This is a genomic window from Tenacibaculum sp. XPcli2-G, assembly GCF_024124505.1.
In the GTDB taxonomy this organism is placed as follows: domain Bacteria; phylum Bacteroidota; class Bacteroidia; order Flavobacteriales; family Flavobacteriaceae; genus Polaribacter; species Polaribacter mesophilus.
In genome coordinates this window covers 57,672-115,342 of sequence record NZ_JAMXSH010000001.1, presented here as the reverse complement: position 1 = coordinate 115,342, position 57,671 = coordinate 57,672, and the positions used below count along the sequence as shown (strand labels likewise).

General features: G+C 32.1%; 46 protein-coding genes (2 of these 46 cut by a window edge). 32 read left to right on the top strand and 14 right to left on the bottom strand.

The window, feature by feature from the left end; translation table 11 throughout:
- From NH341_RS00435 to NH341_RS00395, 9 genes are all read right to left on the bottom strand, one after another.
- Nucleotides 1–861 carry the 5' portion of a cytochrome c biogenesis protein CcdA gene (locus NH341_RS00435; RefSeq protein ID WP_047790330.1) on the bottom strand. Its footprint begins 1,104 nt before the window's first position, so only the first 861 of its 1,965 coding nucleotides appear in the window; the start codon lies at nucleotides 859–861; its stop codon lies off the left edge, out of view.
- Nucleotides 862–886: 25 nt separating this feature from the next.
- Complete coding sequence (gene tilS / locus NH341_RS00430; RefSeq protein WP_167712447.1) at nucleotides 887–2,200, bottom strand: tRNA lysidine(34) synthetase TilS; 1,314 nt, start codon at nucleotides 2,198–2,200, stop codon at nucleotides 887–889.
- Nucleotides 2,201–2,211: 11 nt separating this feature from the next.
- The gene (locus NH341_RS00425; RefSeq protein WP_253055407.1) at nucleotides 2,212–3,036 is read right to left on the bottom strand and encodes an alpha/beta hydrolase; all 825 of its coding nucleotides are present in this window, start codon (nucleotides 3,034–3,036) and stop codon (nucleotides 2,212–2,214) included.
- Nucleotides 3,036–3,548 (bottom strand): hypothetical protein, encoded by a 513-nt coding sequence (locus NH341_RS00420; protein ID WP_253055406.1) that lies wholly within the window; start codon nucleotides 3,546–3,548, stop codon nucleotides 3,036–3,038. The genes NH341_RS00425 and NH341_RS00420 overlap by 1 nt, the downstream gene beginning before the upstream one ends.
- 66 nt (nucleotides 3,549–3,614) lie before the next feature.
- Entirely contained in the window at nucleotides 3,615–4,931 is a 1,317-nt protein-coding gene (pabB, locus tag NH341_RS00415; protein WP_253055405.1) for an aminodeoxychorismate synthase component I, read from the bottom strand.
- Between the two features lie 231 nt (nucleotides 4,932–5,162).
- Nucleotides 5,163–7,601, bottom strand: coding sequence for a sodium-translocating pyrophosphatase (locus NH341_RS00410; protein WP_253055404.1), 2,439 nt, complete (start codon nucleotides 7,599–7,601; stop codon nucleotides 5,163–5,165).
- A 120-nt stretch (nucleotides 7,602–7,721) separates the two neighbouring features.
- Nucleotides 7,722–8,249, bottom strand: coding sequence for an inorganic diphosphatase (locus tag NH341_RS00405; RefSeq protein ID WP_047790320.1), 528 nt, complete (start codon nucleotides 8,247–8,249; stop codon nucleotides 7,722–7,724).
- 104 nt (nucleotides 8,250–8,353) lie between these two features.
- Nucleotides 8,354–10,882: a DUF5686 family protein gene (locus NH341_RS00400; RefSeq protein WP_073182570.1), complete on the bottom strand. Its 2,529-nt coding sequence runs from the start codon at nucleotides 10,880–10,882 to the stop codon at nucleotides 8,354–8,356.
- A 77-nt stretch (nucleotides 10,883–10,959) separates the two neighbouring features.
- On the bottom strand, nucleotides 10,960–11,940 hold the full coding sequence (locus tag NH341_RS00395) for a pyruvate dehydrogenase complex E1 component subunit beta (protein ID WP_047790318.1): 981 nt from the start codon (nucleotides 11,938–11,940) through the stop codon (nucleotides 10,960–10,962).
- Nucleotides 11,941–12,155: 215 nt separating this feature from the next.
- Here NH341_RS00395 and NH341_RS00390 point away from each other — a divergent pair, with 215 nt between their 5' ends.
- The 27 genes from NH341_RS00390 to NH341_RS00260 all read left to right on the top strand — a co-directional run bounded on the left by NH341_RS00390 (nucleotide 12,156) and on the right by NH341_RS00260 (nucleotide 48,471).
- The gene (locus NH341_RS00390) at nucleotides 12,156–12,896 is read left to right on the top strand and encodes an electron transfer flavoprotein subunit beta/FixA family protein (protein WP_073182571.1); all 741 of its coding nucleotides are present in this window, start codon (nucleotides 12,156–12,158) and stop codon (nucleotides 12,894–12,896) included.
- Nucleotides 12,897–12,997: 101 nt separating this feature from the next.
- Nucleotides 12,998–13,951 carry an electron transfer flavoprotein subunit alpha/FixB family protein gene (locus tag NH341_RS00385; RefSeq protein ID WP_073182572.1) on the top strand — a complete coding sequence of 318 codons (954 nt, stop codon included), beginning with the start codon at nucleotides 12,998–13,000 and terminating at the stop codon, nucleotides 13,949–13,951.
- A gap of 148 nt (nucleotides 13,952–14,099) precedes the next feature.
- Nucleotides 14,100–14,708 (top strand): bifunctional nuclease family protein, encoded by a 609-nt coding sequence (locus tag NH341_RS00380; protein WP_047790315.1) that lies wholly within the window; start codon nucleotides 14,100–14,102, stop codon nucleotides 14,706–14,708.
- Between the two features lie 15 nt (nucleotides 14,709–14,723).
- Complete coding sequence (locus tag NH341_RS00375; RefSeq protein WP_253055403.1) at nucleotides 14,724–16,469, top strand: NupC/NupG family nucleoside CNT transporter; 1,746 nt, start codon at nucleotides 14,724–14,726, stop codon at nucleotides 16,467–16,469.
- 105 nt (nucleotides 16,470–16,574) lie between these two features.
- Nucleotides 16,575–16,757 (top strand): hypothetical protein, encoded by a 183-nt coding sequence (locus NH341_RS00370; RefSeq protein WP_047790313.1) that lies wholly within the window; start codon nucleotides 16,575–16,577, stop codon nucleotides 16,755–16,757.
- 114 nt (nucleotides 16,758–16,871) lie between these two features.
- Nucleotides 16,872–17,696 carry a thymidylate synthase gene (locus NH341_RS00365; protein ID WP_047790312.1) on the top strand — a complete coding sequence of 275 codons (825 nt, stop codon included), beginning with the start codon at nucleotides 16,872–16,874 and terminating at the stop codon, nucleotides 17,694–17,696.
- A 64-nt stretch (nucleotides 17,697–17,760) separates the two neighbouring features.
- Nucleotides 17,761–17,946, top strand: coding sequence for a hypothetical protein (locus NH341_RS00360; protein ID WP_047790311.1), 186 nt, complete (start codon nucleotides 17,761–17,763; stop codon nucleotides 17,944–17,946).
- Between the two features lie 18 nt (nucleotides 17,947–17,964).
- Nucleotides 17,965–18,450: a dihydrofolate reductase gene (locus tag NH341_RS00355; protein ID WP_253055402.1), complete on the top strand. Its 486-nt coding sequence runs from the start codon at nucleotides 17,965–17,967 to the stop codon at nucleotides 18,448–18,450.
- Nucleotides 18,451–18,506: 56 nt separating this feature from the next.
- The gene (gldA, locus tag NH341_RS00350) at nucleotides 18,507–19,400 is read left to right on the top strand and encodes a gliding motility-associated ABC transporter ATP-binding subunit GldA (RefSeq protein WP_159489005.1); all 894 of its coding nucleotides are present in this window, start codon (nucleotides 18,507–18,509) and stop codon (nucleotides 19,398–19,400) included.
- Nucleotides 19,401–19,682: 282 nt separating this feature from the next.
- On the top strand, nucleotides 19,683–20,258 hold the full coding sequence (locus tag NH341_RS00345; RefSeq protein WP_047790308.1) for a DUF4255 domain-containing protein: 576 nt from the start codon (nucleotides 19,683–19,685) through the stop codon (nucleotides 20,256–20,258).
- 6 nt (nucleotides 20,259–20,264) lie between these two features.
- A complete protein-coding gene (locus NH341_RS00340) occupies nucleotides 20,265–21,335 on the top strand; it encodes a hypothetical protein (RefSeq protein WP_253055401.1) in 1,071 nt (356 codons plus the stop codon).
- A 29-nt stretch (nucleotides 21,336–21,364) separates the two neighbouring features.
- Complete coding sequence (locus NH341_RS00335) at nucleotides 21,365–23,314, top strand: phage tail sheath C-terminal domain-containing protein (RefSeq protein ID WP_253055400.1); 1,950 nt, start codon at nucleotides 21,365–21,367, stop codon at nucleotides 23,312–23,314.
- 44 nt (nucleotides 23,315–23,358) lie between these two features.
- Nucleotides 23,359–23,805, top strand: a complete 447-nt coding sequence (locus tag NH341_RS00330) for a phage tail protein (protein ID WP_047790305.1) — start codon at nucleotides 23,359–23,361, stop codon at nucleotides 23,803–23,805.
- Nucleotides 23,805–24,242, top strand: coding sequence for a phage tail protein (locus NH341_RS00325; RefSeq protein ID WP_047790304.1), 438 nt, complete (start codon nucleotides 23,805–23,807; stop codon nucleotides 24,240–24,242). The genes NH341_RS00330 and NH341_RS00325 overlap by 1 nt, the downstream gene beginning before the upstream one ends.
- Before the next feature lies 1 nt (nucleotide 24,243).
- The gene (locus NH341_RS00320; RefSeq protein WP_164505160.1) at nucleotides 24,244–24,405 is read left to right on the top strand and encodes a DUF5908 family protein; all 162 of its coding nucleotides are present in this window, start codon (nucleotides 24,244–24,246) and stop codon (nucleotides 24,403–24,405) included.
- Entirely contained in the window at nucleotides 24,405–25,091 is a 687-nt protein-coding gene (locus NH341_RS00315; protein WP_253055399.1) for a LysM peptidoglycan-binding domain-containing protein, read from the top strand. The genes NH341_RS00320 and NH341_RS00315 overlap by 1 nt, the downstream gene beginning before the upstream one ends.
- The gene (vgrG, locus tag NH341_RS00310) at nucleotides 25,092–26,837 is read left to right on the top strand and encodes a type VI secretion system tip protein VgrG (RefSeq protein WP_253055398.1); all 1,746 of its coding nucleotides are present in this window, start codon (nucleotides 25,092–25,094) and stop codon (nucleotides 26,835–26,837) included.
- A 3-nt stretch (nucleotides 26,838–26,840) separates the two neighbouring features.
- The gene (locus tag NH341_RS00305) at nucleotides 26,841–27,131 is read left to right on the top strand and encodes a PAAR domain-containing protein (protein WP_159612982.1); all 291 of its coding nucleotides are present in this window, start codon (nucleotides 26,841–26,843) and stop codon (nucleotides 27,129–27,131) included.
- Nucleotides 27,132–27,133: 2 nt separating this feature from the next.
- Nucleotides 27,134–27,547 (top strand): GPW/gp25 family protein, encoded by a 414-nt coding sequence (locus tag NH341_RS00300; RefSeq protein WP_073182584.1) that lies wholly within the window; start codon nucleotides 27,134–27,136, stop codon nucleotides 27,545–27,547.
- A gap of 8 nt (nucleotides 27,548–27,555) precedes the next feature.
- Nucleotides 27,556–30,732 (top strand): baseplate J/gp47 family protein, encoded by a 3,177-nt coding sequence (locus NH341_RS00295; RefSeq protein WP_253055397.1) that lies wholly within the window; start codon nucleotides 27,556–27,558, stop codon nucleotides 30,730–30,732.
- Entirely contained in the window at nucleotides 30,720–33,920 is a 3,201-nt protein-coding gene (locus NH341_RS00290) for a hypothetical protein (protein ID WP_253055396.1), read from the top strand. The genes NH341_RS00295 and NH341_RS00290 overlap by 13 nt, the downstream gene beginning before the upstream one ends.
- A 45-nt stretch (nucleotides 33,921–33,965) precedes the next feature.
- Entirely contained in the window at nucleotides 33,966–39,071 is a 5,106-nt protein-coding gene (locus tag NH341_RS00285; protein WP_253055395.1) for an Ig domain-containing protein, read from the top strand.
- Entirely contained in the window at nucleotides 39,071–40,933 is a 1,863-nt protein-coding gene (locus NH341_RS00280) for a contractile injection system tape measure protein (RefSeq protein WP_253055394.1), read from the top strand. The genes NH341_RS00285 and NH341_RS00280 overlap by 1 nt, the downstream gene beginning before the upstream one ends.
- A 24-nt stretch (nucleotides 40,934–40,957) precedes the next feature.
- Nucleotides 40,958–42,049 (top strand): DUF4157 domain-containing protein, encoded by a 1,092-nt coding sequence (locus NH341_RS00275; RefSeq protein ID WP_253055393.1) that lies wholly within the window; start codon nucleotides 40,958–40,960, stop codon nucleotides 42,047–42,049.
- Between the two features lie 12 nt (nucleotides 42,050–42,061).
- The gene (locus tag NH341_RS00270) at nucleotides 42,062–46,285 is read left to right on the top strand and encodes a DNA/RNA non-specific endonuclease (RefSeq protein WP_253055392.1); all 4,224 of its coding nucleotides are present in this window, start codon (nucleotides 42,062–42,064) and stop codon (nucleotides 46,283–46,285) included.
- Between the two features lie 12 nt (nucleotides 46,286–46,297).
- Complete coding sequence (locus NH341_RS00265; protein WP_253055391.1) at nucleotides 46,298–47,638, top strand: ATP-binding protein; 1,341 nt, start codon at nucleotides 46,298–46,300, stop codon at nucleotides 47,636–47,638.
- An 11-nt stretch (nucleotides 47,639–47,649) separates the two neighbouring features.
- Entirely contained in the window at nucleotides 47,650–48,471 is an 822-nt protein-coding gene (locus NH341_RS00260; RefSeq protein ID WP_253055390.1) for a hypothetical protein, read from the top strand.
- A gap of 4 nt (nucleotides 48,472–48,475) precedes the next feature.
- On the opposite strand, the gene NH341_RS00255 is transcribed toward NH341_RS00260, so the two are convergent.
- Entirely contained in the window at nucleotides 48,476–48,832 is a 357-nt protein-coding gene (locus NH341_RS00255; protein WP_253055389.1) for a hypothetical protein, read from the bottom strand.
- 8 nt (nucleotides 48,833–48,840) lie between these two features.
- Nucleotides 48,841–53,214, bottom strand: coding sequence for a DNA polymerase III subunit alpha (dnaE, locus tag NH341_RS00250; RefSeq protein WP_253055388.1), 4,374 nt, complete (start codon nucleotides 53,212–53,214; stop codon nucleotides 48,841–48,843).
- A gap of 240 nt (nucleotides 53,215–53,454) precedes the next feature.
- Between dnaE and NH341_RS00245 the strand changes: the two genes are divergently transcribed.
- The 3 genes from NH341_RS00245 to rimM all read left to right on the top strand — a co-directional run bounded on the left by NH341_RS00245 (nucleotide 53,455) and on the right by rimM (nucleotide 54,865).
- A complete protein-coding gene (locus NH341_RS00245) occupies nucleotides 53,455–53,646 on the top strand; it encodes a cold-shock protein (protein WP_028891302.1) in 192 nt (63 codons plus the stop codon).
- A 171-nt stretch (nucleotides 53,647–53,817) separates the two neighbouring features.
- A complete protein-coding gene (locus tag NH341_RS00240) occupies nucleotides 53,818–54,321 on the top strand; it encodes a 30S ribosomal protein S16 (protein ID WP_047790292.1) in 504 nt (167 codons plus the stop codon).
- Nucleotides 54,322–54,337: 16 nt separating this feature from the next.
- Nucleotides 54,338–54,865 carry a ribosome maturation factor RimM gene (gene rimM / locus NH341_RS00235; protein ID WP_159612995.1) on the top strand — a complete coding sequence of 176 codons (528 nt, stop codon included), beginning with the start codon at nucleotides 54,338–54,340 and terminating at the stop codon, nucleotides 54,863–54,865.
- Here rimM and NH341_RS00230 read toward each other — a convergent pair.
- Nucleotides 54,862–55,365, bottom strand: coding sequence for a GNAT family N-acetyltransferase (locus NH341_RS00230; RefSeq protein ID WP_073182593.1), 504 nt, complete (start codon nucleotides 55,363–55,365; stop codon nucleotides 54,862–54,864). The two genes, rimM and NH341_RS00230, sit on opposite strands and share 4 nt — an antisense overlap.
- 52 nt (nucleotides 55,366–55,417) lie before the next feature.
- Between NH341_RS00230 and NH341_RS00225 the strand changes: the two genes are divergently transcribed.
- Nucleotides 55,418–56,008 (top strand): alkylphosphonate utilization protein, encoded by a 591-nt coding sequence (locus NH341_RS00225; RefSeq protein ID WP_047790290.1) that lies wholly within the window; start codon nucleotides 55,418–55,420, stop codon nucleotides 56,006–56,008.
- 20 nt (nucleotides 56,009–56,028) lie between these two features.
- Nucleotides 56,029–56,382, top strand: a complete 354-nt coding sequence (locus NH341_RS00220) for a hypothetical protein (protein ID WP_159489035.1) — start codon at nucleotides 56,029–56,031, stop codon at nucleotides 56,380–56,382.
- Between the two features lie 4 nt (nucleotides 56,383–56,386).
- Here NH341_RS00220 and NH341_RS00215 read toward each other — a convergent pair whose 3' ends face one another.
- Nucleotides 56,387–57,442 (bottom strand): nucleoid-associated protein, encoded by a 1,056-nt coding sequence (locus tag NH341_RS00215; protein ID WP_125066673.1) that lies wholly within the window; start codon nucleotides 57,440–57,442, stop codon nucleotides 56,387–56,389.
- A 33-nt stretch (nucleotides 57,443–57,475) separates the two neighbouring features.
- Nucleotides 57,476–57,671, bottom strand: the final stretch of a protein-coding gene (locus NH341_RS00210; RefSeq protein WP_159612958.1) for a ribonuclease HII. The gene runs 404 nt beyond the window's last position; the window shows 196 of its 600 coding nt (coding positions 405–600); its start codon lies beyond the right edge, outside the window; it ends in the stop codon at nucleotides 57,476–57,478.

Genomic DNA, 57,671 nt, shown 5'->3' with positions numbered 1-57,671 from the left:
TATTACAAAGAAAAATAGGTTTAACCATATGTTTGTTGAAATACTATTTAATATTTCAGGATCTAAAGTATCTAAGAAATGAAAAGGAAGACTTATTAAACCATAAATTAATACGATGAAAAAACCGTATAGGATAGCGCTACCAACACCTTTTCCTCTTTTTTCTGTACGTTTTGTGAAAAACGATACAGTTAAAGGAACCATTGGAAATACACATGGAGTTAGGAAAGCTAATAATCCACCAACAAAACCTAATAGGAAAATATTTAAAAGACTATTGTCTTCCTCTTCTTCACCAGTATTTGTGTCAGTTGAGCTTTTTAATAAAATTGTATTTTTTAAGTCTAAATTTAAAGTTTGAGATAGTTCTTTACTTTTGTCATCAACTTCAGCAACTGTTTGTGCTACTTTTTCACCTGTTAAAGAAAATGTAAAATCTTCATCAAAAGGTAAACAGTATTCTTTACAAACTTGGGCATCAAGATTTAATGTAACTTTTGTTAAAGTTGAGTCTGAAACAGTAATTCTTTGAATTAACTTACCTTCGTCAACAAAGAAGATTTCATCTTTTCCCCAGATTTCACTAAACTGAGTTTCTGTTTCACTTTCTTTTGCTTTACCATTTAAGGTATATCCAGATTGTCCTTCTGCTGGTGCAATTGTCATAGGTAGTGAAGCATCTTCTGGGTTGTATTGAGAATATAAATGCCAGTCTTCAGCAATTAACACGTCAAAAATTAAGTCGTACTCAGTATCAGAGATTTTCTCTACCTTAGGAGTAACAACTACGGGGTTATCGTCAGATTGAGAATAAACCGCTAAACCTATGAATAATAAAAATAGAGTAAAGAATTTTTTCATTCTATATGTAGTTTGATGGGGTTAATTAAATACTAATTTTTAATAGTTTGGTTGTTTTTTCTGTTGGTAAAAAGCGTCTATCTTGTCGTTTTCCTACTATCCAAATAACTTCGTTTTTACTAGAACAGAGCAACCAAATTTTATTTTTGTTTACAATTGATATTTTTTCGTCTTTAAAATATTTACTTACTTTTTTTCGACCTATCATTCCTTTAGGATAAAAAAAGTCGCCGGATTTCCACCGTCTGAGTTTTAGAGGGAAGTTAAGAAGTTCATAATCAACATAAATGTTTTCTTTATTAATGTTAGTTTTTTTTAGAACTTTTTTTAGTTGCAGCTTTATCGGTGCTGTAATTTCTTTGTTTTCCTCCCTAATAATGAAATATTCCTTTTCAAAGGAACTTTTTTCATTAGTGCGTAAAAGTAATAAAAAATCTCTGTCTTTCAACAAAGTATAAAATTTTGTTAAAATCTGCTTGCCAGATTGTGCATAAATCAAGTTGTAAACATCGTTCCATTCCGTGAATTTATAGGACTTTAGCAGCTGGTAGAGGTATGCTTTTGGGTTGGATAACTTTAACAGTTTTTCAATATTTATTTTTAATAAATCTCCCTCTTTTGAGACAATTTCATGGGTAATGTCCGCTATTTTATCATCAATAATTTGTTGAGACTCTTTTAAATGATCAATTGTTTTATTGAAGTTTTTTAAAACGCTGTCATTCAATTCTTTTAGTGTAGGTACAATCTGGTGGCGTATTTTATTTCGAAGATATTTGGTTTCTGAATTACTTTCATCTTCACGCCATTCAATATTATTTTTTTTGGCAAAGGTTATAATCTCTTCACGAGAAAAAATAAGTAAAGGTCTAATGATATTTTTATTAATTGAAGGAATTCCTGTTAAGCCTTCTAAACCAGTACCTCGAGAGAGATTAATTAAAAATGTCTCTAAATTATCATCAGCATGATGGGCTGTTAATATATAATCAAAATTATTTTCTTTACTTAGGGAGTCAAACCAACTGTAACGTAACTCTCTTGCTGCTAGTTGTGTTGATAATTTATTTTTAGTAGCATATTCATTAGTGTTAAAGCGTGTTGTAAATGTTTGAATGTTCAAACTTTTTCCTAACTCTTTAATAAAGAGTTCATCTAAATCACTTTCTTTTCCTCTTAGTTGAAAATTACAGTGTGCTAACGAAATATTAAACTGTAGTTGATGTAAGAGGTGTGTTAGTACAACACTATCAACTCCCCCAGAAATAGCAATTAGTAACTTTTTTTCTTTTAAAAAAGAAAATTGTTCGTCAATATGTTTTGCTAATTGTTGGAGCATGTGAATAATAATTATTGTAATTGAGTGTTTAGCCAGTTTACAACATCTTGTAGCATTTCTTCTTTACATAAGTCATTTTGTAACTCATGATATCCTCCTTCGTATAGTTTTATACTAGCTTTAGGCGTATTGTTAGCAAAAGCCTCCGTGCCTTTATAATCAATAATTTTATCACCTGTACCGTGTAATAGTAACATTGGTGTTTTTAAAGAAGGTGCATTTTTTATAGCCCATTCACCAGCATCAATAAATGATAAAGAAAAATTAGGACTTACTTTATCATGAACTAATGAGTCATTTATATATTTTTCAACTTCAATAGGGTCGCGAGATATATCGTTAGCATCTAACTCATTTCCTAAAGTAATTGAGGGAGCTATTTTTTGCATTATTTTTCCTAACGAAAGTTTCCAAGCAGGCGGCTGAAAAGCTAAACGTAAAAAAGGACTGGTAGCTATGACTCCTTTTAGATGATGTTTTTCTCTAAGCGTGTAATTAATTACAGTATTGCCTCCCATAGAGTGCCCATATAAAAACGTAGGTTTATCACCAAAAACCTCTTTAGTTTTTTCAATAAGTTTAGTAACACTTTTTAATACATAATTATACCCTGGATTGTGTCCTTTTTTCCCTGTTGTTTTTCCATGACCGAAATGGTCAAAAGCAATTACACCAAAATTATTATCGTTTAGTTTTTTGGCAACATGTTTATACCTTCCAGAATGTTCTCCCATTCCGTGAACAATTACCACTATGGCTTTTACAGTTTCTGGTTGCCAATACTGACCAAAAAACTCAGTTTTATGAAAATTGAATGTGAATGTATGGTGTGTCATTAGTCTCTTGTAATGTTTCCGTCTTCTAAAATATTAAAAATAATAGTAGAAGGAGCGTCAGAAATATATTCAACTAATTCAATACTATTTTTATTAAGAGTAGAGGTGGTTTTTAACATTCCTTCCGCAATTTCATCATAAGCCAATACTTGGCTATTAATTATATTAAATTGTTTATCGTAAGTTACCAGCATAGAGATTAACTCAGTATTATTTGGATAGAAATAATATACTACTGATTGAAAGTTTTCTGATATTTTAGGAAGATAAGAAATACCAATTTTAGCGTTCTCTTCATCTAATTGTTCTTCAAAAATTGAAGGAAGTTTTAAAAGCTTTTGTTGTGGTTTTGTTAATAATTTACCCTCTACATGATTGCTAAAGTTTGTACTATCAACCAAAGGAACATTTTTAGTAGGATAGTCGTTTAAAAATGAATACTTGTTTGCTTTACAAGACGTCATTGATGCAATAATAGCAACGAATAGTATAAGTTTAATTGTGTTTTTCATCTCTTTATTTTTTGTAATAGTTTTTTGATTAGAAATACTTTTTCTGAGTATTTGCTATAAATATAGTTAACTTTTGTTAGTGTGCGTTAAAACATATTTCATAGCCTTGGCTTTGAGTAAACATTCTTCATACTCCTTTTCTGGAGTAGATTTTGCTGTAATAGCCCCACCAACTGAGTATGAAACGTATTTGTTCTCGGAATTGTATAAAATACTTCGGATAACTACGTTAAAATCGAAGTCGCCATTTGGAGTAAAATAGCCGACTGTACCAGAATATAAACCACGTTTGGTTTCTTCTAGGTCTTCAATAATTTTCATGGCGGAAATTTTTGGAGCTCCGGTCATACTTCCCATTGGAAAAGTATCTTTAATTACATCAACTGGGTGTGTGGTGTTTTCAATTTCTGAAACTACGGTAGAAATCATTTGATGTACTTGCTTAAACGAATATACTTTACATAGTTCTTCTACTTGGACACTTCCTTTTTTAGCTGTTCTTGATAAGTCGTTACGAACTAAATCTACAATCATAATATTTTCTGACCGTTCTTTTTCATCACGAGCTAAATCAAAAGCTATTTTTTCATCTTCAATCGGGTCAATCAAACGTTTTGCTGTCCCTTTAATAGGTTGCGAAATAATTTTAGAATTTTCTTTTCTAATATATCGTTCGGGAGTTGCAGATAGTAGGTAATGATTGTCGTTTCTGAAAAAAGTAGCAAATGGAGGTTCCGATATTTTGTTTAACTGTGTGTATACTTTATAGGGGTTTATAACTGTGTTTTCTGCATAGAATTCTTGACAGAAGTTAGCTTCATAAATATCTCCTCTATGTATATGTTCTAATACTTTTACTACTTTTTGATGGTATTCATCTTTATGGATACGTAGTTTTATTTTTACTTCATCAGTTTCCTCTTGTTGATAATTATCAATAGAAGGGTTTGTTTCAATGATATCTTCAAAATCTTCTTCTAATTCATCATCAATCATTTGTAAGTAATGAAACTCAACAGAACTTCCTTTGATGAAAATTAATTTTTGAGGCTGAAAAAAATACAAGTCAGGAAAATGAAGTCCGTCAAAGTTGTTTGAACTTAGTCTTTCAGTATCATTTTTAACATCGTAACTAATGTAGCCAAAGATATAGTCTTTGGTGAAAGATTGATATTCTTTTAGTTTATCAAAAGCATTATAGTAATCTGTTTTAATAGAAGTAAACTCTTCTACAGCTAAAGCACAATCGAAAGAGCTATATTGTTGCTCGTAATTGTTAGAATCTAGCCAAATAGCTGTTTCAAATTGTTTAGCCCAAACAAACAGTTTTTGCTTGAAGAGCTCAGGGGTGTCTATAGAAAAAATACGGACGGTTCTTGACATCGCCACAAAAATAAGAAACCCGATAGAAATACTACTATCGGGTTTGGGTTTTATATAATTTTGAGGGTTATACCATTTACAACTTGAAATTACTGTAATAAAACACCCTTTTTCCCTTTCTTCATCATTTAAAAAAGAAAATGTAGCTAAGGCTATGTTTGATTTTTGAAACTTGAATAAAGAAAAAAAATCATTATTTTCTTTTACAGTAATTTCAAATCATAACTGGTATTATTCTTTTTTTGAGTTTTCGTACTCTTTAATTTTTTGTTCAACTTCTTCTAAAGTACCTTCAAAAGTTTTTTCTTCAGTTGTTTCTTCACCGTTTTTAACAGTTGTAGTAGTAATAGTAGCTTTAGCAGTACCATCATCATTCTTTACAATATTCACTTTAACGATGTTTTCTAACTTGTTTTCTGTAGTAAATTCAGCATCAGTAGAAAGTTTTATTTCGTGTTTTTCACCATTTTTGTCAATCCAGACTTTACTATTTTCTGTCTTTTCATGTGTTTCAGAAGAAGTATGTCCGCCTAATATTGGGGCAATAACTAAACCAACTAAACACGTAAGTTTAATTAAAATATTCATTGATGGTCCAGAAGTGTCTTTAAAAGGGTCACCAACAGTATCACCTGTAACGGCTGCTTTATGCGCATCAGAACCTTTGTAAGTCATTTCTCCGTTAATTTCAACACCAGCTTCAAACGATTTTTTAGCATTGTCCCAAGCACCACCAGCGTTGTTTTGAAAAATAGCCCACATAACACCTGACACACAAACACCTGCCATATAACCACCTAAAGGTTCAGCACCAAAAACCAATCCGATAATAATTGGAGTGATGATAGTAATTAAGCCTGGTAAAATCATTTCTTTTAAAGCAGCTTTGGTTGAAATATCTACACATTTTGCATATTCAGGAGTACCAGTTCCTTCCATAATTCCTGGAATTTCTCTAAACTGACGACGAACTTCATGGACCATTTCCATAGCTGCTTTTCCTACCGATTGCATGGCTAATGCTGAGAATATAACAGGAATCATTCCACCGACAAATAACATTGCTAATACATCTGCTTTAAAAATATTAATTCCATCAATTCCTGTGAAGGTTACATAAGCAGCAAATAAAGCTAAGGCTGTTAAAGCAGCGGAAGCGATGGCGAATCCTTTACCAACTGCAGCAGTAGTATTTCCTACAGAATCTAATATGTCGGTACGTTCACGGACGTGATCTTCTAATTCACTCATTTCAGCAACTCCACCCGCATTATCAGCAATAGGACCGAATGCGTCTATAGCTAACTGCATAGCAGTTGTAGCCATCATTGCTGAAGCTGCTAAAGCAACACCATAAAAGCCTGCAAAATAATACGAACCATAAATAGCTGCTGCAAATAATAAAACAGATAAAAAAGTAGATTTCATACCTACCGCTAAACCTGCAATAATATTAGTACCTGCACCTGTAGCACTATTTTGAACAATAGCCAACACAGGCTTTTTGCCTAAGCTAGTATAGTATGAAGTTACCATTGAAATTAGAGCTCCTACAGCTAAACCAATACAGGCTGCCCAAAACACATTAATAGATGCTACTTCTTTAAAACCTGCACCAAAGAATTTCATTTGCATGGTTTCAGGGAGCATCCATTTTATTAAGAAAAAACTAGCTGCTAAGGTTAAAATAATAGCAACCCAGTTTCCTGTGTCTAATGCTTTTTGTACTTGAGCTTCTTTAGCTGTGTTATCTTTAATTCCTACCAAGAAAGTTCCAATAATGGAAGCAATAATACCAACTCCTGCAATTACTAAAGGAAGTAAAATAGGTCCCATTCCGTTAAAGGCATCAGAAAAAGGTGAGGTTATAGACATATCTCTAATAACATAGTTTCCTAGTACCATGGCTGCTAGTACGGTTGCTACGTACGAACCAAACAAATCGGCCCCCATACCTGCAACATCACCAACATTATCACCAACGTTATCTGCAATGGTTGCTGGGTTACGAGGATCGTCTTCAGGAATTCCTGCTTCTACTTTTCCAACTAAATCGGCACCTACATCGGCAGCTTTGGTATAAATACCTCCACCAACACGAGCAAATAAAGCAATAGATTCAGCTCCTAAAGAAAATCCAGCCAAGGCTTCTAATACAACAGTCATTTCTTTGTAAAAGTTACCTCCATCTGTAATAAATTGACCAACAAATATTAGAAAAAATAAACTTAGACCTAAAACAGCTAAACCAGCGACACCAAGCCCCATTACGGTTCCACCACCAAAAGATACTTTTAAAGCTTGGGGCAGGCTAGTTTTTGCAGCTTCTGCGGTTCGTGCATTAGCATCGGTAGCTATTCGCATTCCTATGTTTCCTGCGAGTGCAGAAAATATTGCTCCTATAATAAATGCGGGAACAATCATAATACTTGTTGTTTCTACTACTTGCGAGATTCCGAATAAGGCTAATGAAGCGATAATAACAAAGATTAGTAATAATCGATATTCGGCAGCTAAAAAAGCAAGAGCTCCTTCTTTAATACTTTTTGAAATAGATTTCATTTTATCATTTCCTGCATCTTGTTTTTTAACCCAGACCATTTTTATATACATAAAAATGAGTCCTAAAAGTGCCAAAACTATTGGCACATATATCATATTTTGTTTCATGTTATTGTTATTTGATTAGTTATAAGTGTTCGTAAATATAACAAAATCAATAACTAAACAAAAAACCTCTCAGTTACAACTGAGAGGTTTTTTGTTTTATAAAAGGAGTTTTTTTACAAATTAGATAGTAAAATCTCCATTTGTTTTATGTTCGCTATTTTCATAACGCTCTAAACATTTATCTAAGATTTCGTAGGCTTCATCAGCATTACCCCAGTCTCCAATATCAACTTTTTTCTTTTCTAAGTCTTTGTATACTTGGAAGAAGTGAGTGATTTCTTTTTGACGGTGTGGATTTAGATCAGTAATATCGTTGTATCTGTTCCAAATTGGGTCAGAAACAGGGACACAAACTATTTTTTCATCTGGCCCTTTTTCGTCTGCCATATGGAAAACACCAATTGGTTTTACTTCCATAACACACATAGGAAAAGTTGGTTCAGCACCCAATACTAATACGTCTAATGGGTCACCATCTAACGCTAAAGTTTGAGGGATAAATCCATAGTCTCCAGGATACATCATTGATGAGAATAACATTCTGTCAAAACGAATTTTTCCTAAATCAAAATCGTATTCATACTTGTTTCTACTACCTTTTGGTATTTCAATTAAAACATCAACTGTTTTTCTTTCTTTTGCGGTCATATATTCTAAACTTTTCTTCGTTTTCTAAAAATCGGTTTGCAAAAGTAGTGATTTATTAGTTTTTTTAAAGAAAAAACAAAGGTATTTTATGGTTAAATGTATGATTATAAGCCGGGTTTAATACCAATACGGATAGCAAATTTAGGTGTTGGAGCAACAATTGATCCTGCAGGAGGTGTATAATTACTTCTCCAAATAGCGTCAATTCTCAGAAAACGTAAGTTACCATATCCAATATTTTCTAATCCTACACTGTATTCGTAATATAGTTTGTTTGGAGCGTTATAGTTAACATTATGCGCTCCACTACTATTGACTAATCCATCATTTATAGCTCTATTTTGTTGAGAAATGTTCCCGTAAGCAGCTCTAAAAGAAACTAAGCTTCTTAGTTTTAGTTTTTTTAATAGGGGTATTCTATTTAGAATATAACCATTAAAATGGTGTTCAAAATGTCCTGCCAAATATTCATCAGCTACAAAATCGTAGTAATTTAGTAGCGCGAAAGTGTCTTTAACTAAAGAAAATGTTTGGTTGGCAGGGATAGGGCTTAATAAGGCAACTGGAACTGTTCCAAATGTTTTTCCAGCTTCAAAACTAGCGTCTAAAGTTCCGAATTTACTTAATAAAATAGGTTGGCTGTATTTAAACTGAATTTTATCGTAACTGTGAGTTCCGTTAAAAGGCCCTTTGTAACCTCTTCGGTAGTTCAGTACAAAAGTAGGGAATACATTTCGTCCAAAACGCCTTTCTACCCCCAGTCCATATACAAACCTTCCGGGAGTGAAAGAAACATAAATATCAGAAGCCACATCAGTAACTTGTGATTGAATATTTCCGTTTTCATCTCTGTAATTCATAGAGAAATCTTTCTCAGAAGCTGATTTAATTTTTGAGTGAGAAAAATTAAAACCTACATGTAAGTTTTGCTGAATTTGATAATCAAAGTTTGCAGCTATTTTTTCAACATCAGATAAAAAGAAATTGTCTCCTCTTGAAAATAATGCAGTTGTTCCAAAGCTTCTTCCTAAAAGTTGTGTTGTGTTTAAAAGAGTACTACCGAGTTGCTCAATATCGTTTTGGTATGCAACTCCAACGGCAATTCTAGGTTTGTAAGATAAAAGATAACGTGCTTCTGCACCATATTTTACTCGTTCGTCTTTAAAGCCGTAAGCAATATGCCCACCTAAACGAAAACGATCGTCTTTGGTTACAAAGGTTCTGAATCCAACTTTAGTTCTAAAGCCTTCTACTTGGTTACTGGCAAAAGCAGTCCACAAAGGTCCAATTTGAACACCTAGTTTGGTGTTTATATAACCACTGGCTACCGTGTTTATTAATCCTGTTAAATTTTTTATTTGTTTTTTTTCTTTAACACTTTCAATTAGTTTGTGTGTTTTTTTACTTTCATCGGTTTGAATATTTTTCCAGTAAGAATCTTCTTTTTCATATTGATCAGGTCTAATTTTCTCAATAGTTTGTTCATAGAAGTTTTTAGGAAGAGCTTTGTTTAAGACATAATTCTTAAAAGTAATATCTTTTTTAATTGTTAATCCTTTATTGCTTTCGTTTTTATCGATGAATGTAAAATCACCTTCATAAGCATTTTTGGTAGGGATGTAAATACTGTCGTTTCGTACCTCAAACTCTTTTTCAAAGCTAAGTCCTCTTACAAAGTTTAAATTAATACTTTTATGAACTTTCATTTTTAATTTTTTGATAGAAAAATTTTTGTCAGCTACCCAAAAATTACCTTGAAAGGCCAAATCTCCATCGCGCCTTGGAAAGAAATAAATATTGTAAAGCTTTTTATTGTTGTTTACGACACTATCGTAAAGAACATAGTCATATGTAGAAAAACCATCAGTAGATAAAGGACTGATAAAAGGCTTTTGAAGTAATGTAATGTTGTTTTTAAAAACATCAATATTTTGAAAGGTGTTGGCCATTCGGTCAAAAATAAAACCCTGAGCACTAAGTCCTTCTGATTTCTCAGCCTCTATGTCTTCTCTGATATTATTATTTTTGTTGTCTCCATACACATTGGCAACTTGTTCATTTAAATAAATAGGGATATAATAGTTTATTCCGTCGCTATCATACTTTATTTCTTGAAGTGCTTGTTTGTATTCTTTCTTAAATATCTTTTTTAAGAAAAGAGTGTCTAAATTATTAAGACCTATTTCTATGGATGTGTTTTTTTTGTATTGATAATGATCAACTAAATCAAGTCCATTTTTTCTTTTACGTTTCCAAATTTCTTTTAAAATTCTATAAGCAGGATTTTCTTTTTTCTTTAACCTTTTTTTAGGTTTGGTAACGATAACAACTTCTTCAAGTTCATTACTTTCTTCTTTTAAAACAATATTCAAAAACTTTGTTTTTTGACTCACTTTAATAGTGTGAGTTTGAAAACCTACAAAGGAAATTTCTAGTGTGCCCCTATATTTGTTGGTTTTTAGGAAAAACTTTCCATTATCGTCTGTTGTGGTTCCATAAGTGGTGTTTTTTAGAATTACATTAACGAAAGGCATAGGAGTGTCAAATTCGTCAACCACTTTACCTTGTATAGTTAATTGTGCACTTAAAATACTGGTAGTTAGTAGCAGTAATAAGGTAAGAAGATGTTTCATTATTTTTTTTACTACAAAATCCTTTTGACCTGAGTCAAAAGGATTTTAATTTATTTTTCAATTTCTTTTTTCTTCAATTACTTGCGGTACATCACTTCTTTTACTGCTGAAATAACATCATTCGCATTAGGTAACCATTCTTCCAATAATACTGGAGAATAAGGTGCAGGAGCGTCGGCAGTTGTAATTCTTTTAATAGGAGCATCTAAATAATCAAATGCTTCGTCTTGTACCCTAAAAGTAATTTCTGATGAAACACTACCAAATGGCCAAGCTTCTTCTAAAATAACTAATCTATTTGTCTTCTTAACAGACTCTAAAATAGCTTTATGATCCATCGGACGAACTGTGCGTAAATCAATAATTTCAATAGAAATACCTTCTTTAGCTAATTCGTCAGCAGCTTTGTATGCTTCTTTAATAATTTTACCAAAAGAAACTACCGTAACATCGGTCCCTTCTCTTTTAATATCAGCAACTCCAATAGGGATGATATATTCTCCTTCAGGAATTTCCATTTTATCACCATACATTTGTTCAGACTCCATAAAAATAACTGGATCATCATCTCGAATAGCAGCTTTTAATAAACCTTTAGCATCGTATGGATTAGAAGGAACAATTACTTTTAATCCTGGGCAGTTTGCATACCAACTTTCAAAAGCTTGTGAGTGGGTTGCTGCTAATTGACCTGCAGAAGCTGTTGGTCCACGAAAAACAATAGGGCAGTTAAATTGTCCACCACTCATTTGACGGATTTTTGCAGCATTGTTAATAATTTGGTCAATTCCTACTAAAGAGAAATTAAAAGTCATATACTCAACAATAGGGCGGTTACCATTCATTGCTGATCCTACAGCAATACCACCAAAGCCTAGTTCGGCAATAGGAGCATCAATAACACGTTTGTCACCAAACTCGTCTAGCATTCCTTTACTGGCTTTATATGCTCCGTTATACTCAGCAACTTCTTCACCGATTAAATAAATGCTTTCATCTCTACGCATTTCTTCGCTCATTGCTTCGCAAACGGCTTCTCTAAATTGTACTGTTTTCATACGTTTTATAAGTAGTTGTTTATCAAGAGTGCAAAAATAATAAAAATAGGGGTAATATTGTAGTTTTAAAAACAACAAATGATTATGTAATAATAATACCTTAATTTTGAGACTGATTAATGTTAAGGAAAAAATTTATTATGCACGCATAATAAATTAAAAAAAATCCTTAACTTCGTGGCATAAAATTAAGTTTCTTTAAAACAACGATATATATGAAAATATTAGTTTGTATCAGTCATGTACCTGATACTACTTCAAAAATCAACTTTACTGATAACGATACAAAGTTTGATACTAACGGGGTTCAATATGTTATTAATCCATACGACGAGTTTAGCTTAACTCGTGCGATGTGGTTTAAAGAAAAGCAAGGAGCGAGTGTAACTGTAGTGAATGTTGGAGGAGCTTCTACCGAGCCTACCTTACGTAAAGCTTTAGCGATTGGTGCAGATGATGCAATTCGTGTAAACGCTGAACCGACTGACGGGTTTATGGTTGCTAAAGAATTAGCTGAAGTTGTTAAAAATGGAGGATATGATTTAGTATTAGCAGGAAAAGAATCTGCTGATTATAATGGACAAATGGTTCCTGGAATGTTAGCCTCTTTGTTAGATTTTAACTTTGTTAATGGATGTGTTGGTGTAGAGGTAGACGGAACAAATGTTACTTTAAATAGAGAGATTGATGGAGGTGAAGAAAAAGTATCTTCTACTTTACCAATGGTAATAGCAGGTCAAAAAGGAATCGTAGAAGAAAAAGATTTACGTATTCCTAATATGAGAGGTATTATGATGGCACGTAAAAAACCATTAAATGTGGTAGAGCCAACTGGAGCAACAGCAGCAACAGCAACTCAAAATTTTGAAAAACCAGCACCAAAAGGAGCGGTTAAGTTAGTTGATAATGTTGATGATTTAATTGATTTATTACATAACGAAGCAAAAGTAATTTAATCAGTTGAACTGTTTTAATAGAGTTTAAAAGAAAGAATAAAAATACTTGTTAGTGTTTAATGATTAAAAACTAACCACTAACGACTAAAAAATAAATAAATATGTCTGTATTAGTTTTTGCCGATTCATCGGAAGGAAAATTCAAAAAAACAGCTTTTGAAGTTGTTTCATACGGAAAAAAAGTAGCAGAACAATTAGGAAGCGACTTAGTAGTGTTAACTATTAATGGAGGTGATGCTTCTGAATTATATACTTACGGAGCAGAGAAAGTAGTAGAGGTAAAGAATGACTTATCTTCATTCAATGCTAAAGCATATGCTTCAATTATTAAACAAGTAGCAGAAGCAAAAGGAGCTAACACGGTAATTATCGATTCTAGTGTTGATGGATTAACTGTAGGACCGTTAGTAGCTGTAGCTTTAGAAGCTGGATATGCTTCAAATGCGGTAGCATTACCAAGTAGCACTAGTCCTTTTGTTGTTAAGAGAAAAGCATTCTCAAATAAAGGCTTCAACAATACTGAAATTTCAACTGATAACAAAGTAGTGGGTGTTGCTAAAAACTCATATGGAGCACATGAAAATCCGGTAAGTGGTTCTACTGAGAGTTTTGATGCTACATTACCTGAATTAGGAGTGAAATCTGAAAATATTAATAGAGCAACTGGTAAAGTTACTATTGCTGATGCTGATATTGTTGTTTCTGCAGGTAGAGGTTTAAAAGGACCTGAAAACTGGGGAATGGTTGAAGAGTTAGCTGATGTTTTAGGTGCTGCAACTGCATGTTCTAAGCCTGTATCTGATTTAGGATGGCGTCCTCATAGCGAACACGTTGGTCAAACTGGTAAGCCTGTAGCTTCAAACTTATACATAGCTATAGGTATTTCAGGTGCAATTCAGCATTTAGCAGGAATTAATGCATCTAAAGTAAAAGTAGTTGTTAACACAGATCCAGAAGCACCTTTCTTTAAAGCTGCTGATTATGGTATTGTTGGTGATGCTTTTGAAGTTGTACCTCAGTTAGTAGAAAAATTAAAAGCTTTTAAACAAGCATAAAATAGTGGTAATTTTTTCTTTTTCTAGAAATTAGAGTTCAACTCATAATTTTTAGTAAATTGTGCCCACTTTAGAAGGCTGTCTAAAATTTTAAGCAAAAGGCCTAAATTTAGACAGTTTTTTTGTATTTTATGATGATTGATTGTACATGAGTTTAATTAAACTAACTATAAAAGGGATTTCGTATAGCCAAACACAAAGTGGGGCATATGCTTTAGTGCTAAGTGAAATGGAGGGAACCAGAACACTTCCTATAATCATAGGAGCGTTTGAGGCACAATCAATAGCAATAGCCTTGGAAAAAGAAATCCGTCCACCAAGACCACTTACTCACGATTTATTTAAAACGTTTTCTGATCGATTCTCTATCACCGTTAAACAAGTAATTATACACAAGTTAGTTGATGGAGTATTTTATTCAAGCTTAATTTGTGAAAGAGAAGGAATAGAAGAGGTTATTGATACAAGAACATCAGATGCTATAGCATTGGCAGTTCGATTTGAAGCTCCAATTTTTACATATGAAAACATTTTAGATAAAGCAGGTATTTATCTAAAAATGGATGAAGAATTAACAATTGAAGAAGATTTAGAATCTGATGAAGATGAAATCGAGTTTTCAATAGAAGAAGAAGGAAAGGATAATTACTCACACTTGTCACTTAAAGAATTACACGAACAACTTAACGATGCTGTAGCCAATGAAAATTATGAGTTGGCAGCTAGAATTCGTGATGAAATCAGCAAACGTTCTTAATTTAAAATATTAAAAATGAAGAAACTATTTACTTTCATAATGCTTTGCGTTGCGATGATAACTTTTAGCCAAAGCATTGAAAAAAAGTGGAATTTCTCATCAATTACAACAACAGAAGGAGATTCAATTGTTTCTATAGATCCTACAGATATTTTTACTTTATCAGAAGGAAACTTTACATACTCTTTAGTAGAAAAAGATAGTTTACAAGCTTCAGGAAACTATATTCATCAAAACAACTTATTAATTTTTAACTACAAGCAACCCAACGATACAGTTCGTTATTACAACGTGGTTGAATTAACAGATGAAGTTTTAACTCTCTCAGAAAAAAACATACTATATAATTTCACAACAGAACCAATAGTTGTTTTAGGGAAAGACGTTGAAGAAGTAGTCAGTAAAACAAAAAAGATAATTCCAAGTCAAGGTTTTTCGATGCAAAGTTTGTGCAGAGGAGCTCTAGGGATGATAACATTACTAATTATTGCTTTTTTATTTAGTGCAAACCGAAGAGGTATTGATTGGAAAACAGTAGGATTAGGGTTGGCTTTTCAGTTATTAATAGCAATTGGGGTTTTAAAAGTTCCTTTTGTTCAAAAAACATTTGAGCTAGTTGGAGGCTTGTTTGTAAGTGTGTTAGACTTTACAAGAGCAGGAAGTGAGTTTTTATTTAGCGGTTTAGTTGCTGATATGGATTCTTTTGGATTCATCTTTGCTTTTCAAGTACTACCTACCATTATATTTTTCTCGGCATTAACATCAGTATTGTTTTATTTAGGACTAATACAAAAAGTAGTAAAAGGCTTAGCTTGGTTATTATCTAAGTTTTTAAAAATATCAGGAGCTGAAAGTTTATCAGTAGCAGGAAATATTTTCTTAGGTCAAACAGAAGCACCTTTATTAATTAAGGCATACTTAGAAAAAATGAACCGTTCTGAAATCTTGTTAGTAATGATAGGAGGAATGGCAACCGTAGCAGGAGCAGTATTAGCAGCTTATATAGGGTTTTTAGGAGGAGATGATGAAGCGTTACGCTTATTATATGCAAAACACCTATTAGCAGCATCTGTAATGGCAGCACCAGGAGCTATTATCATTTCCAAGATATTATACCCACAAACAGAAGAAGTAAATACAGATGTACAGGTTTCATCAGAAAAAATTGGTTCAAATATTTTAGATGCTATAGCTAATGGAACAACTGAAGGCTTACAATTGGCAATGAATGTTGCAGCTATGTTATTAGTTTTTATTGCTTTTATAGCCATGATAAATGGTATTTTAGGAAGTATAGGAGGTTTTGATGGAATTGAATATTTTGATTGGAAATTTACTTCCTTGAATAAATTAATTGAAGGAACTACACCTTATGAAGCATTGTCATTAGAATTTATTTTAGGTTATGCTTTCGCTCCTTTAATGTGGTTAATTGGTGTTGCTAAAGAAGATATGGCATTAATGGGACAGCTATTAGGTATTAAATTAGCTGCAAGTGAGTTTGTAGGATATATCCAGTTAGCTGATTTAAAAAATGCAGCAAGCGCTACACATTTAACCTATAACAAGTCAGTAATTATGGCTACGTATATGTTGTGCGGTTTTGCCAATTTTGCTTCTATAGGAATTCAAATAGGAGGAATAGGTTCTTTAGCACCAGGTCAACGTAAAAATTTATCTGAGTTTGGAATGAAAGCCCTAGTTGGAGGTACAATTGCTTCGCTAATGTCTGCAACCATAGCAGGGATGATTATAGGATAAAAATAAAAGGTTATAGGTAATTGGTTGTTTTTTAACACAATAGTTTTGTTTATTCTTTTTTTTTGATATATTTATACCAATATTAACCCCCAAATTAAATCTATCATGAATAAACTTAAAAGTTTAAAAGGAATTAAAGTGTTATCAAAAAATGAGCAAAACCAAGTTAGCGGAGGTCGTTATACCTATTGTAAAGGTACACGCATGTGTTGTACAAGATTTGCAAATGGTCAAGAGTTTTGTGACTACGGTTACTGTCAAAGTAACGGAACTTGCGTTTGGGCATAGTTATAGTTGATAACTTATTAATATAATTTTAAAAGCATCTACATTTTTTGTAGATGCTTTTTTATTTTTACGTTGTTAAACAGTTCAAGAATTTTAACGATTAAAAGCAGAAGGATGAAGCAGTATCACGATTTAGTAAAACACGTTTTAGAAAACGGAAACGAGAAAGGAGATAGAACAGGAACAGGAACTAAAAGTGTTTTTGGATATCAAATGCGATTTGATTTAAGTGAAGGGTTTCCTATGGTAACAACTAAGAAGTTACACCTAAAATCGATTATTTATGAATTACTATGGTTTATAAAAGGTGATACAAATATTAAGTATTTGCAAGAAAATGGTGTACGTATATGGAATGAATGGGCTGACGAAAATGGTGATTTAGGTCCAGTGTACGGACATCAGTGGCGTAATTGGAATAGTGATGAAGTAGATCAATTAAAAGAAGTCATTGAAACCTTAAAAAGTAATCCAAACAGCCGTAGGATGTTAGTGTCTGCATGGAACCCTTCTGTGTTACCAGATACATCAAAGTCATTTGCAGAAAATGTAGTGAATGGTAAAGCAGCACTTCCACCATGTCATGCTTTTTTTCAATTTTATGTAGCAGATGGGAAACTTTCATGCCAATTGTACCAACGTAGTGCAGATATATTTTTAGGAGTTCCTTTCAATATTGCATCGTATGCTTTATTTACAATGATGGTTGCTCAAGTTTGTGGTTATGAAGCAGGAGAATTTATTCACACATTTGGTGATGCCCATATATATAATAATCATATGGAGCAATTAGAGTTGCAATTATCACGTGAACCAAAACCTCTTCCTAAAATGAAAATTAATTCAGCCATAAAAAATATTGAAGATTTTACTTTTGAAGATTTTGAATTGGTTGGTTACGATCCGCATCCTCACATAAAAGGAGTTGTGGCAGTCTAATTTAACTTTATTTTATATATATTGTTTAGTAGCTTTGTAAGAAATCACTAAAAAAGTTATAAAAATGAATATAGACGTTGATGTTTTAAAAGAAGATCTCTACGATAAAATAGCCGAAATTAATGATGAAAATGTGTTAAAAGCAATCCACACGTTAGTTGATAACATGAAAAATGAAACTTTTGAAGAGGCTACAACAGAAAAAAGAGATCTTACAGGATATATTAAAGAATGGGTGAAAAATATGTAAGCCACACAAACTAAACTTATGATTACACTCATAGCTGCAATTGCAAAAAACAATGCTTTAGGGAAAGATAATGACTTAATTTGGCACTTACCTGCCGATTTAAAACGCTTTAAAAAAGTTACTACAGGACATCCTATTTTAATGGGACGAAATACTTTTGAAAGTATTGGAAAACCTTTGCCTAATCGTACATCCATAATAATTACTCGAAACAATAACTACTTTGTTGATGGCTGTTTAATAGCTAATAGTATTGAGCAAGCTATAGAGTTGGCTGAAGGAAAAGATGCATTTATTATAGGTGGAGCACAAATTTATAAGGATGCTTTAGAACAAAATTTAGTTGATAGGTTAGATATAACTGTTTTACATCACGAATTTGAAGCAGATGCTTTTTTCCCTGAAATAAATATGGAAATATGGAAAGAAGTAGCAAGGGAAGATTTTAAAGCTGATGAAAAAAATAAATATGACTATAGCTTCGTTTCTTATGAGAAGCGTTAACTTTTGTTATCCTAAACTTGTTTTAGAATTTCATCCTTATACTCAGAAAACTCAAAATGTCAATACAACTTACTGAAATATCAAAAACTTACGGAACACAAAAAGCAGTAAATAATATTTCCTTTTCAGCAAAAAAAGGAGAAATAGTTGGTTTTTTAGGCCCCAATGGAGCTGGGAAATCTACAACAATGAAAATCTTAACAGGGTTTATTCAGCCTTCAGAAGGAACTGTATTGGTAAGTGGAATTGATGTAATATCAAATCCTATTGAAGCACAAAAAAAGATAGGTTATTTACCAGAGCATAATCCGTTGTACCTGGATATGTATGTGCGAGAGTATTTACAGTTTCAAGCATCTCTACACAATATAAAAAACTCTAAGGTTAATGAGACTATTGAAAAAGTAGGGTTAACGATTGAAGCACACAAGAAAATTAATCAACTATCTAAAGGATATCGCCAGAGAGTTGGTTTAGCTGCGGCTATACTACATGACCCAGAAGTGTTGATTCTAGATGAACCAACAACAGGATTAGATCCAAATCAATTAGTTGAAATACGTCAATTAATCAAAGAACTAGGAAAAGATAAAACAGTACTACTATCTACACACATTATGCAAGAAGTAGAAGCAATGTGTGACAGAGTTATAATTATTAATAAAGGAGAAATAGTAATTAACAAACCTATTTCAGAACTTAAAACAGATAATGAACAAGTAATTAAAGTAACGTTTGATTATAAATTAGAAGAACAGTTTATAAAACGCTTACCTAATATAGTATCGTATAAAAACACTCTAGAAAATAACTGGATACTTGTTTTTAATTCAAAAGAAGATATGCGTCCATTAATTTTTGACTTTGCACAAGAAAATGGGTTAAAAATTTTAGGATTAAATACCGAAAATAAAAACTTAGAAAGTTTATTTAGAGAGTTAACTCAATAGAAAAATAACAACCTAAAAAGAAAGACTCCTTGCATACATTATGTAAGGAGTTTTTTGTTTTACTTACTAGGTATCTCCAAAATTTAAGCCTTACTATTTAAAAAAGTAAGGGTGATTTCCCCCTTTTTACTACCTGTAATTCTATTAGAAAATATTTAGGAGAAACTACTTTTTTAAAAGAGTTTTTCATTGCGATTACTCTTGGTAAGAGCGATTAATTTTACAATGTCTGATTGCTAACCCTTCAATCTACAAGCAAAACTAACCAAACTTACTATTAAAATGATTTTTGAAATATTACAAATCATTACCGAAGAATTAAATGATTATTTCGATGAAAAAGCTGTAGACCTATCAAATATAGCTATGGCGGACGGAGATGGAAATTCCCCAGCAAACACTCCAGATATTTCATTAACATTAATCAATACACAAGAAGAATTTGCGCTAAAAAATACTTCTAATAATCGTGTAGAAGGAACTACAGTTAGTTACAGAAACCCAAAAGTATATTTAAACCTTTATGTTTTATTCAGTGTAGATAAATCCAGTTATGCTGAATCCTTAAAGAGTTTAACAAAAATATTAGCCTTTTTCCAGGGGAAAAAAGTATTCACACATCAAAACACCAACTTTGAAGGTATAGATGGATTAGGAGACCTAAAGACGTTTAAGTTTATTACCCAACTATATACACCTTCTTTTGAAGAGTTAAATTATATATGGGGAACCTTAGGAGGTAAGCAGTACCCATCTGTACTTTACAAAATAACATTACTAGAAATAGAAAGGGATGTTGTAACTAATGAAGGAACAGTAGTCTCAGGTATTGAACAACAATCAATAATTAAAAATTAAAAGATTATGTATAAAACACTGTTCAATATCAATATATACCACTCTTACTTCCTAAACGAAGGAGAACGAACTTTTTTCGAATTAAATGGAGGAAATAATGGAGTAACACCTCTTACAGATGAAGAAAAAAAACGTTTAGAAGAACAATATGATATCAGCAAGTTTCTATCAATTCAACCTACTGAAGAAACTAGAAAAAGTTTAAAAAATCACAGACTATTACTTAGAAACGATAAAAAGGGAGTTCGAGTACTAACAGAAACAATAAAAGTAACTACAGAAGAAGGAAATCAAGAAGTAGATAGATATAGTCCAATAATTACCTTATCTGATTCACTAATGTTAACTTTTTACTTAAAAGTACACCATCCTTATTTTGAAAATTTTTCTAACATAATTGAAAAGAAGGAGGAGCAACTATATTACTTATCAAACAAAAGCTCTTCAGCAATTAATTTATTTGAAACAATATCGGAGGTAAAAAAGTGGAACTCATTTTTGATTTCAGATAGTGAAACAAGAAAGCTTTTACATCAACTAGAAAGTGAAAAGGAGTTTGATACAACTACGCCAAACTTAGTAACCATAGCAAACATTGATACTTCAGAATTAGATGTTATAGAGACTAAAATAACGAACGCCATTCCTCTAAATGAAGAAGAGCAAAAGGTGATAGATGCTATCAATTCTTTTGTGCAAAGAATTAAAAATAGTGGAGTAATAGGTATTGCTCAAATCCAGATATCAGGAGACAACAATACCAATTTAACAGAGGAGGTATTAGCCAAGAATGAAGAAACAGAGGTCTTTGATGTATCAAAACAATGCTTGCTAAAAGAGTTTCCTGAGTTTGCTATTTGTATTGAAAATAGAAGCACATTTTGGCGTTACACGAAAAGAAGTGAAAACCTTGTAATGACTACGTCAGAAGAAAAACCATTGACACTTAATGGGCGTGTAGAAGTAGATAAACAAGACGTTATACCAGAACCACAAGAAGATTATTATTTCCCAAATCCTACTCCAGAAAGTATTAAGAAAGAATCGCAAGATTATTATTCGGAAGTATTTATATAAACAAAAATTAAAATTTAAAACAAGTAATTATGTCAGCGTACAAAACACCAGGAGTCTACGTAGAGGAAATTGTAAAGTTTCCTCCATCAGTAGCTCAAGTAGAAACAGCAATTCCGGCTTTTATTGGTTATACTGAAAAGGCAACCAGAAAAGTAAAAGGAGATTTAAAAGGAACACCTACACGAATCAGCTCTATGTTAGAGTATGAAATGTACTTTGGTGTGGCAAAAGCAGAAACAGGCATTGAAGTAACTGTAGAAGATGGAAAAGTGTCTGTAGAAGCTCCAAATAGTGCAGAAAAGTCACCTTTTTTAATGTACTATAGTTTACAATTATACTTTGCCAATGGAGGCGGTCCTTGCTATATTACTTCTGTAGGTAGGTATGGTGAATCAAACTTATTAGATGGTAGCGATTCGCAAGTAACAGCCATTACTTCCGATTCAGATTTTAATGATGGATTAGCTGAAGTAAGAAAAGTAGATGAAGTAACTTTAATAGTGTTTCCTGATGCAACTGCATTAACAGATGATACCACTTTTTACAGCCTATATAACTCAGCGTTAACGCAATGTAATGAATTAAAAGACCGCTTTACAATTATAGATACTAGAACCTATGATACTATAGACGCTTCTTTTCCAAACGTAGGCATTTTAAGAGATAGAATAAGTTCAGACAAAAATTATCTTAAATATGGAGCCGCTTATTATCCATTTATAAAAACTATTCTAGATTATAGTTATGATGAATCTTCTACAAATGTTACAATAAGTACAGCGTTACCCAGAAATATTCAAGCAGAAGCTCAGTTGATTGCAACGGGAATAGATACGACCGATTTATCTACTTTTTTAACAGAGATTGTAGCAATATCTACTACTGTTGATAATCTGTCTGGGCCCGATGAAAATACAGATGCAGTTGCCGAAGTTCCTAATATAGTAGCAAGAATTAATAGCATTAAAAACTACTTAAGCAACTTAGAAGTTGAGTTGAACAAAGCATTAGATTTGGCAAGAACAGATGGTGCTGCAGTTGCTGAAGCAAATGCTTTAGACACTTGGATAACTAATGAGATCGAAACATTACAGCTAGAATTAAATAAAGTGAAGGATCGTCTGAATGACGATGATTCTAAAATTACAGTTTTCAATGAAATCTCAGAAACTACAACAAACAATCCTTCTTTACAGAGAGCTCTTGGAATTCATAATGACTCTACAGACTCTATCGTAGATAAAATTAACACATTAATAGCTTCAGGAGAGCTTGATGATTTAATAACAAACTTACCTACATCTAGTGGAAGTGCCACAGTAAAGGCGTTAGATGTTATAAAAACTGAAGATGATGCTCTTTATAATCAAATAAAAGCTGAAATATCCAACTTACCATTAATATTACCTCCAAGTAGTGCCATAGCAGGTGTTTATGCAAGAGTTGATTCTGATAGAGGTGTATGGAAAGCACCAGCTAATGTAAGTTTAAATTATGTAATTGAGCCAACCGTTAACATTTCTCACGAAGCACAAAGGGACTTGAATGTAGATACAGTAGCAGGTAAATCAATAAATGCAATTCGATCTTTTGTAGGTAAAGGAAATCTAGTATGGGGAGCAAGAACTCTTGCAGGAAATGATAACGAGTGGAGATATGTATCTGTAAGACGTTTCTTCAACATGGCAGAAGAGTCAATCAAAAAAGCATCAGAACAATTTGTTTTCGAACCTAATGATAAAAATACTTGGGTACGTGTAAAAGCAATGATTGATAATTTCTTAACACAACAATGGAGAGCAGGAGCACTTGCAGGTCCTACTCCAGAAAAAGCATTTTATGTAAGTGTTGGTTTAGGAGAAACCATGACAGCTCAAGATGTTTTAGAAGGAAATATGATCATAGAAATAGGTATGGCAGTAGTACGTCCAGCTGAATTTATCATCCTTAAATTCTCTCACAAAATGCAAGAAGCATAAGTAAACTAACTAACCAAAAAAATATAAATAAAAAATAAAGAATCATGGCAGAATCATATCCAATGCCAAAGTTTTCCTTCGAGGTAACCTTTGGTGATACGAAATTTAATTGTACAGAAGTATCAGGGTTAAGTTTTGATAATAAAGTAATAGAATATCGTGGAGGAGCAGATAAAGAATACCACAAATCAAAACAACCAGGATTATTCGAATATAGTAACATTACTATGAAGAGAGGAACCTTTGTAGATGAAAGTAAACAATTTTATAAGCAATGGGCTAAAACAGTTTATTTCCAAGAAGGAGGTGAGCAGTTTAGAGGAGACTTAACCATCAAGTTATTAGATGAGACAGGGCAACCAGCAGTAGTATGGGAAGCTCAGAATGCTTATATCACTAAAGTACAGCCTACAGATTTAAAAGCTGATGGTAATGAAATTGCCATTGAAACTGCTGAATGGGCAATTGAGAAGCTAAAAATGTCATCGTAATGAGCTATCATCCACCAGTAGGATTTAGTTTTAAAGTAGAGTTTGAAGACATCTCAACTTCAAGCGGCGACAACTCATTTCAATCAGTTTCAGGTCTCACGGTAGACCTTGAAACTGAAGAAATAGCCGAAGGAGGAGAAAATAGATTCAAACACAAAATACCTGTACGTTCCAAATATCCAAATTTAGTGTTGAAAAGAGGGATGCTTGTAGACTCGGAAGTAATCAAGTGGTGTAAAAAAGCTTTAGGAAACTTTGAAATACAACCCGTAAACATCAATGTAATGTTATTAGGAGAAGATGAACAAGCCATACAAACTTGGAATGTAAAACATGCATATCCTGTAAAATGGAATGTAGGTGACTTTAACGCTGAAGAAAGTAAACTGGTTATTGAAACACTTGAGTTAACCTATAATTATTTTAAAATAGTATAAGATGCCTATTACCATCAAAGAACTACATATCAAGATTAATGTGGATGAGAAATCAGAATCACAAGGGAAGACGAGTGGATCAAAAAACGGAAATACTGCAGCTATAGTTTCAGCATGTGTGGAAGAAGTAATGGATATTCTTGAAAGGCAAAAACAACGATAATGAGTCAAGGAGAGTTAAAAAAATTAGTAATAAAGGCCTATTCTGACGATAAGTTTAAGGATGAAGTAGCCAATGGAGAGTTTACAACATTAGTAAACCCAGAAAAGTATATGATTGCTTATAAGCCAGAATATACTGAAGAGCAAGGGCAAGGTACAAGTGGCTCTCAACCTAAGTTTACAAGAATACCTCCTCAAGAATTAGATTTAGATCTGTTGTTTGATAGTAGTGGAGCCATTGACGGAAAAAGTGATCTAAAAGATGGAATCATAGATAAAATAGAAGCATTCAAAAAAATTGTATTCGAATATAAAGGAGAGGAGCACAAACCTAACTATTTAATGATTAAATGGGGAGCTCTCCTTTTTAAAGGCTCTTTAGTCGATCTTTCTATAGAATATAAATTGTTTGCACCAGATGGAACACCATTACGTGCCAGTGCAAAGCTTAAGGTAAAAGGTACTGTTGATGATGATTTAAGAGTAGCAAGGGAAAATAATCAATCACCAGATTTAACACATTATCGTAAAGTAAAATCAGGAGACACTTTGCCACTTATGTGTCATCGTATTTATGGAGACTCCAAGTATTATTTAGAAGTAGCTCGTGTTAATAAAATAATGCAGTTCAGAAAATTACAACCTGGTCAAGAAATTTTTTTTCCACCCTTACAAAAATTCGCATAAATGAATAATACAGGAACTATACAAACTTCAAAAAGTGCAGATTTAGTCACTTTTAAAATCTTGATTGAAGGAGAAGAACTTTCCAAACAATATGAGGTGAAAAATATTACTGTTTCAAAAGAAGTAAATAAAATACCTACAGCTCAGCTAGTTTTATTAGATGGAGATGCTTCTCAAAGAGATTTTAAGTTAAGTAACGAAGAGTTGTTAATTCCAGGGAAAGAAGTTGAGATTACGGCAGGGTATCATTCAGATGAAGAAACCATTTTCAAAGGAATTGTTATCAAGCATAATCTAAGAATTAGAGCAAATTCAGCACAGTTAATCGTTGAATGTAAAGACGAAGCGGTAAAAATGACTGTAGGTAGAAAAAGCAAGTATTTTTACGAAAGCACCGATAGCGACATTTTTGAGGAAATCATAGGTGATTACAGTTTATCAAAAGATATAGAAGCTACCAATTATAACCATGCAGAATTAGTACAATACAATGCATCAGATTGGGATTTTGTAGTTTCAAGAGCCCAAGCAAATGGGAAACTGTGTTTTGTTGATGATGGAACCATTACCATAGCCAAACCCAATGTAAGTCAGTCAGAAATTGAAACCGTAACCTTCGGAGGTTCCTTATTAGATTTTGATGCAGAAATAGACGCACGTCATCAAGTTAAAAAAGTAGCAGCTTATAGTTGGAATCATGCTGACCAAGAAGTAGTCGAAATTGAAGGAAAAGATCCAAATGTAAGTTTAAACGGAAACTTATCGGTTTCAGACTTAAACAAAACAATAGGTTTAGAAAGTATGGAGTTACGACACGGTGGTGTGGTAACCGATACCGAATTACAAGATTGGGCTGATGCTAAATGGTTATTTCAACAATTGGCAAAAGTAAGAGGGCGTGTAAAGTTCCAAGGAATCCCATCGGTAAAACCAAATACCATTTTAAAACTAGAAGGAGTAGGAGACCGATTTAACGGAAATGTATATGTAACGGGAGTTCAACATGTTATTTCAGAAGGAAATTGGGTAGCCAATGCACAATTTGGCTTATCAACAGAGTGGTTTTCTGAAACCTTTGAAATTTCAGCAAAACCAGCTTCAGGATTATTACCAGCTATTCAAGGTTTACAAGTAGGAATTGTTTCTCAATTAGAAGAAGATCCTGACGGAGAAGATAGAATTTTAGTGCAAATACCTATTGTAAATAACGAAGAAGAAGGTATTTGGTGTAGAATTGCTTCGCCAGATGCAGGAGAAAATAGAGGTATTTATTTCCGACCAGAAATAGGTGATGAGGTTATTGTAGGGTTCATCAATGATGACCCTAACGATGCCATTGTTTTAGGAATGTTGCACAGTAGCGCAAAACCATCTCCAATCACAGCAACCGATGATAATCACGAAAAAGGAATCATTACAAGAAGTGAAATGAAGGTGTTGTTTGATGACGACAAAAAAATAATCACCATTGAAACACCCGCAGGAAAAATGATTACGCTGGATGAAGATGAAGGAGCCATAACGATTGAAGATGATAACTCTAATATAATTACGATAAACAGCGATGGAATATCAATGGAAAGTGCTGGAGATATTTCATTAAAAGCGTCAGGAGATGTAACTATTGAAGGAACTAATGTGAGTATAGCAGCAAATGCAGAATTTAAAGCAGAAGGCAGTGCTGGAGCAGAAGTTTCAACAAGCGCTATAGCAGTTTTAAAAGGCTCATTAGTTCAAATAAATTAAAAAATGGGGAATCCAGCAGCAAGAATAACAGACATGCATGTATGCCCAATGGTTACAGGAGTTGTACCTCACGTTGGAGGACCAATTTTACCCGCAGGAGAGCCTACGGTATTAATTGGAGGTTTACCCGCAGCAAGAGTGGGTGATATGGCAACTTGTACCGGACCACCAGATAGTATAGTGGCTGGTTCAGGAACAGTATTAATAGGTGGAATGCCAGCAGCAAGAATGGGAGATAGTACTTCACATGGAGGAACTATTGTGTTAGGAGAACCAACAGTTTTAATAGGATAATAATGGAAAATAAAAAAGCATTTTTAGGAATAGGTTGGGATTTTCCACCAGAGTTTTCAAAAGATCTAAGCGAAGTTGTCATGATTTCTGAAGAAGAAGACATTAAAAGTAGCTTGGAAATATTGTTAACTACTCGATTAGGAGAACGTGTTATGCTTCCTAATTACGGTTGCAACTTACAAGAGCTTCTTTTTGAAAAGTTAGATAGAACGCTAATAACCTATGCTAAAGATTTAATAGAAACAGCAATTTTATATCACGAACCAAGAATTGATGTGATTCATATTGATGTTTCAGAAACAGATCCTTTAGAAGGAATGTTGATTATAAAAATTGAATATAGAATTAGAGCTACGAATAGTAGAACCAATGTGGTTTTCCCTTTTTATAAAGGAGAAGGAACCGATATAAACTAAGATACATCATGAGTAAAATCATATCTAACATATTACAACGAAGTGGAACAGGTCAAGAGCTACGATACATTGAAGCATTGAATCCTGAAAATTTCGAACTTCACGATTTTACTATAGAAGATTGGATATTGTTTGCCTATAATTTTGCCAAAAAGCTAAATTATTTTCCTACAGAAAATCACGAAGTAGCTTCAGGAGATTGGCAACATTTTTTCAAAAAACTAACCACATCAACTATCCCTTTTAGAGGAACAAGAGAGTACAATAAATTAAAAGAGAATATTCAGACAACTCTTGAGAGGTATACCCAAGAAGGAAAATTAAGTCCGCATTTAACTTTATTCGTATGTTTTTTAAAGTTATTAGAACATTCAAAAGAACGATTTAACAATTTAACCAAACGTCACTTAGATTTTTATTACAAAGAAATACTTCAAGTTCAAAAAAGAGAACCAATTCCAGATCAAGCACATGTAATTTTTGAACTAGCTAAAAAAATAACGGATGAACGAATAGAAGAAGGCACTTTATTGGATGCGAAAAAAGACAGTCTTGGGAATCCGTTAGTATACGAAACAGAAGAAGAGTTAATTGTTAATAAAGCATCAGTAGGAGTTATAAAAACAATTTATAACAACAACACAGCAGAATTAAAAAAGATAAAAGTAAGTGAGGTAGCAAATACGAAAGATGGGATTGAAGAGGAATTACCAGAAGACGAACCATATTGGTACCCTTTTGGGTATCCAGCAAGTGAAAAGAATGCTACTGAGTTGCCAGATGCTGAACTTGGGTTTTCTATTGCTTCACCAATGTTGTGGTTACAAGAAGGAGATAGAACAGTAACGGTTACTATTAAGTTTAAAAACAATTTTGAAGAATCATCTTTTGAGGTAAGTGAATTAATCCCAACCATTCAGCTTTTTGGAAGTGGAAATGAAAAATGGATAACACCAACATTAATCGCAATTAACCATGTGAACGAAGGTAATTTGGAAATTACCAATGAAGTAAGTTTTACATTTACATTAGGACTTGATTCAGAAGCGTTGGTAGCATATAATGAAGAGTTTTTACTTGAAAAATACGATACATCATATCCATTAGTTCGTTTTGTTTTTGATGTTTCTAACACGAAAGGATATGATTTTTATAGGTTGTTGGCAGGTAATATACTTGAAAAAGTAACTATAAAAACAGATGTTAAAGGAGTAAAATCAGCAATTGTTGAAAATGATAATGGAGTGGTAAGAACTAAAAAACCATTTCACCCTTTTACTACACGCCCTATTGAAGGATCTAATTTTAGTGTAAGTTATAAAGAAGCCTTCTCAAAAAAATGGAAAGATTTTAAAGTAAATCTACGTTGGAAAAATACTCCAGAAGATTTTAAAGAATGGTATCAAGCATATGTAACATCATCAAACTATTCATCAATCAATAAATATATTGATGTACTCAATAAAAATATAGATGAAAGAGCCTTATTGGTGAATAATGAAACGCATTTTAAAGTAGAAAAACGATTATTACACGTTGCGGGAGAAGCCAATGAAACTGTAGGAGAAATAAAAAATCTCTTTATAAAAGAGATAGATGAAGAAACTGATGAGGTAAGCTATACGGCAGAGTTTGAAGTAGAAAATAATGCAAATGCTTATGAAATAGGAAAAGCAGAAGCCTTACAACTTAGTTTAGAGCAATCCTTTTTACACGAATTATACTCTAAACTTTATGCATTAGCAGTAAGTGCAAATGATAAAGATATTATTTTTCCTAATGAACCTTACACTCCTTTGGTTGAATCAATTTCTGTAAATTATTCAGCAGAAGAAACGATGCTTCTGGAAAAAATGGATTTAGAAGGAAATCGTATTCAACTGTTTCATGAACATCCTTTTGGGCAACATGAAGAAAATTACGCAGAAAAAAAGTATTTACAAGAAGAAAAAGGAATTGTAGATCTTTTTGATAAAGATGTTATTCAAACCACACTAGTGCCAAAATACTGTGTAGGAGGTCACTTATTTTTAGGAATAGAAAATGTAGAGCCTCAGCAAAATCTTTCACTGTTAATCCAAGTATTAGTAGGAAGTGAAAACCCACTAGTAGAAAGTTTTGGAGAAAACGAAAAGATAAATTGGTCGATATTATGTAATAATAAATGGAAAACGTTAGAGAATAATATCATTTCTAATAATACAGACAACTTCTTAAAATCAGGAATTGTTACGTTTTCAATACCTAAAGAAGCTACTTCAAATAATACATTATTACCATCAGGCTATACTTGGATTAGAGCCCAGATGAATAAGTCATATGATGCAGTATGTAAAGCAATTGGAATTCACGCTCAAGCAGTATTGGCTACCTTCAAAAATAATGATAATGAGGTAAGCCATTTAAAAAACGGGTTGCCTTGTGAGACCATCAAAAAAATGGTGACACGCATTCCGCAAATAAAATCAGTTTCACAGCCTTACAATGCATTTGGAGGAAGCACAGAAGAATCTGATGCTAATTTTTATAGAAGAATAAGCGAGCGTTTACGTCACAAAAACAGAGCTATAACTTTATGGGATTATGAACACTTAATTCTTCAGGAGTTCCCTGAAATTTATAAAGTGAAGTGTTTAAATCATACTTCAGAAACAAGTTTTACAGCAGCAGGGCATGTTACTTTAATTGTGGTGCCAGATACCGTAAATAAAAATGTATTTGATATGTATCAACCAAGAGTTAGCAAAGCTACTTTAAACAGTGTTATGAATTATATCAATTCATTAAACACCTTGCATGTAAATGCTGAAGTTATCAATCCTAATTATGAAGAAATAACGATTGGTTTAGAAGTTAGTTTTTATGAAGGATATGATGAAAACTATTACACCGAGCAGCTAAAAACTGACATCACGAAATTCCTATCACCTTGGGCGTTTGACGAAACCAAAGAAGTAACCTTCGGGATTATGCTGCACAAAAGCATATTGATTGATTACCTAGAAAAACTACCCTATGTAGATTATTTACAAAATGTAACAATGAATGGTGATGCCAAGGTGTACAAAATAGAACCAAGTAATCCAAAATCAATATTAGTATCTGCTAAAACACATAATGTAAGTACTGTATTAACTACCTGTAAAGGAACTAAAAAAATCATAGAACAAACATGTCAGCTATAAATGAACATATCAATATACCAAAGAATATATCTACCAAAGATGACTTAGATTTTTCTTTTTTAAGAAAAGAAGGAATCTCTTATTTGGAAAAATTAGGAGGTAAGTTATGGACTGACTTCAATTCACATGATCCAGGAGTTACTATTTTGGAAATGTTGTGTTATGCCATTACGGATTTAGGAATGCGTATTGATACACCATTGGAAAACTTATTAGCATCCAAAGATTCGAATTTATCGCTACAAGCACAATTTTACAAAGCTTCAGAAGTTTTCCCAACCAAACCAGTCAATGAATTAGACTATAGAAAATTGTTTATTGATTTAGAAGGAGTAAAAAATTGTTGGCTACGAATTTATGACAAACAAGTGTTTGTTGATTGCAAGAATAACAAATTAAGCTATAAAAAGTTTGAAGACATTCTACCAGAATTTCAAAAAGATTTTAAGCTAAAAGGATTGTATTCTCTATTAGTTGATTTAGAAGAAGGTTATACAAAAGAGCAGATTTTTCCGAATATCAAAACAGCTTATCATGAGAATAGAAATTTATGTGAAGATTTAATAGAAATAAAAGAAGTAGACACGCAACCGATTGCTATTTGTGCTAATGTTGATGTAATTCCTGAAGCAGATGAAGAGTGGGTATATGCTAATATTTTATTCCAAATAGAAAACTACCTATCTCCATCTTTAAAGTTCTATTCAATTCAGCAAATGCTAGATAAAGGGTATGCAACTGATGAGGTTTTTGATGGACCTATTTTAAAGAATGGATTTATAGATGTAAAAGAACTGAAAAAAGCAGAATTGAGAAAAGAAGTGCGTCTTTCAGATGTGATGAAAATTATCATGAACATTGAAGGGGTAAAATTAATTAAAGACATCTCTGTAGGTTTTTGTGATGAAAATATAGTCCAAGAAAACAAATGGGTAGTTTGTATTGACCCTGATAAAAAACCTGTGTTATGTGAAAAGAGTACGTTTAATTTTAGCAAAGGATTCCTTCCTCTCAACTTAAACTATGATAGAGTAGATGAGTATTTAAAACAATTAAAAGAAGATGAAATAGAATCGCAACAAATAGCAGATGAAGACAAGGTTTTATCGTTGCCAAAAGGAAGTTCAATAGGAGCTAACGAGTACACTACTATTCAAAATGATTTCCCGGATACTTATGGAATTGGTCAAGAAGGATTAGCCGTACACGTTACGAATGAAAGGAAAGCAAAAGCAAAACAATTAAAAGCCTATCTAACATTTTTCGATCAAATCTTAGCAACCTATTTCAAACACTTATCAGAAGTAAAAACATTATTGTCTATTAGCGGACAAGAAACGCGAACATTTTTTACACAAGCGATAAAAGACATTAAAGATTTTGATGAGCTTATAAGTGAATATCCACAATCAAATGATGATGAATTAACAAAGCTTTTATTCAATCAGTTTGATAATAATGTGGAACGCAGAAATTCTATTTTAGATCATTTGTTAGCGCGTTTTGCAGAACGATTTGGAGAATACACATTTATTATGAAAGCGTTGTATGGAACAGCAACTGATGAAATTGTACTATTAAACAAAGAAGCCTTTTTAAAAGATTATAAAGTGATTAGTAGTGAAAAAGGGCTTGCTTTTAACTATTACAAACAAAACCAAGATAAATTATGGTATACAAATAACGTATCTGGATTTCAAAAACGAATAGCACGTTTAATGGGGATTTCCAATGAGAAAAGAAGATATTTAACGGAAACCAGTGTAGATATTTATGAAGTATCAGAGGGTAGTAACACATATAGATGGAGATTAAAAGATACTAATGGAAACATATTACTATCAGCAACTGAAAACTATGCTAAAAAAGTTTTAGCTATTGAAGAATTATACTTTGCAGTATTACAAATTGTGCAAACCAAGGAAAAAGATATAAAGGAAGCTTTTGAAGAAGGTATTACAAATAATATACAAATAGGTTTTATAAGAATTCATGAATCTACACCATCAAAACCTTCTATTCCAGTAAAGTATTCTTTTGATGTTATCAATCCAGAAAAGCCAAAGAGTAGTTCTGATTACATCATTGCAAAGCAATACAAATACTATACTAACATCAATGATTTAAAAGAAGCATTGTTAGAGATAATTTCTTTTCTAAAAAAAGATTTCACAGAAGAAGGAATGTTTTTAGTAGAGCATATGCTATTGCGCCCAGATGTTACAGAGTCTTATGTTGAAATATACGAAGAAATAGAAGGAAGTAATACCTATCGATGGAAATTACGAGATAATGATGGAAACATCTTGTTATCAGCCCAAGAAAACTATGCAAGTGAAAAAATTGCAGTAGAAGGTTTCTATTTAATTACACAGCAAGTTTTACAAATAAAAGAAATTGATTTAGAGAGAGTATTTAAAAAAGATATTATAGATAAAAAGAGAGTTGGGCACATAAGGATCCATAATGCTACATTATCAAAACAACCAAATTCTGTAAAATATTGGTTTAATATAGTTAACCGTGAAAAGCATGAAGATAACAGTGAATCGAGTCTTGCAAAGTCAAGTGAATATGAAAATAGGAACGCATTAAAGAATGCTTTAAAGAAACTTCTCTGCCTACTAAAAAAAGATTTTTTAGAAAAAGGGATTTATAATGAAGAACAGATGATTTTACGACCAAAAAACACGAGTAACAAAATAGAAAACTTCCTACCTATTTGTGCAAAAGATTGTGAAGATTGTGGAACGATTGATCCTTATTCTTATAGAGTCAGTATTGTTTTACCAGGATATACATATCGTTTTTCAAACCCAGATTTTAGACGCTATATGGAAGATGTTATCAGGCAAGAACTTCCAGCACATGTACTACCAAGAATATGTTGGGTAGGAGAGAGAAAAGGAACTGTTGCAGATGAAGAAAACGATTTGTTACAGTTCGAAAACGCATACAAAACATACTTGTATACAAAAACAAACTTAGAACAAAAACAACCTGTAGAAAATAACGAGCTGTTAGATTTAATACAAGCTATACAGCAATTAAATACTATCTATCCATCAGGGAGATTAACCGATTGTAATGCAGAAGACGAAGCATTAGATGGAAGAATTATACTAAACCAATCTAGTATAGGAAACATACAATCAGAAAAAGAAAATAATAACGAAGAAAACTCATAAAAATAGTACGTGTTTATTTATTAACACAGCCAAAACATAATACGTATGGAAACGACTAACCTGAAACTAAGAGAAATTACAACTGAATATAGTAAGTTTAATGCTAATCAAGTGTTAACAGAAACACAACTCAATACATTTATCGACTATTTTGAAGATCAAAACCGTTTGTCGAGACTAGGCTTAAGTGGTGTTGGAATAGCCTGTGGGTTTCAGGTAACTCCAAAATTTACTATAGATAAAACAGCGGTGTCGAGTATTGAAATCACTCAAGGAGTAGCAGTAACTACTGATGGAGATTTAATTCAGTTTTTTGATTTAATAAAAGAAAACATAAAATCAAAAAAGTTTTCATTCTACAAAAAATTTGAGGATACCGATGGCAAATACGAGCGTTTTAGAAATACTCAAAAAAAGCAATATAATTTATGGGAATTACATAGTGAAGAAAATGAGTCGCATACCCCTTTAATTGAGTTTCCAGAGATACAAAAAATGGCTGTTTTATTGTATCTCGAACAATATCCAAACGAAGATGTATTATGTAATAAACTAACATGTGATAATCAAGGTGTCGAGCAGATTAATAAGCTACGAGTATTACTTATAAGTATTGAAGACTTAGAAGCTATAGCATCAAAAGACACTATTTTTTTAAAACACAATTGGTATAAAATTAATGATGAGTTACCTGTTGTAAAAGCAAAAAGAGTGTTGTTAAATGAGAAAAACACCAAAACATTTTCAGAATTAAAAGCTCAGTTTGATAGTGTAATTAGAGACAAAAGTATAAGTGTAGATTTAATTGATGGTTTTGATACGATATTCTCAAAATTTCAAAAACCATCAATAACTACTAAAATAAAAGCATTATTTAATTATAGTCCGTTTGCTATTCCATTAGATTTTCAATACAGGTACGATGTTATCAAAGATTTGGTAGATACGTATAATGAAATTAAAGAACTTTTACTTCATATTAATGTAAACTGTTGTCCAAATATAGGAGCTTTTCCAAAGCATGTAATGTTAGGAAAGTTGGAAAAAGAAACAGCATATCCAGAATTACGTCACCGACTTTATAAATCAACTATTGTAGGTCATGAAAATGAAAACCTTCAAAAAATACAGTTGTTAATTAATAGAGCAATTGCTATTTCGAGTAATTATATAGGAAAAACAAAATCAGAAGATGTGGTAATAACCCCATCAAAAGCATATACTCCTTTAAGCGACAAAGCAATTCCTTTTTATTACGACGTTTCTTCACAGTTTTTAAAGAATTGGGATTTTAATAAAACAAAAAATTATAGAGACAACCAAAATTTAAGCTATCAAAAAGAGAATCTTAAAAAATCAGAAGCAATTCAAAACCCATTATCCTACAACATTGATAACAATGATTTTTATAGAATTGAAGGGCATCAAGGAAAAATGTATCGCGAAGCACTAGAGAAAATTTTGGACGATAAAAAAAAATACGGATTAAATTTTGATGTGAAAACACTTTCCATCAATACTACGAAACAAAACATCAACATTAATAATTATGAATGTGAGTTTGAAGATTTAAAAATGTTGTTAAACGCATGGAGAGCAGAACAAAATTGCATTTTATCAGAAGTAAGTAAAACATTTTCAGCGTTTAAATTAACCAATCCAAAGGTTAACATAGTAGTGGATAGTGTAGTTAATTATAAAGACAAAATAAGTGTTTTAGAAAAAGAACCTATAAAAGAAAAAACTCCATTAGTAAAAGAATACATCAGTAGAATGGATTTGCTTTCTAAAGAGGTAAGTACTAAGGAAGATTTTGCGTATAAGTATAATATTGGAACCAAAGAATATAATAAGTTTTTGGAGAAAGAAAATATTGTAAAAGAAAACTTGACGAAAGAGGAAGACTCAATAGGCTATTTAATAGATCGTGTAATAGGTAAAAATAAAGAAGGATCCGCAAGTGATATTATTGTTGAATTGAATAAAGAAACCGAGGCGATAAAAGAAAAAGAAGTTTGGAAAGAAGAACCAACACTTAGTGATTTTATATTAACAGACCTTACAGAAACCTTAGTTCATACGTATATTTTAGACACAAAAATACCATTAAATATAAGAGATATAGATAGTCTTGTGCTAACAAGTTATAAACTGACAATAGCAGAGCTTTGTAAGAAAGTAAAAAACCTACAAGCAAAGTACAACAGTACCTCATTGGAAGTTTCAACCAAACAAATTTTAGGTTTATTAATTAACCAATTATCTATTGTTTGTTGTTCAGGAAAAAAGTTAGAAACACTATTTTTAGAAATAGAAAAAAGAAAGAAAAAGATTCTAGAAAGAATACAACTTTCAGAATTTGTAAAACAACATCCAGGTCTTGAACATAAAGCAGGAGTTATTCCAGGAGGAACTTTTGTAATGGTATACGTTACCGAAAATGCAGTAGATAAAAACACGTTTGATGATGTAGTGCTAAACATCGTATTTAAAAATCAACCAGTAACTTCAGATAAAGAATCAGACATTACAAATAAGTTTATAAACTCGAAAGATTTAGCTTTCAGTAAAGATGAGATTAGTTATAAAAATGGAGGAATAATAAAGCTATGGGATAAAAGTTCAACTATAGAGTTTTCATTTGTAGATGCGAATTATTTCAAAACAGCACATGCAAGATATATTAGTAACAATATAGTGCTTGTAGGTGAAACATTAGCAGAAACAGTTAGTAATTTTTCAGCTTTTTTAAATGGGATTTGGATTCAAACAGGAATGTCTAAAACTCTAAAAGCTGAAGAAACAGTTATAAACGAAGATGGTTCTGTAGGAATTCGTATTACTATTAAAGACCATTTAGTACCTAAAAACAAATACTTTTTACAGTTATATAATCCTGTTGTTTTAGAAACCAACAAGCGATTGTATTTCGACGAAAACGAAGTAATTCGTGAAAACGAAACGTTAAAAAACACGGTTGTAGCAGACTTTTCGCTACCATATATGTGTTGCTCGGATTGTGCTCCAGTGAATTTCATAATTCCTAAAGAACCACCATTTTTAAGCTTGCCAGTAAGTACTATTTGTTTGAAAAAAGATATAGAAATTGACTCTTTACTATTTACTGTAAGACCATTAGATGGAGAAGTAAAAGCAAATGTGCCTGAAGGTGTGGAGTCAGGAGTTTATTTAGATGAAGAAGATAAAAGATGGAAAATTGATGTAACTAAAATAGATAAAAGTTTATTAGGTAAACCAATTAAATTTATGGTTAATGATGAGCCTACAGATTGTGAACTTATTGTATATCCAGCGTTAGAGTTATTAGTTGAAGTAGAACAACCTATTGAATATAATGAGAATAAATCGAAAGCAAGAGTAACCTACGTGTTACATTGGAAAGACACTGATTTTGTAAATGCTAATTTCTTTAATAACGTCAAGTACTCTTGGGACTTTATGGGAGATGGTACCAGAGTGGAACGTACACCTATAAATAATAAAGTTTTTTATAATTATGAATTACCAATTGATGATATAAACAATGAGATACAACCAGGATTGAAAATTTCATTAGGACCATGTTCGAAAGAAATACCTGTAAATCCAATAAAATTTGATACACTAACACCATCTGAATTAGCTATTCAACCATTATATTGTATCGATTTTACTAAAGAAAAAACAGCAAGAATTCCATTTACGAATGTTAATGGAACAATAACCATTGCAGATGGAGCCATAAATGGAGTAACGATTGAAAACAATGAACTAGTTGTTGATGTAGCAGTTTTTGAAAATTATGGTCAAATAATTGAGTTTTTAGAAGATGGGCAAACAACCAATGCAAGAATCACGATTCATGAAGTTAAGCAAATAAGTATTTCAGAACGAAGTGAATCGAGATTTATATGGAAAGATGGACAATTATTTTATGAAGCAGCTTTCGAAGCTATCCTTCCAGAAGGAGTAAAACCAGAAGGGTTAAAATTCAATTGGAGTGTAAATGGTATTGAGTCGGGAGCTGAACTTTTTAATCCTAAATTATTAGTTAAAGAAGGAATAGAAAATACATATACAGTAACACTTACAATTACTGATGGTAATGGCTGTTTCTCAACTGCAAAGTTTACAAAGACTATTGCATTTCCAGAGTTTACAATAAACATACCAACCACTTTTTGTTTAAGTGATAAAGAGCCTTATCCTGTTGAAGTAAGACCAAAAATTGAAGGAGTACAACTTACAGGTGGAAATGTAAAGTTTAATGAAGAAATAAAATCATGGGAGTTTGTACCAGCTAATTCTGGACTAACTAATTCAGGAACTGTAAGTATTGGTATTGTAGGAACATTTGTAACACAAACAATTAACCTTACAGCAACACCACAAGCAAGTTTTACACATAGTTTTGATTCAAAAACTAGAATAGTATCATTAACAAATACTTCAGAAAAGGGAGACGAGTATGTTTGGGTAATTAATGGAGTTGAAAGAGAACCTCAAATAAAAAGAACAACAATAACAGAAGACCTGAGCAATTTTGATGGAGATTCAGTAAAAGTCTCTTTAACGGTAGTAAGTAAGTGCGGAGAGCATACAACAACAGAAGTTATAGAAATAGAAAAAATACAAGATAAAACCTGTGAGGAAATAACAAAAGGAGCAATTGACAATTACTATAAATCGAATAAATTTAGTATGAATGATGGAATTGTTGGAAGTAAGGTTAACATGACTGTAGTAGTTCCTACAAATGATATATATATAAAAATAATAGACGATAAAAGCAATTCTTATTTAACAGGAAAAAACAACAATCAATTAACTGAACTGTTTTTAGATTTATTAAATAATACGTGGATACTTTCTTTACAGAACGCTGATAATAGAGCGTTACTTGTAAAATATTATAAAGCACAGGCAAGATTATTCTTTAATATACTTCATTGTCAAAAGCAAACAGTTTTAGAGTCAGATGAAATCAAACAAGACCTTCAAGATTTGTTAATTGAAATTAACACAGGGTTTACGGAAGGACAAATAAAAAAAGAAGAAGCTTTATTAGAGTTTTTAAGAAAATGTTCAGTAGAAATTCAAGCCGAATACATATCTAAGTTTATAAAAGAAAACTTAATACAAACCGCATAATGACTGCCCTAGAACATACCATACAAAAAGCATTTGTTGAGGTAAATACGAAAAGTAAAAAAGTAGCAGAAGAGTGTAAAAATACTATCGAAAACTTTTTACAGAAAGAAGTATTTCCAGAAATAGAAAAATATTTTAACTCTCAAGAAATAGAGTATGAAGCAAACATTCAACAAATAGAAAATTTAAATATTGAGGTTAATATATCTAATAGCAATACATCTATAAACGATAGCAGCACAAAGAGAGAAATAAAAGAACAACTTATAACAAAGCTAAAAGCAATTTTTAAAGCACCAGAATTGCACAAAGTAACTATAAAAAAGGTTACTACAACAGAATCTAAATCAGATACTTTTTTTCACTTTTTGCAACACGGTACAACAGCTTGGTGGAATCAAAAAGAAGAGAAAAGTTTTACAAAAAAGATGTTGTTTGAAATAACAGAAAGTCAATTTTTTGAAGAGCGCTTTTTAAAATCATTAAGAGATCAAGTTCAACAGAATAGATTGATTCAACAGTTTAAGACTGAAGAATTACAAATATTATTCCTAGGAGTTTTCAGTAAACCAGAAGGATATGAGGCTTTCCTATCAACAATTAAAAAGTTTGATTTTAAGAATCATGAGATAAAAAACAGCGTATGGGAGTTTTTTATTAAAGCAACAATTAATAATGATTTTTCAAGAATAGTAGATGAAATTCTAGAAGAAATAATAATATTAAAAAGAACAACATTTCTAAAGGATTATACAGAAGAGTTAATGTTTTTTTTAGGAGAATTGATTTTGGAAAGCACAATATTTAAAAATCAAATTAATGTTAAAAAACTAAAAGAGCTTGGGATTAAAATTGATAAAAATAAACTTAAAAATGTTGATAAAAAACATCAAAAGCTAAAAGAAGGAAATATAGAAGTTTCTGAAGGGTTTGATAAAAATCATAAAAAAGATAAAGAAGTAAATACCATTCAATCAAATAAAATAGACTTTGAAGTTACCAACCATGGTCAAGATATAATTAAGGAAGAAAATCTAGAGAAGAATAAAATTGTAGATGAAAAATTAACATTTAAAAATAAAGAAATAAACAGTCTTAAATTACCTATTTCAGTTGAAGAAAAAGAGAATAAAAACAAAAAAGAAACCTTAAAGAAGCAAACATCATCAAAAGAGAAAAGTAAAGAAGTAAAAGAAGAATTAAGAATAAAAATGCAAGCGAAAAGTAAGAATCTTTATGAAAATAAAGAAGTAAACTTAAAAACGGAGAAAATTACTGAAGACCGAAAGAGAGCTGAATATAAAAGGAGACATCAAGAAGCGTTAAAAAACACTTTTTCAAGCAAAAAAGAAGTTATAAGCGAACCTACATCACATCTTATAAAAAATGCAGGACTAATCCTATTACATCCCTTTTTAAAACAGTTTTTTAAATCATGTGGTTTTCTAGACAATGAGAACAAAATTATCAAACCTAATGAAGCAGTTCACTTACTACATTATGTAGCAACTAAAAAAGAACAACAGTTTGAAAACAATTTAATTTTTGAAAAGTTTTTGTGCAACCTACCCATACAAAGTTCTATTGAAAGAAATATAGTATTGAGTGATGAACTTAAAGAAAAGTCAGAGGAATTGTTAAGAGCAGTACTTCAAAATTGGGCGGTTTTAAAAAACTCTTCAAACGATCTATTGCGTAATGAGTATTTACAAAGAGAAGGAAAACTAGATTTAACTAAAGACAACCCTAATCTAACAGTTGAAAGAAAAACACAAGATATTTTATTAGATACCAAATTACCATGGAATTTAAGCTTATGTAAACTTCCTTGGATGAAGGAATTAATCTTTACGAATTGGTAAAATATAACTAAAACTTTAAAAGTCATGTTTAAAAGAGATAAAAAACCAGAAGCTAATAACGTTCAAGCAAAAGATAAAAAAAAGGATTTGTTTATTCAGCCGAAGCTAGCATTTGGAAGAAAAGGAGATCAATATGAAGTTGAAGCAGATAATATGGCTGATAAAGTTGTAGGAAATAATAATGAAGCTAATTCAATACAAAAAAAAGAAAATGAAGAAGAAATTCAACGAAAACGATTGGCTTCTGAAGTAACACCTTTAGTACAAAAAATGGAAACTGCTGAAGATGAGCAACCTATTCAAAAGATGGAGGAGGAGGAAGCGGTGCAAAGCAAGGAAGAGGAAGAAACAGTACAATCGAAGTGCGATGATTGTGAAAAAGAAGAGAAAGTACAAAAGCAAGAAGAAGAGGAAGCTGTGCAGTCAAAGACGGAAAAATCTACTTCAACAAAAAATAAACCTTCTTTTGAAAGTAAGTTAAAAAGAGGAAAAGGAGGTCAAAAAATGGATGCACAAACACGAAGTGAAATGGAGTCAGGTTTTGGAGCCGATTTTAGCCGTGTAAATATCCATAACAACTCAGAGGCTGCTCAAATGAATCAAGAAATAGGTGCACAAGCATTTACGCATGGAAACGATATCTATTTTAATAAAGGAAAATACAATCCAAACTCCAAAGAAGGAAAGCATTTGTTAGCACACGAGTTAACACATACAATTCAACAAAAAGGAATGGTGCAGAAGAAAATTCAAAAACTTTCTGATCCTGAATGTTCACCAACCCACTCACTACCTCATAGAGGAAGCTGTAGAAGTGGTTTTATTCATACGTGTTATTCAGAAACGTTTAAGCCATCGAGTAGTTCAGCTCTTAAAGGGGAGGTTTCAGTAAGTTATAATAGATCAGGGAGTATAGGACCAGAAGATTTTAGTGTGCAAGTATATAAATGTGGTATGATATGGGATACTCGCATAGGAAGTAAAAGATTAGGTCCTAACATACCTGGGACTTTAAATTTTTCTATAGCTAGTGTTACACCAGGAGATAGCTATTACATAAAAATCTATTCAAGATCTCATTTAAAGCTTGATGCAAACTACCGTATTTGGCAGTAAAGACAATAAGTAATGTTTAGAGGAAAACAAAATATAGCAAAACCTTCTAATCCTTCTTTAAAAAGTAAGGAAGCATCACCTTTTATTAAGCCAGAAATGAAGGTGATTAAACCTAAAAAAATAAAAAAAGGAGATAGCCTTTCAACCAAAAAAGAAGAGTCAGTAACTCAAAAAGCATCGGTTTTAGAAGTTTCTGAAAAAGAAAAAGTTGAAAAAAATGAAGGAGGAGATAAAGTTGAGGCTCTCAAAAAAGGAATAGACAAACAATCTTTTAATGGTTTAAAGAATAGTACTAAAGAAGCAAGCGCTTCTGTGACAGAACCGAAAAGTAATACTACTACTCAAGTAAAAAAGGAAGCTAAAGAAAGAAAAAAAGAAAAAGAAGAAGGAGTAGTTAAAGAAAAGAAAATACCAAAAGCACCAACAAGGCCAGAAGATGATCCCGCTTTTCAACAACAAATAAAAAAAACAGAAAAGGTAAAAGAAGAAAAATCACAACATCCAGATCCAGAAGCTAAGGTAGGTGAACAGCAGCAAGCAGGTCACCCATCAGCAGCTGTACAATCAGCTAAAAACGATCAGCAAGCACATGCAGATTCATTATCAGTAACCTCTGAAGAAGAAAAAAAGAGAGAGCCATTTACACCAGAATCGTTTAAAAAACTTTTAGAAAAGAATTTAGATGATTTAGAAAAACAACTTCCTAAAAATTCAGAAGAAGCACAAGAGTTTAGAGATGAGAAGCCTATTCAAGGCATAAAGGAAAATATATCAGGTCAAGTTACAGCTGAAAGCGATAAGTTAGCAGGACCAATGAAATCTGAGGCAGATAAACCAGCTCCTGCTTCAGGACAACTAACAGTAGAAGCTGTTCCATTACCTCCTACAAATCCAGGGAATACTCCAAAACCATTAAATGCTAAAGCAGCAATTCCAAAACCTAAGACATCTCAAGAGATCTCAATGGAAAAAGAAAGTCAGTCATTAGACGATTATATGGCTGAAAATAAGGTAACGGATGAACAATTAGCAAAATCTAATGAACCTAAATTTACAGGAGCTTTAGAAGAAAAGAACAATGCCCAAACCGAAGCAAAGTTAGCGCCAGTAAAGTATAGAAAAAAAGAACAAGTTCAGTTAGGAGTAGCTCAAAAAACAGCGGCTGTAAATAGTAAAGAGGGGTTAGATCAAATGCAAGCAGCTAAAGTATTGTCAGAGAATAATGTTTTAGCTAATCAAACGGAGAATAAGACAAATGATAAAACAGAGCAAGAAAAAATATACGCTGAATTTGAAGCAATTTATGAAGAGACAAAAAAGACAGTTACAGAAAGTTTAGAGAAGCTCTCAGAAGATGTAGATAAAAAGTTTAGTGAAGAAGCAGAGAGCGCTCAAAAAACCTTTGAAGAAAATGTTGAAGATGGCTTAGGCGAAATTTATGGATGGACAGTAATAGATGATTGGATTTTTGGTGAAGATACGGAAGCTATAGATAAATTATTTAGAGTTGAAAAAGCAAAGTTTATCAGTAAAATGAACTCGGTTCTTGATGATATTTCAATTATCATAGCTGATGGATTGAATGGAGCTTTAGATGCTATTGCAGAAGGAAAGAAAAAATCAAAAGAGAAATTTGACAGTTTAGACGAGTCGCAAAAGAAATTAGCGGAAGATGCTTATAGTGATTTTAATGACCAGTATGCAGATTTAGAAGATACTGTTTATGAAAAACAGGAAGAATTAGCGGCTGATTTAGCACAGTCATACAAAGAAAATGTTGATAGTTTACAAGAAAAGTTTAATGAAATAAAAGAAAGCGTAAGTGCCGGTTGGATTGGTGCTGCGTTAAATGCATTAGCTGGTGTTATAAAAACTATTTTAAAAATAAAGGATATGCTGCTTAATCTACTAGCAGCAGCTGTAAGTGCAATAGGAGCTATAATTTCTGACCCAATAGGGTTTTTAAGCAATCTAATACAAGGGGTTAAACAAGGTTTTGTTGATTTTGGAAACAATATCAAAAAACACATGATTAAGGGAGTAATAGAATGGCTTACAGGTTCACTAGGTAATGTGGGTATTACTTTACCAGATAATTTATTTAGTCTTTCAGGAATATTCAGCTTAGTAACTCAAATGTTAGGATTGACATGGGATTATTTTAGGAGTAAAGCGGTAAAGTTATTAGGAGAACCCGTAGTTGCTGGTATGGAAAAAGCTGTTGAAATTTTTCAGATAGTTAGAAAAGATGGTGTAATGGGGCTCTGGGAGTATATAAAAGAACAGTTCAGTAATCTCAAAGAAATGGTTATGGATGCTATTCGAGATATGATAATCACCAAAGTTATTGAAGCGGGTATAAAATGGGTTATGGGTTTGTTAAGTCCAGCAGGAGCTTTTGTAAAAGCTGCGATGATGATTATAGATATTGTAAAGTTTTTTGTTGAAAGGGCGGCACAAATTTTTGAATTAGTTACAGCATTTATAAATAGTATTAAAGCGCTAGCAGAAGGAAATGTTAAAGCTGTAGCAAAAGGTATCGAAACTGCTTTAGCCAAAGCAATACCAGTATTAATAGGTTTTTTAGCTGCTTTGGTTGGAGTAACAGGACTCACCGGAAAAATCCAAAAAATAATTAAAAAAGTTAGAAAGAAAATTGACAAAGCCATTAATAAAGTTATTAAAAAAGCTAAAAAAATCTTTAATAAGATTTTAGGGAAAAAGAAACCCAAAAAAGGGCATGCAAAAAAGATAAAAGATGATAATAAAAAGCAAAAACCAGCAAAATTAACAGCAAAAGATAAAGCGAAACATAAAAAGATTGTAGGTAAGATAGAAAAGAAATTAGGAGAAAAAGCAAAAAAAGGAGAACCGTTTGATAAGTTTTATACAAGAAAAAAGAAAGAAGCTAAAACCCTAGAAAATAAATACCAACCACAATTAAAAAAAGGGATAAATTTAGATATAAAGTTTAATGCATTAGCTAAAGATAAAGAAGATAACGATGTAGATATTAAAATTAAAATAGCACCTAATGATACTATTGGTAAGGTACAAGCAAAAGGAGATGAAAAGGATAATTTACCGTTGCTAGATCAATACTTAAATAAAAAGGTGGTAGATAAAGAAGGTATTCCATTAGAGTCTTTTACCAAAGCATTAAAAACAGATATTAATAAAATAGACAAGAAACAAGTTTATATTCTTGATAAGAGAAATTCTAGCTATAAGTTTAGAACAGGAAAAGGATTTGGTTCATATCCTAATATATACATTGAAAGTGATGGAGCTGAAGAAGGAGTCTTAAAAAAAGGAAAATCCAAGTCTTACAAACCAGCACATGGAAACTTTATTCCAGATGAAATGGAATTAACGGAAAAGAATGGAGTATATACAGCCGAATATAAGACAAAAAGAGCTGGAGACGCAAAGGAAGCAAAAGCAGGAGAAGATAGTCCAACATTTGAGATAAATATCACTTTTGATGAGGCTATAAAAGGTATTTCAGACAAAGTACAAACTAGAAAAGTAAAAGGATTCAATTTGTCAAGTAAGCCAGATGGAATTGGAAGAGGAAAATGGGATGGAGGATCAGCAGGAAAAGATGGTACTCCAGGATTTGATAATGCTCATATTATTGGAGATCAATTTGGAGGTTCAGGAGTTAATTCGGCAATGAATATTTATCCATCATCACCAATGTATAATCAAAAAGAAATGGCGCATGTTGAGAATAAGTTGGCCTCTTTCTTCAAATCTAGAGGAACAAACTTTAATATGGAAGTTACTGCAAAAATAAAGGATGATGTAAATGTTAATAATCAACTAAAAGGAGTTTTAGATACTGAATTCGGTAAAGACAATAAAGGGAAGAAAAAGGTAGATGAGAAAATTAAAGCAAAGGCGAAAAGCACTTTGACAAAGGCTTTACAACAAGCTATGACTATGGATATTGATAACTTACCAGGTCAGTTTTTAAATACTACATACAAATCAAAGGGAATTGCTTCTAAAGACGATACAGAGGTAGAAGGAGATAATCTACAAACAATTGGTGTAGAAATGAAAAAAGACAAGCGATACGATAAAGACAAATACAAAAAACTAGGAAGTGATTTTTCTAAAAATGGAGAAGGTACAGAGCTATCTATTGGGGCCGATCAAGGCTATGATGCATCTATAGAAAATTATAAAGCAAAATTTGCTAATGACGGAACGAAAAAAAAGAAATTATAAAATAAGGTAATTATGTACATAGAGGTAGATCAAATAAATAAAATAGGAGTATTTAAAGTACTGCAAGATTTTATTACCAATAGAATTGATAGTGAATTTAATGGGTATAAGCAACCAAATTTTGAATTAAACTATAATGGAGTACCCTCTCCTGTGATTGCTTTTATGAATGATAAAAATCTAGTAACTGAAGATGTTATTCTATTACTATTGGCTTTTGTACCTCACATGTTTCCAAATTTTTTAAACAATATCATTAGTGAGTTTTTGCCACAAGGAGGTGAGTTTCCAGAGTTTGGAGGAGTAAAAGGGAAAAATCATAGAGGAATTATACCTACAGGTGAAACAGCCCTTTATATTTTAGGAGGTAATGATTTTGCTTCAAGAGAAAGAGGTTTACAATTTATTTTAAGTGAAAGTAAATTGTTTAGAGATAAGGTGTTGAGAATTGAAAAGCAACTTGAAGAAGAGCCTTTAATGAGTGGTAAGCTAATTTTGGCAGAGGAATATGTACACTTGTTTTTAACAGGGAAAGAATTAAAACCACAAATGAGTCAAGATTTTCCTGCAAGTTTAATTACTACAGATTTAGAGTGGGAAGATTTAGTATTACAAGAAAAAACATTGAACGATGTTAAAGAAATAGAAAACTGGTTAGCATATAAAGAGATACTTTTAAATGATTGGGGAATGAAAACAAAAATAAAACCCGGATATAGAGTTTTGTTTTGTGGAATTCCAGGAACAGGAAAAACACTAACAGCTAGTTTACTTGGAAAATATACAGGTAAAGATGTTTACAGAGTAGACTTGTCAATGGTTGTTTCAAAATTCATAGGAGAAACAGAAAAAAACTTGTCCAAATTATTTGATAAATCCATTAACCAAGATTGGATTTTATTTTTTGATGAAGCCGATTCAATTTTTGGTAAAAGAACAAATGTAAGAGATGCTCATGATAAATATGCTAACCAAGAAGTCTCTTATTTATTACAGCGAATAGAGTCGCATCCAGAACTAATTATTTTGGCTTCAAACTTTAAAAACAATATTGATACAGCTTTTACCAGACGTTTTAATAATATTATAGAATTTGAAGCTCCTGGTTATACAGAAAGATTAATGTTATGGGAAAATAACTTGCCAGATAACGTTGAATTAGAAGATACTGTAAGCGTAGAAGAGTTAGCTAAGAAATTTAGTTTAACAGGTTCTAATATAGTGAACATTATTCAATATGCATGTTTACAAACTATTGCTAATAAGAAAGAAACAATACAAAAACAATATTTAATAGAAGGTATTAAGAGGGAATATACAAAAGAAGGAAAAACAATTAATATCAAACTTTAAAAAGAGAAATAATGAAAACAATCAATAATATAAATGGTATTCCTCTACATTATGCCAGATTAACGAATCACCCTTATGGAACAAGAGGAGAACAACGTAATTTTTCAATTGATGAAAGTTTCTTAAGTATTTTAGAAAATGCACTTCAAGAAGTTTTTGAGCATTGTCCTCTAGGGATACCTGAAGTAATTACAACTGCAGGAATTTTTGTTGATAAGCCAGGGCAGCATAGTCACGGAAAAGCATTTGATTTAGATGCTGTTTTTTGGAGTAATGAAACCTTAGTTACAACTAATTTTATTCATCAAAAAGAGTTATATCTTGGAATAGAGTCCTTTTTAAGAAAGCACTTCGGTATTGTATTAAACTATTATTACCCAAACCATAAAGATCATTGGCATGTTGATACGAGTGTACCTGTTGATTATAATGAAACCTCAAAATCAGAAACACTGTATTTACAATTAGTTTTAAAGCATATATATAAAGAAGAAATTTTGGTAGACGGTATTTTGGGAAGACAAACTTCAGGAGTAGTAAAAGAAGTTTTTGAAAGATTAGGAATTAATACACCTATAACTACAAAAGCAAACTATATAAAGTTTTTAGATGTAACAGGAAAAATTGCATTCAAGTTATATGAAGAAAATATTTCTCCTAAACACTTACTAAGTAACTTAACAGAAGTAATTGAAAATTTACCGCAACAAAACAAAATAGCAGTTCGAGAAGCACTCAATAGTTTTTTAAATCACGAAGAAACAGCAACATGGTTGGGCGGTTTTGAAGAAAATCATAATTTGGATGCTATTATAGAAGAAATTACAGCCTAAAGCTTTATTTGGTAAACTGATTTTTAAACCAAACCTTTTTCCAAACTCTTTTTAAAATCAAAAAAGTAAGACATTCGGTGTATACATTAATATCTGTTGACTCGATATTTTGTGTGCCTTTTTCAGAAACATCTATACGGTATAAAAGATTTGTATAAAAATTAAAATCATGTAAAATTAATTCCTTTACTGATTTTTGAAGTTGCTCTTTTAACTCAGAAGGGGTGCTATTTGCAGAAAAATCTAAATCAAATCCAGTTAGACTAAAATCTTTGTTAAGTTGAACTATAAGTTGTTTATATAACTTTTGGTTAGCTACATTTGTTAATAGGTCGATACTGTTTTGATAACTAGGTAGCATTTTGGTTATTAATTCAACTTATAATTTATAAACTGTTCGTCTAATGCTTTTAAAAACTCACTAGACACTTTAATTTTAGTTGTTCTACTAGGTAAATTTAACTCTATTTTTTCTTCGGCATCCCAAATGGTAAAATACAAACTTTGTGAGCCTTTGTTAGTAGCAAACAAGTGTTGTAGTTCTTTTATAGTGTTGTCTTTTACTTCTTGTAGAGGAATTTTTATGGTGAGTTTTTTACACATTTTATCCATAATATCGTGTAATAGTAAAAACTCATTAAATCCAACTCTAGGTTCACCTTTCACACCTTCTTTATTAGTCCAACCAGGTTTAATCGTAGTTTTGATATATAGGAATGAATTTGGAACCAAAAAGTGTTTAAACTTTAAATAATCTTCACCAAAAATTCGGAATTCAAAACTATCGTTATAATCTTCCATTGTAAAAGCAGCCCATCCTTTACCTGCTTTTGATACACGATGCTGTACATCAGTAACAATTCCAGCAAAAGAAAGTCCTAAACCTTCATATTGAGCGATGTTTTTAAAATGTGCTAGAGAAGCGTTGCAGAACTTTAGTTCGTTTTTAAAATCATCAAGTGGATGTGCAGAAATATACATTCCAACGACTTCCTTTTCACGAGCTAACAATTCCATAGTTCCCCAAGTTTCACACTCAGGAATTAAAGGTTCAGGTAAATCAACATCCGAAGCTTCTCCAAATAAAGATACCTGAGATGAATTCTGATTTTCTTGAAACTTATTTCCAAAGCGAATAGCCTTTTCTAAAAAAGTTTGTCCTTTTTCATCTTTCACATAATACTGAGCTCTGTGAGTATTTGTGAAGGAATCAAAACCACCAGCTAATACTAAACCTTCAAAAGCTTTTTTGTTAGCAACACGTAAATCAACACGTTTGGCTACATCAAAAATAGAAGTGTAATGTCCATTTTCTTTACGTTCATCAATAATTGCTTTTACAGCAGAACCACCAACACCTTTAATTGCCGCCATACCAAAACGAACAGCGCCATCTTTATTTACAGAAAATTTAGCATACGATTCATTTACATCTGGACCCAATACCTCTAACCCCATGCGTTTACATTCTTCCATAAAAAACGAAACCGTTTTAATGTCGTTCATGTTGTTGGAAAGTACTGCTGCCATGTATTCAGCAGGATAGTGGGCTTTTAAATAAGCAGTTTGATAAGCAATCCAAGCATAACAAGTAGAGTGCGATTTGTTAAAGGCATAGGATGCAAAAGCTTCCCAGTCCTTCCAAATTTTCTCCAAGGCTTTTTCATCATGACCATTGGCCTTTGCTTGATTCACAAACTTAGGTTTCATTTTCGCTAGTACCGCAGCTTGCTTTTTACCCATTGCTTTACGAAGTACATCGGCTTCACCTTTGGTAAAATCAGCTAACTTTTGCGAAAGTAACATTACTTGCTCCTGATATACTGTAATTCCGTAGGTCTCTGCTAAATATTCTTCCATTGCAGGAAGGTCGTACTGAATTTCCTCGTCCCCATGTTTTCTTCTAATAAAAGAAGGAATATATTCTAAAGGACCAGGACGATACAGAGCGTTCATTGCAATTAAGTCAGCAAAAACCGTAGGTTTTAACTCACGCATGTACTTTTGCATTCCAGGAGATTCGTATTGGAATATACCTACGGTTTCTCCACGTTGGAAAAGTGCATAAGTTTCCTCATCATCAATAGGGAAATTTTCAGGGTCAAGCTCTACACCATGACGTGCTTTTACAATTTTTACCGTATCCTTGATTAGGGTTAATGTTTTTAACCCCAAAAAATCCATTTTTAATAATCCTGCACTTTCTACTACCGAATTGTCAAACTGGGTAACATACATGTCGGAATCTTTGGCAACAGATACCGGTACGAATTTGGTAATATCATCAGGAGTAATAATTACCCCACAAGCATGAATTCCAGTATTACGAACTGAACCTTCTAAAATTCGCGCTTTATTAATGGTTTCAGCTTCTAACCCACTACCATTAGCAATAGCTTTTAGCTCATTTACCATTTCTATTTCTTCAGAACGAAGCTTTTCTTTTAATCCTTTCTCATCTAAAGAAAAGATTTTTTTCAATTTCATTCCTGGAATTAACTTGGCAATTCTATCGGCTTCAAATAGAGGTAAGTCAAGTACACGAGCGGTATCACGTACAGATGATTTAGCTGCCATGGTACCATAGGTAATAATTTGTGCTACTTGGTTAGCACCATATTTTTCAATTACATAATCCATTACGCGGCTACGACCTTCATCGTCAAAGTCGATATCAATATCGGGCATCGATACACGTTCAGGGTTTAAGAAACGCTCAAAAAGTAAGTCGTACTGGATAGGATCTATATTAGTAATCCACAAACAATAAGCAACTACCGAACCAGCTGCAGAACCACGTCCTGGACCTACTGATACATCCATGTTTCGGGCTTCTCGAATAAAATCTTCTACAATCAAGAAATATCCAGGATATCCTGTTTTAGCAATTACATCAAGCTCAAAATCTAAACGTTCTCGGATTTTATCGGTAATTTCTCCATAACGTTTTTTGGCTCCTTCATAGGTTAAATGACGTAAAAAATTATTTTCACCTCTTTTTCCTCCATCTTCAAGATCTTTTTCATCTCTAAACTCTTCTGGAATATCAAAAGCAGGTAATAATACATCACGAGCTAAACCAAAAGGTTCTATTTTATCTACAATTTCTTGAATGTTAATAATAGCCTCAGGTAAATCAGCAAAGAGTTTTTTCATCTCTTCAGTAGATTTAAAGTAGTATTCGTCGTTAGGTAAACCATAACGATAGCCTCTTCCTCGACCTTTAGGAGTAGCTTGTTTTTCACCATCTTTTACACACAATAAAATATCGTGAGCATTGGCGTCTTCTTTATCTAAGTAAAAAGTATTGTTCGTAGCAACAATTTTAATATCATGCTTTTTAGAGAATGAAAGTAGAGTTTCGTTCACAACTCTTTCATCTTCTTGTCCGTGACGCATCAATTCGATATATAAATCTTCTCCGAATTGTTCTTTCCACCAAAGTAAAGCTTCTTCTGCTTGAGCTTCACCTACATTTAATATTTTACTAGGAACTTCACCATATAAATTTCCTGTTAATACAATTACATCTTCTTTGTATTGCTCAATAACTTTTTTGTCGATTCTTGGAACATAGTAAAAACCATCCACGAAAGCAATGGAAGACATTTTTGCTAAATTGTGGTATCCCTTTTTATTTTTAGCAAGTAAAACGACTTGATATCCATTGTCTTTTTGACTTTTATTGGTATGGTCTTCACAAACATTAAACTCACAACCTACGATAGGTTTTAAAACACTTTGTGTAGGTTCTTCTCCTTTTTCTAAGGCTTCTTTATTAGCCGCTTCAGCAGCTTTGTTATGTCCTATAACAGCTTGTACAAAATGGAATGCAGCCATCATGTTACCCGTATCGGTCATGGCAACTGCAGACATATTATCTTTAGCAGCGGCATTTACTATGTTACCAATTTGAATGGTAGATTGTAAAACAGAATACTGTGTATGGTTATGTAAATGAGCAAATTTAACACCTTCAAGTTCTGCTAATCCTTCTGCGGTAGAAATTGTATTAGCTTCTTCAGTTTCAGATGACTTTCTTTTGCGAATTTTTTCACTTTCCTTTTTAAGGTTTAAGTGCTTAAGTCCGATTACCTGTATTGGGTTCGGATTTGCTTCTGTATAACGTTGAAAATAATCAGAAGGAACGTCTAACTGTTCTTCTGTATACTGACGTAAACGAATTAATTCTAAGAAACATCTTGTAGTTGCTTCTACATCGGCAGTAGCGTTATGTGCTTCTCCAAAACCTGTTCCGAATAAATGATTGTGTAATTCGGTAAGAGTTGGAAGTTTAAACTTTCCTCCACGACCACCAGGAATTTGACATAATTGTGCCGTATGCTCGGTACAAGTATCCAAAACAGGTAATTCTGTTAAATTGTTTTCAACACCTAAACGATGAAACTCACACCCCATAATGTTGACATCAAAACCAACATTTTGACCAACAATAAACTTTGTTTTTTGTAATGCGTTCTTGAATAGTTCTAACCCTTCACTCAACTGAATTCCTTGCTCAATAGCTAAATCAGTAGAGATTCCGTGAATACGTTCTGCATCGTACGGAATGTTGAATCCGTCAGGTTGTATTAAGAAATCGTTATGTTCAATTAAATTTCCTAATTCATCATGTAATTGCCATGCAATTTGTATAGCTCTAGGCCAGTTGTCGGTATCGGTTATTGGAGCATTCCAGCTTTTAGGTAATCCAGTAGTTTCGGTATCGAAAATTAAATACATGGGCAAAAATTACTTATTGAAGTGTTTTGGATAAAACAAAGTGTAAAAATACGAAGAATTTATATTGTTATTAAGAGAAGTTATTAACGAGCGTTTTTACTTAATGTAAAGGCTTGAATAGCTGATTGTAATCAGTGAATAGATGTTAAGTGTAGGTTAATTTTAAAATAAAAATAAAAAAAAGTGATTGATAATCAATTAATAAGATTACATTTGTACTTTAATATAATATTTTTTACAATGAAAGAAGGAACAGTAAAGTTCTTCAATGAATCTAAAGGTTTTGGATTTATTACAGAGTCAGGATCAAACACAGAACATTTTGTACACGTATCAGGTTTAATCGATGAGATTAGAGAAGGTGATACTGTTGAGTTTGAACTTAAAGAAGGAAAAAAAGGATTAAACGCAGTTAGCGTTAGAGTATTATAATATACCTCACAATTTATTTTTCTTAAGAGTCTGTTTAACAGGCTCTTTTTTATTGTGATAAAGTTGTTTTTTTACTTTTAATTGAAAAATATTTTATAATTTTGCGCCCACTTATTACGAGATAATAAGATTTATTAATAACCAAGGTCGCGAACCTTAAAAATTAAAATTATGCCTGTAAAAATTAGATTACAAAGACACGGTAAAAAAGGAAAACCATTTTATTGGGTAGTAGCTGCTGATTCAAGAGCTAAAAGAGACGGTCGTTTCTTAGAAAAAATCGGAACTTACAATCCAAATACTAATCCTGCAACTATCGATTTAGATGTTGACGGAGCTGTAAAGTGGTTACAAAATGGAGCTCAACCAACTGATACTGCTAGAGCAATTTTATCTTATAAAGGAGCTTTATTAAAGAATCACTTAGCTGGTGGAGTTAAGAAAGGTGCTTTAACTGAAGAGCAAGCAGAAGCTAAATTTACTGCTTGGTTAGAAGAAAAAGCAGCTAAAGTTGCTGGTAAAACAGAAGGTTTAGCAAAAGCTGAAGCTGACGCTAAAGCAAAAGCTTTAGAAGCTGAAAAAGCTGTAAACGAAGCACGTATAGCTGCTGCAACTCCTGCTGTAGAAGATAGCGAGGATGCTGCTGCTGAATCAGGTGCTGATAGCGAAGAATAAAAACTGTACTACGATGATGCAAAAAGAAGATTGCTTTTATCTTGGCAAAATCGTTAAAAAACATAGTTTTAAGGGTGAGGTAGTTATTAAGTTAGATACTGATGAACCCGATCTTTACGAAAATTTGGAATCAGTTTTTGTCGATTTAGGCAATAATCTGATTCCTTTTTTTATTGAAAAATCTTCCCTGAGTAAAGGAACTATGTTTAGAGTGAAGTTTGAGGATGTTGATACGGAGGCAGATGCCGAAGCTATTTTACGTTCTGAAGTTTACCTGCCATTAGATATGCTTCCTAAACTTTCTGGAGATAAATTTTATTATCATGAAGTGATAGGTTTTAAGGTTGTTGATACTTCTTTTGGTGAGGTAGGAAATATAGTAAGTATTAATGACTCTTCAGCTCAACCTTTATTTGAAATTGATAGAGACGGAAAAGAGATTTTCATTCCTATGATTGATGACTTTATTAAGAAAGTAGATAGAGATGCTAAAACTATTGAAGTTAAAACACCAGAAGGGTTAATTGATTTGTATTTGAGTTAAAAAACATACTCAAATACACAATCTTCTCCGTCTTCAAAAACTTGTTGCATCCCAATAAACTCAAAACCTAGGTTTTTTAATAGTTTTTGAGATTTTTCATTTTTTGGCATCGTCAAAGCTAATACTTTGTCTTGTTTGAATTTAGTACGGACGTATTCAATAATTAGTTTTGTAGCCTCTGTTGCATATCCTTTACCTCTTCCTTCTGGTAGAAATGCGTACCCAATATCAATAAAATCTAACTTGTCTCTTTGCAATGCTGTAGAGGCTCCAATGGGTTTGTTGGTTTCTTTTGAAATAACCGTGAAAAAACCAAGTCCATTTAATTTAGAGTTTTTAAACAAAGTATCCTTTAGGTAGATACGGGTTTCTTCAATAGATTTTAAATTTTTATCTCCTATAAATTGAATCCAATCAGGATCATTAAATAGTTGAAAATAAAAAGGTGCATCGCTCACTAGAGCTTCCTTAATAATTAGTCGTTCGCTTTCTAATAACATAGCCTAAATATATAATTAAAAATGTACTTTTGCGAAGCAAAAAAAGAATAAAATGAGTTTATTACAAGAATTACAAGATAGAAGCGGAAATCAATGTGAATTATGCGGATCAAAAAGCGATTTGTCAATTTATGAAGTACCACCAATTTCAACAGGAGGAGTTGATGGGAGTTTGTTGGCTTGTAGTACTTGTATTGAGCAAATTGAAAACTCAGAAGCTACAGACGCTAATCACTGGCGTTGTTTAAATGATAGTATGTGGAGTGAGTTTAGAGCAGTGAAAGTTGTGGCTTGGAGAATGTTACACCGTGTCAAAAAAGATGGATGGTCACAAGATTTGTTAGATATGATGTATTTAGAAGATGAAGAGTTACGTTTTGCAGAAGCTACAGGTGAGCATTTAGATGAAAGTGAAAAAATAATTCATAGAGATGTAAACGGAGCTATTTTACAAGCAGGAGATAATGTTGTGTTGATTAAAGATTTAAAAGTAAAAGGTTCTAGCATGGTAGCAAAGCAAGGAACTGCTGTACGTAGAATTTCGTTAGATCCTGAAAATGCTAAATATATTGAAGGTAAAGTGGGAGCACAAACTATTGTGATTATTACCGATTATGTAAAAAAAATGGCTGAAAAGGAATAGTTTTTTATATTTAGAATAAAATGTCTGCTAAATATTACAAAGAAAAACATTTACAAGCAACAAGATATAAAATAGAGAACGTTATCAGGCAGCAAGATTTTTTGTTAAGACACAGATGGAAAGTAATTGCTGCTGGTATTGTTTTTAGCTTTTGGGCTCCAACTTATGGTGTGGGGCATTCTTTTTCTAATAAAAAATCAATGCTGCAAAAAACAGAATATAGTTATTTAAAGTTAGTAATGCTTTGCGCAACTATTTATATGATTTTCTGCATTCTTTATCATTTTTCTAGCAGACATCAGGATAAGAAAAAACTAAAAGAATTGAAAGAGTTAGAAAAAAGATTGGAAAAAGAAATTTCGGAGTTAAACTAACTTTTTACTTCTCAGTATTATAATACACCTTATAAAACTTCATTTTCTTGTCTTCATCGTATCCTTGTTCTAAATATTCAGCAGAAGCATCAGGAGCATCAACATCAATTTTAATTTGAATATTGGTGTCTAATTTAATTTCAGTTTTAAACTTACTTTTTTCTTTCTTTAAAACAACATCAGATACTTCAAAATTATTACGAATTAGTACATCGTTTAATTTTTCAAAGTGCTGCTTGTAATCTTCAAAAAGATCTTTATGCTTGTCTTCTTCAAAAATTTCATCTTTGAAGCCATGATAATCTACACTTTCATGCTCTTTAAAGTAATCAACAGTATTGGCTAAGAAATTACTTTGTTCTTGTTTTCCAAATTCAGGTTTTATAACCTCTTCAGAAAACTCTTTGCACATTTCTAAGTAATTTTGAGTATGTAAGTTACGATCATCAGCATATTTAACACTTAAGAAGTTTTTAATCCAGTATTGCGCATCATATTGGTTGTTATCTACCGATAAAACGACAGTTCCTTCTGCATCAGTAGAGTTTAAAATTAAACAACCCTTATCCAATCTTTTTGTTGAAATTCCTTTTTGAACTACTACATCAAAACTATCGTCATCTAAATAGGTTTGAAAGAAGTCTACCTTACTTTCAATTTTAAAAACACCAACGGCCTCAGTTAAAACATCTTTATATTCAATGCCTTCAAAATAAGCTACAATTACATCCCCCGTTTTAATATTGGCAGAGTTTGATTGTTCGTATAGGTGATTAACAATGTTTTTAGAATGTTCAATAAAAACTTCGTTGCTATCATCTTCAAAAATATCAGAAGTATATTTATTGATTTCGTTTAGACGAACATCAGCATGATGACTAAAGCGGTAACTCTGAGTAACTGAACCGAAAGGCTTCAGTAAAAAAGGGAGTAACAATTCGTAACTTTCTTCATCAAAACGCACTAGACTTTCAGAAAAGGCATTCTGCCCGCTATTGTATTTGTTAGCTACTTTGTGAATGATACATTTGTTAATTTCGGTGCGAGTTCTTTTAATCATCTTCTAAAAAATTGGAAGACAAAAATAGAAAAATTAAAGTTTCAATTTTAATTGTTCTGGCAACAATTTAAATGATTTTCGGTGATAGGGAGTTGCTCCAAATTGACGAATAGCTTCGCGATGTTCTTTTGTAGGGTATCCTTTATTTTTCTGCCAGTTATACTGCGGGAATTCTTGATGAATTTTCTCCATATACTCATCACGATAGGTTTTGGCAAGTACAGAAGCA

Excerpts from the sequence above, each read along its gene's own strand:
- tilS (WP_167712447.1), bottom strand. The coding sequence starts at position 2,200 with ATGCTCCAACAATTAGCAAAACATATTGACGAACAATTTTCTTTTTTA.
- NH341_RS00425 (WP_253055407.1), bottom strand. The coding sequence starts at position 3,036 with ATGACACACCATACATTCACATTCAATTTTCATAAAACTGAGTTTTTT.
- NH341_RS00420 (WP_253055406.1), bottom strand. The coding sequence starts at position 3,548 with ATGAAAAACACAATTAAACTTATACTATTCGTTGCTATTATTGCATCA.
- pabB (WP_253055405.1), bottom strand. The coding sequence starts at position 4,931 with ATGTCAAGAACCGTCCGTATTTTTTCTATAGACACCCCTGAGCTCTTC.
- NH341_RS00410 (WP_253055404.1), bottom strand. The coding sequence starts at position 7,601 with ATGAAACAAAATATGATATATGTGCCAATAGTTTTGGCACTTTTAGGA.
- NH341_RS00405 (WP_047790320.1), bottom strand. The coding sequence starts at position 8,249 with ATGACCGCAAAAGAAAGAAAAACAGTTGATGTTTTAATTGAAATACCA.
- NH341_RS00400 (WP_073182570.1), bottom strand. The coding sequence starts at position 10,882 with ATGAAACATCTTCTTACCTTATTACTGCTACTAACTACCAGTATTTTA.
- NH341_RS00395 (WP_047790318.1), bottom strand. The coding sequence starts at position 11,940 with ATGAAAACAGTACAATTTAGAGAAGCCGTTTGCGAAGCAATGAGCGAA.
- NH341_RS00390 (WP_073182571.1), top strand. The coding sequence starts at position 12,156 with ATGAAAATATTAGTTTGTATCAGTCATGTACCTGATACTACTTCAAAA.
- NH341_RS00385 (WP_073182572.1), top strand. The coding sequence starts at position 12,998 with ATGTCTGTATTAGTTTTTGCCGATTCATCGGAAGGAAAATTCAAAAAA.
- NH341_RS00380 (WP_047790315.1), top strand. The coding sequence starts at position 14,100 with ATGAGTTTAATTAAACTAACTATAAAAGGGATTTCGTATAGCCAAACA.
- NH341_RS00375 (WP_253055403.1), top strand. The coding sequence starts at position 14,724 with ATGAAGAAACTATTTACTTTCATAATGCTTTGCGTTGCGATGATAACT.
- NH341_RS00370 (WP_047790313.1), top strand. The coding sequence starts at position 16,575 with ATGAATAAACTTAAAAGTTTAAAAGGAATTAAAGTGTTATCAAAAAAT.
- NH341_RS00365 (WP_047790312.1), top strand. The coding sequence starts at position 16,872 with ATGAAGCAGTATCACGATTTAGTAAAACACGTTTTAGAAAACGGAAAC.
- NH341_RS00360 (WP_047790311.1), top strand. The coding sequence starts at position 17,761 with ATGAATATAGACGTTGATGTTTTAAAAGAAGATCTCTACGATAAAATA.
- NH341_RS00355 (WP_253055402.1), top strand. The coding sequence starts at position 17,965 with ATGATTACACTCATAGCTGCAATTGCAAAAAACAATGCTTTAGGGAAA.
- gldA (WP_159489005.1), top strand. The coding sequence starts at position 18,507 with ATGTCAATACAACTTACTGAAATATCAAAAACTTACGGAACACAAAAA.
- NH341_RS00345 (WP_047790308.1), top strand. The coding sequence starts at position 19,683 with ATGATTTTTGAAATATTACAAATCATTACCGAAGAATTAAATGATTAT.
- NH341_RS00340 (WP_253055401.1), top strand. The coding sequence starts at position 20,265 with ATGTATAAAACACTGTTCAATATCAATATATACCACTCTTACTTCCTA.
- NH341_RS00335 (WP_253055400.1), top strand. The coding sequence starts at position 21,365 with ATGTCAGCGTACAAAACACCAGGAGTCTACGTAGAGGAAATTGTAAAG.
- NH341_RS00330 (WP_047790305.1), top strand. The coding sequence starts at position 23,359 with ATGGCAGAATCATATCCAATGCCAAAGTTTTCCTTCGAGGTAACCTTT.
- NH341_RS00325 (WP_047790304.1), top strand. The coding sequence starts at position 23,805 with ATGAGCTATCATCCACCAGTAGGATTTAGTTTTAAAGTAGAGTTTGAA.
- NH341_RS00320 (WP_164505160.1), top strand. The coding sequence starts at position 24,244 with ATGCCTATTACCATCAAAGAACTACATATCAAGATTAATGTGGATGAG.
- NH341_RS00315 (WP_253055399.1), top strand. The coding sequence starts at position 24,405 with ATGAGTCAAGGAGAGTTAAAAAAATTAGTAATAAAGGCCTATTCTGAC.
- vgrG (WP_253055398.1), top strand. The coding sequence starts at position 25,092 with ATGAATAATACAGGAACTATACAAACTTCAAAAAGTGCAGATTTAGTC.
- NH341_RS00305 (WP_159612982.1), top strand. The coding sequence starts at position 26,841 with ATGGGGAATCCAGCAGCAAGAATAACAGACATGCATGTATGCCCAATG.
- NH341_RS00300 (WP_073182584.1), top strand. The coding sequence starts at position 27,134 with ATGGAAAATAAAAAAGCATTTTTAGGAATAGGTTGGGATTTTCCACCA.
- NH341_RS00295 (WP_253055397.1), top strand. The coding sequence starts at position 27,556 with ATGAGTAAAATCATATCTAACATATTACAACGAAGTGGAACAGGTCAA.
- NH341_RS00290 (WP_253055396.1), top strand. The coding sequence starts at position 30,720 with ATGTCAGCTATAAATGAACATATCAATATACCAAAGAATATATCTACC.
- NH341_RS00285 (WP_253055395.1), top strand. The coding sequence starts at position 33,966 with ATGGAAACGACTAACCTGAAACTAAGAGAAATTACAACTGAATATAGT.
- NH341_RS00280 (WP_253055394.1), top strand. The coding sequence starts at position 39,071 with ATGACTGCCCTAGAACATACCATACAAAAAGCATTTGTTGAGGTAAAT.
- NH341_RS00275 (WP_253055393.1), top strand. The coding sequence starts at position 40,958 with ATGTTTAAAAGAGATAAAAAACCAGAAGCTAATAACGTTCAAGCAAAA.
- NH341_RS00270 (WP_253055392.1), top strand. The coding sequence starts at position 42,062 with ATGTTTAGAGGAAAACAAAATATAGCAAAACCTTCTAATCCTTCTTTA.
- NH341_RS00265 (WP_253055391.1), top strand. The coding sequence starts at position 46,298 with ATGTACATAGAGGTAGATCAAATAAATAAAATAGGAGTATTTAAAGTA.
- NH341_RS00260 (WP_253055390.1), top strand. The coding sequence starts at position 47,650 with ATGAAAACAATCAATAATATAAATGGTATTCCTCTACATTATGCCAGA.
- NH341_RS00255 (WP_253055389.1), bottom strand. The coding sequence starts at position 48,832 with ATGCTACCTAGTTATCAAAACAGTATCGACCTATTAACAAATGTAGCT.
- dnaE (WP_253055388.1), bottom strand. The coding sequence starts at position 53,214 with ATGTATTTAATTTTCGATACCGAAACTACTGGATTACCTAAAAGCTGG.
- NH341_RS00245 (WP_028891302.1), top strand. The coding sequence starts at position 53,455 with ATGAAAGAAGGAACAGTAAAGTTCTTCAATGAATCTAAAGGTTTTGGA.
- NH341_RS00240 (WP_047790292.1), top strand. The coding sequence starts at position 53,818 with ATGCCTGTAAAAATTAGATTACAAAGACACGGTAAAAAAGGAAAACCA.
- rimM (WP_159612995.1), top strand. The coding sequence starts at position 54,338 with ATGCAAAAAGAAGATTGCTTTTATCTTGGCAAAATCGTTAAAAAACAT.
- NH341_RS00230 (WP_073182593.1), bottom strand. The coding sequence starts at position 55,365 with ATGTTATTAGAAAGCGAACGACTAATTATTAAGGAAGCTCTAGTGAGC.
- NH341_RS00225 (WP_047790290.1), top strand. The coding sequence starts at position 55,418 with ATGAGTTTATTACAAGAATTACAAGATAGAAGCGGAAATCAATGTGAA.
- NH341_RS00220 (WP_159489035.1), top strand. The coding sequence starts at position 56,029 with ATGTCTGCTAAATATTACAAAGAAAAACATTTACAAGCAACAAGATAT.
- NH341_RS00215 (WP_125066673.1), bottom strand. The coding sequence starts at position 57,442 with ATGATTAAAAGAACTCGCACCGAAATTAACAAATGTATCATTCACAAA.